This is a genomic window from Mycobacterium sp. NGS29 (assembly GCF_059812965.1).
In genome coordinates this window covers 1-54,970 of the sequence record NZ_JCALDR010000017.1, presented here as the reverse complement: position 1 = coordinate 54,970, position 54,970 = coordinate 1, and the positions used below count along the sequence as shown (strand labels likewise).

Genomic DNA, 54,970 nt, shown 5'->3' with positions numbered 1-54,970 from the left:
CCGGTGCGTCGGTTGCATCGCGTGTGTCCGATGCACCGATTGCGTCGGTTGCATCGGCTGTGTGAACTGTTCTGGGCTGCGAAATGTGGTCGGCGCCAGGAATATTCACCTGCCGGTTGCGGCGTGACACGTCCCGCGAATCGGTAGCCCGGGTTTGATCGCGAGGTGTGGAGCCGTCCTCTGGATCGTGGGCCCGGTTGGGTACCTGCTCCTCGAAGCGGTCGCGGCGGCAGCCTTCCGCGATTACAGCTATGCGAACAACTACATCAGCGACCTCGGACTGACCGGCCCGCGAACGCGGCTGATGCAGCTGGCCTTCTGCATGCAGGGCACTTCCTTCCTGCTCGGCGCCCTACTCATCACCGGATCTGCGCGCAGCGGTAGGCACCGGCTGTTCCTCGGCCTGGCCGTCGCGAACGCACTCGGCAACTGCCTGGTCGGCACCGTGCACCGGGGTGGGCTGCACGTCGTCGGCGCCGTGCTGGCCATCCTGGGCGGCAATGCCGCCGTGCTGGTCGGTCGGGCGGTGGTCAGCTCTTCCGCGTGGTATCGCCAGACCGCCAAAGCAATTGCGGCACTGGGATTTGTGAGCTTCGGCGGGTTTGCTGCCGGGACGTTCGGCGTCGACCTGGGCCCGAAGGGGATATGGGAGCGCGGCAGCGTGTACACGATCCTGCTGTGGCAGCTGCTCACCGCGTTCCTGGTGCTACGCGGGCACCGCGCGGCCACCCCGGATCATTGACCCGGTTGTTGATTGGTCGGGCGGAAGCCGGACTGCGCCACCGCAACCGAGACACCGTTGCCGATCGGCCCCCGGTGATCGACGAGGACGGCCGATCCGGTCGCCACGCCGTCGTCGCTGTAATGCGTCATGGCGGCCAGGCCGAGCTGGGGACCGTCGGGCAGCCGGCTCAGCGTGAGCGTGTAGTCGACGTTAATGAACTGCAAACCCTTGCTGCCCCAGTTCGCGATCGACGCGGTGATGTCACCGGCCATCGCGGCGCGGGTGAAGGGCGTCAGCTCCTCCCCGCCGATCAGCGGACGGGTCTCCTGCAACCAGGTGTACTTCGGCCCCTGCCGGTCTGCCCAGTCGGGATCGGGATTCTGCAGTTCACCGCCCCACCCGTAGGTCCTGATGAAAAGCGACTCGACACCTTCCTGATCGACCGGCAGGGGCGGCAACTGCACCGGGGGTGACCACACCTGTCCGTCGGGCTGGTCCCCCCGCCGCACGAACAGGGCGCTCGCGTTTGCGACCACATGGCCGTCCTGGACGAGTGCGGTCTCGACAAGTCGCAGCCGCCGCCGGTCCTGCTGGATGCGGGTGCGCACCTCGAGCGGCTTCGGCGCGGTCGGCCGGGGCAGGTCGACTGTCAGGCGGGCGGGCTGGAACTGCGGATCGCCGCTCGCGCGCTCGGCCGCCCAGCCCAGCAGGCCGCCGACGACGTGGCCACTGAGCGATGGCCCCCAGCCACCCCGAGCCATAGTCGTTGGCACATAATGGTTTTCGTCGCGGACGAAATACGGCAGCGGATCCGCCGGGTCGCCGGCCGGGGAATTGCGGTGCACATCGTGTTTCTACAGCAATGGGCCGGCGGCGTTGCGCCGGGTTACGACAACCGCGCCAGCGCGGTCCTGATCTCGGCGACGCGGGCCGCATCGATACCCCAGGGTCGCTCGACGCCGACCTGCTCGTCGAGATCCCAGAGCACGCACTGTTCGTCCGGTTCAGCGACCAACTGCCAGGCGATCACCGTTCTGCGAAGCTGCTCGTCGGCCGATTCGCTGGCGGCCCGGTTACCCGGCAGCGCACCGCCGTCCGGGTGGTGGTGCAGGAACCGACCGTATGCCGCGTCGCAGAAGGCAGCATACCGCGCGGTGCACAAGATCAGACCGTGCCACGCCTCGTCCACCGCATGCGACGGCATTCCGATCACCTGCTTGTCCCGTAACGCGGGCGCACAACACCGAAGCCACTGCCGCAGACCGGTCTCGACGAGCGTTCGCGGTTGCCATGGACACGTCTTGAACACGGCCGGGGGCAGTTCCAGTGCCGCCACCGCGCGGTGGGCGCGGTCGTGTCGATCCAGCCGTCGGCGTAGCACGAAATCACTGTAAACGGCGTCCGCGAACGTCCGCAGTCCTTGGGATTAACGTGGGTGCATGACCGTGACTGAACTGAGCATCATGACGGGCGTGGTGGGGTTGTTCATCGCGGGCTGGCTTCAGAGCCGGCGTGGCCGGGGCCGCGGCGACTTCGGCGACGGCGACATCTGGTCGTCTGGACTGGGATCCCACGGCGGCACGGACGGCGGGAGTGGCTGCGGCGGCGGGTCGAGCGGGTGCGGCGGCGGGTGCGGCGGCGGCGGCGATTAGCTATTTCCAGGCGAACAACGGTTGCTCGAGTTCATCCACCGGATCGTGCCGGCCTTCCAGACACCACCACCGAAGCTGCAAAAGCACGGCGCCGGTGGGAGCGTGGATCAGATCGTTGCCCAGCGGAATCTGGACGACCGGACGCGGGCTTTCCGGGATGGTGATGAAGCGGGGCGAATCGTCGCGTTGCAATCGGTGCAAGCCCACCCGGTAGACGGCCACCACCTCGTCGGGGGCCGGACGCAGATCGCCTCGGCCGCCGCCCCAGATCACCACCGGGGTGATCACGTACCCCGACCGGGTCGGGTAGTCGTCCAACATCCCCAGCACCGCCGACGGCGGCAACCGGACGCCGACCTCCTCGTCGAGTTCCCGCAACGCCGCGTCGATCACGGTCTCACCCGGATCCAGCCGGCCACCCGGCAATGCCCACTGCGCAGCATGGGAGGACAGCCGAGAGGTCCTGCGGCACAACAGAAAAGCCGCGCCGCCGGCCACGTCGACCATATGTCCGTCCAGGTCGCCCGGCATCGGCCGGTCGGCGATCCAGTCGTCCACCGGCGCCGGATCCACCCTGTCCTCGCCGACTTCGGAGTCGACGAGAACGACCGCCACCGCCGCGTGCCTCTTGGTGGGGTCGGTCACCGCACGCCGGTCGCACTCGGCCAGGCGAGCCCTAATCTGATCCCGCAGCGCGTCGTCGTAGGTGATAGTCACCGCTTGACCATAGGCGGCGGGACGGACTCCGACGCGGCACACGGGTACGTCGACCGACTCCTCAAGTGCCACCGGTACCTGCGTGACGTCTACTGAGGGTGTGACCGAGCGAACATAGTTAGTGCCCTAACTAATCAGTACGATGAACATAGACGGCATCGGCGCGGTGCCCGATCAATGCATCCCGATCAGGAGCGAACATGGCCTCCGCTCGCCCGAACCTGTGGCAGTACATCACCTATTCGTACGGGCGACGCCTGCCCGCCGCGATGCAGGAGTGGGTCGCCAATGACCTCGCGGGCCCGGGCGCGATCCGCCGCCACATGGTCCGGCTCTCGATCCCGCCGCTGCTGGTCCTGGCACCATTCTGGCTGTTGCCGGCGTCGGTGTACGTGCACACCGAGATGACCTTGCCGATCTACCTCTGGACCCTGGTAATGGCGTTTGCCCTGAACAAGGTGTGGCGCCGGCACCGGTTGGCCCAGCACGGTCTGGACCCCAATCTCGTCGACGTGCTCAACCGGGAAAAGAACGCGCGCCTGCACGAGGACTACGCACGCCGCTACGGGCCGCGCCCGCAATCGGCCGAGTGGCAGGCGAACAGCAGCCCGTTCTGAGTCGAGGAGGCAGCGCGATGGCCCGCGAACCGGCCACTGTCGCGGAGGTCGATCCGCTGTCCCTGGAGAGCCAGGTGTGTTTCGCGCTGGCCGTCACCAACCGCGCCGTGCTGGCCGTATATCGGCCCTTGCTGGAACCGCTCGGCCTGACCCATCCGCAGTATCTGGTCATGCTGGCGCTGTGGGACACCAGCAAAAAAGAGCGAAAACCGCTGTCGGTCAAAGATATTGCCACGCTGCTGCAGATGGATTCCGCCACCCTGTCGCCGATGCTCAAACGTCTGGCTGCACAGGGCCTGATCACGCGCACCCGCAGCACCACCGACGAGCGAACCACCCATGTCGAGTTGACCCCGAAGGGTCGCGACCTGCGCCGGGCGGCGTTGCAGGTACCCCCGGCCGTAGTGGAACGGCTCGGCGTGCAGCTTTCCGAACTCGATCAGCTACGTGAGCTGCTGACCGGGATCAATACCGCCGCGCGGGCTACCGCCCCGCTCGACCCGTAGCGGTCGGCCAAAATACTGTAAGGCATACAGTACGATTCCTGGGATGGCTGGCCGTGTCGTCCACACACCCACCTTCTGCCGCATCTGTGAGCCGTTGTGCGGCATGGTGGCCACCGTCGAGGACGGCAAGCTGGTCGCGCTGCGTCCCGACAAGGATCATCCGCTGTCCGCCGGTTTCGCCTGCCAGAAAGGCATCGCGTTCACCGAAGTGGTCAACGACCCCGACCGCATTCAGACACCCTTGCGCCGCACCGCTGACGGCTTCGAGCCCGTCTCGTGGGACGAGGCGCTCGACGACATCGCGGTCCGGGTTGCCGCGATCCACCGCAAGCACGGCTCGGGAGCGTTCGGCTGGTACCTGGGCAACCCGGCGGCGTTCAGTTACTCCCACCTGTTCGGGGCGATGTCGTTCATCAAGGGCATCGGCCGGCACAGCCACTTCTTCACGTCGTCTTCACAGGACACAAGCAGTCGGCTCATCGCCAGTCAATTGCTGTACGGATCGCCGATGTCGGTGCCGATCCCGGACCTGATGCGCACCGACCTGCTCGTCATGATGGGCGCCAATCCGGTTGTCTCCCATGGCAGCTTCCTGACGGCGCCGCGGATCAAGGACCGCATGCACGACATCGTCAAGCGCGGTGGTCGTGTGATCGTGGTCGACCCGCGCCGCTCCGAGACCGCCGCGCAGTTCGAATGGCTGGGCATCACGCCGGATGCCGACGCCTACCTGTTGCTGTCGCTGCTGCAGGTGCTGTTCGCCGAGGGCCTGGCCCACGATGTCGGCGCGCATGCCGACGGAGTGCGCTGGCTGGAAATGCAGTGTGCGCCTTTCACTCCCGAACGCACCGAACGCCACACCGGGATAGAGCCGGCAGTGGTGCGCTCGCTGGCCAGAACCTTATCTGACACCCCGCGCGCCGCGGTGTACGGGCGGCTGGGCACGTGTGTGGGCAGACACGGCACCCTGACCACCTATCTGATCGATGCGGTCAATCTGATCGCGGGCAACCTGGACCGCCCAGGCGGCAGCGTCTTCAGCACCTTGGGTATGCCCGGACAGAAGTGGGGACTGAAGTTGATGGGGTGGTCGTTGCGGCGCACCTACCGGCGCAACCGAACCCGCATCGGTGGCTTCGGCGCCGCCATCGGTGCCGAACCCGCGGCGCTGATGGCCAAGGAGATCACCACCGTCGGCGATCGGCAGATCAAGGCGCTGTTCGTCGGGGCCGGCAACCCGGTGCTTTCGGTCCCCAACGGCGACGAACTGGAACAGGCCGTCTCCCAATTGGACCTGATGGTCGGGCTGGACCTGTACGTCAACGAGACGACCGCCCACTGCGACTACGTGCTGCCCGTCACCACGATGTACGAACGCGACGACTTCGCAGTCACCTTCCAGACGTTCCAGGCCACCCCGTTTCGTCAGGTCACCGAAGCAGTGGTGGAGCCGGTGGGTCAGGCGCGCACGGAATGGGACATCATCACCGAGTTGATTGCGCGGACCACGGCTCGGACGCCCGCCTTCGTCGCCCTGACGGGTCTGCGTCGCATGTCGGTCTCGAGGGGCAGACGGTTGCAACCGCGACCTCTGGTCGACCTGATGATCCGATTGTCCGAGGGTGGCGACCTGTTCGGAATGCGGCGCCACGGGCTGACTTTCGCCCGGTTGGCCGGGAAGCACCCGCACGGTGTAGTGCTGAGTCCACACCTGCGCACCGGCGTGCTGAACGAGGTGGTGGCCTACCTCAACGGTCGAATCCGGCTGCAGCACAATGACATCTACGCCGAGATCAGTGCGCTGACCCGGCGCCGCAGTCCGGATGACTACCCGCTGCGGTTGATCGGTATGCGTGAGCCGCGGTCGGAGAATTCGTGGTTGCACAACTCGCCATTGCTGATGCGCGGCAACCGCTCTCACCATGCGGTGATGCACGCCGACGACGCCGCGCAACGCCACATCGCCGCCGGCGACACCGTGATGGTCCGTTCGCCGTTCGGGCAGATCAGGATTGCGGTGACCCTGACCACCGACCTGGTCCGCGGCACCATCGCCGTGCCCCACGGGTGGGGCCACAAAGGCACCGGGAGATGGCAATTGGCCAACCGGGCCGGCGGTGCGAACGTGAACCAACTGACATCGAGCCACCCCGATGACCTCGAGGCGCTGGCCGGCATGTCCTGGTTGACCGGTGTGCCGGTCGAGGTCGACGCCGTCGCGAGGTGAGCTGGTCGTCACCCCCGCGGGTCCGGGGTGCCCAACTGCTCGGCGAGCCAGGGCAGGGTCAACGCGAAGGCAGTGGCGGCCGACGGCCAGTCATGTCTGCCGGGCAGCGCGACCACCTGGCACGAAATGCCCTGCTCCGTACCGACTTTGCACAGGTGCTCGGCGGCGTCCTGGCCCACCCCTCTGCGGTGATCAGTTGAGCCGGGAACCGCGAAGAGACCGGACAGGTCGGCATAACCGCCGTGGCGGTTCATTGCCGTGGCCGGGTCGAACCGCCGGTATGCGTCGATGTCGCCGTCGAAAAGCCGGTCGATAGTCTGCGCAGGGGTCCCGGCGTTCGGACCGCTGTCGCCGCCGATGTCGACGAAAGCGCTGAAGATCTCCGGGTGTGTCACCGCGAGTCCGACCGCGCAGGTGCCGCCCGAGGAGAACCCGACGATGCCCCATCTGGTCTCGGCACCGAGGGCGAACAGGTCGCCGATCTCCGGGACCACCTCTGCGGTCAGGTGATCCGCGGAGTTGCCGCGTGACCCGTTGACGCATTCGGTGTCGACGGTGAATCCGCCGGTGGCGTCGGCGAATACGGCCACGGGCGCCTGACCGCCATGTGCTGCCGCGAGACTGTCCAGCGCGGCGGTGGCCCTGCCGACGCGAACCCAGTCCGCCGGCGTGTTGAACTCACCGCCGATCATCATGATGGCGGGCAGGGGCCTGCCCGAGAACCATGCCGGCGGCAGGTACACCCACTCGCGCCGGTGAGCGAAACCCGACTTGCCCGTGCTCGTGGTCACCGCCACCACCGCACCGTGTCGTGGGGTGACATGATCGCGCCGCATCGCTCGCGCGGTGTCCAGATCGAGCTCATTCGGCAATGGCCGGTTGGCCAATTGGCTCCATGCGGCATGCACGGTGGGGTAGTAACCCAGCCACCCGTTGATCGTCAGACCGATGCTGAGCAGACAGAACGACGCCGCGAACACCGACGCGTTGCGCCGCCACCCCCCGGCGCTCGCCCAGCCGGCCACAGCGACGGCGATGGCCAGGCCGGCCAGTGACACCCACAACCACAGCTGCCACGGCGCCGGCTCGCTGGCCAGCCCGAGCGTGCCGTAGTACCAGTGCACCGCCACCCCGGTGCTGACGCCCACCAGCACCGTCAGGGCGAACCAGCGCGTGCGCCACCGGCGCCCGACGGCATAGAGCAGCGCAGCGACGGTCACCACCTGCACCGCCGCTGGGATCGGTCCATGCATCAGCGAGCCGTGCCACACGGTGGTTCCTTCGATCAACAGCCTGGGAGTTTTACCCGAAGCTGCGCCCGGGAAACCCGCGGCGCCAGCACTTACTTCTGCTGCCTCAGCTGGGCCCTGGCTTCCTGCAGCGCGTTCGCGGCGTCACGGCCGTCCCGGCGCGCCTTTTCGTACCTGCTTCCGGCGCTGGCCAGGGCACGCTCGGCCTTGCTGAGGTCTGCCGCGGCCTGGTCCCGACGGGTCCGGGCGGTGTCTCGTTCGGCACGCCGGGCGGAAAGCACGCTGTCGGCCTGCGCGGCCGTCCGTTCCGCGGCGGCTACCGCTGCCGTCAACTTTTCGCGCCGGGCGGCCTCGACTTTTTGGTCGCGCTGCGACGTCTTGGCCGGCCGGGACGGTTTGTCCGCCGGCGCGGTCCGTTGGGTGGCCGCTGACACCGCCGCGCTGTCGCCGAAGTCGCCGAAGCCCGACCAACGTTCCGCCTTGACCAGGCGCCCGAGCCGCGCCCGCACGTCGGGGTCGGCGATCGCAGCTTGCAGGGTGCCCGCGACGTCGTCGCGCACCGCCGCCGACGGGTTTCTCACCTCGGCGGCATCGAATGCGGCGTCGGTGAGTTCGGTGACCAGGTGGTGTTGGCGGGCCGAAAGCTCCCGGATCTGCACGCCGTCCAGCGCGGCGTGCGCAGTGCGCAGACTCTCACCCAGCTCGGCCAGGCTGGCCCGTGCCTGACGACGCCCGAGCACCAATCGATTGACGATCCACGCCGCTGTGGTGGGTTTGCGGGCCGCTGAAATCCGTTTGGCCGCATCGGTATCGCCGCGTTGTTTGGCCGCCGCGGATAGCTTCCTCCGCTCGGCAGTGAACTGATCCGGCGGAATCCAGTACAGGGCATCGAGCTCGTCGTCGGCCATGACGTCATAGTCTCTCGCGGTGGGGTGAGCTATCCAACGGTTTGAAGCCACCGTCGGCGGCTACGTAGTTCGGTGATGAAAGCCAACAATCTCGCCCACCGACGGCGCCACATCGTGCTGGCCGTGCTCGTCGTCCTCGGGCTGCTCGGCGCCGCGGCGTGCCACTCGCCCGGCGGCGCATCCACTGCGACCGGTCCGGCGCGGGTGACAGTCACGCCGAGTCCGGACGCACGTGATGTCCAGCCGACGGCCCCGGTGCAGGTCAAAGCTGACACCGGGACCCTGGTCGAGGTGCGTATGGTCAACGACGCCGGCAAACCGATCGACGGCGTCCTGACACCGGACAGCACGGTGTGGAAACCGACCGGTCCGCTGGGCTACGCCCACACCTACACCCTCGACGTCACCAGCCGCGGAACCAATGGGGTTGAGAGTAAGCAGGTTTCGTCGTTCGCCACGGTGCGCCCGTCCAACCAGACCAAGGTGTCGTTCACCATGACGTCGGAGGCGGCGTTGCGCGAAGGCGGCACCTATGGAGTCGGAACGGTGGTCGTCGCGCACTTCGACGAGCAGATCACCGATCGGGCCGCCGCCGAACGCCAACTGGTTGTCACCACCGATCCCGCCGTGCCGGGATCCTGGTATTGGGTCGACGCCCACAACGCGCACTGGCGCCCGGAGCATTACTACGCGCCGGGCACCACCGTGACCGCCGAAGCCAGGATTTACGGTATTGCGCTGGGCGGCGGCATGTTCGGGCAAGAGGACAGCCGAGTGTCCTTTCGCATCGGCGATGCGCACGTCTCCATCGCCGACGACGCGACCAAGCTCATCAGCGTCTTCGACAACGGGAAACTGGTCCGGACCATGCCCACTTCCATGGGTATGGGCGGCACCGAGACCGTCGGCGGACGGACCTTGACCTTCTGGACACCGCCGGGTGTCTACACCGTGCTCGACCGGGGAAACCCCGTGGTGATGGATTCGTCGACCTTCGGGTTGCCGAAGAATTCCCGGCTCGGTTACCGCGAGATCATCAACTACGCCACCCGAATCAGCATCGACGGCATCTATCTGCATCAGCTCGATTCGACGGTATGGGCCCAGGGCCATACCGATACCTCGCACGGCTGCTTGAATCTCAACGGCGAGAACGCCAAATGGTTTTACGACTTCTCCGTGCCGGGTGACGTCGTCGAGGTGCACAACACCGGCGGTGCGGCGCTGAAGATCGAGCAGAACGGCGATTGGACGCTCAGCTGGGAGGAGTGGCGCAAAGGTAGCGCGCTGCCGCGCTCCTAGCCCGTTCGGGGCCGTTCACCGGATGTGCACGTGCATGTCCAGCGGCTCCGGCAACTCGTAGGCGCCCAGCATCTGTTCACGGACATATCCGGCCAGCGTGTCGCGTTCGCCGTCGGCCACCTCGAAGAGCAGATCGTCGCCGATCTGCAACACCATTCGCGACGTCAGCCGGGTAGCAGTGAGCACCTGGTCAATGCCGATCATCGCCAGCTTGAGGATGTCGGCCGCGCTGCCCTCCACAGCCATGGCGACCGCGTCCCGCTCCGCCGCGCGGCGCAGCCGGTTGTTTCCGCTGTCCAGGTCGGGCAGGTAGCGCCGGCGTCCCAGCAGGGTGGACGCATATCCCACGCGCCGGGCGTCTGCGACGAGTTCGCGTTCGCCACCTCCGCCGCTGAGGTACGCCGACAGCCGCGTCTCGAGCTGACGGTAGCTCGCGGTCATCACCTGGTAGCCGTCAGCCGCCACCACCGCAGCGCGCAACTGCGCACCGATCGCATCGTCGTGCAGATTCGGTTTCGACGACGACAGCCGGCCGGTGACGGTGCCGGTCTGCTGCAGGGTGGCGTGGGTGCGTCCGTCCGGCGCATGCGATTTCAGCAGGTCGGTACCGGCGAGCAGGGCGTGGTCCAGCGCGATGCCCGTCGACTCCAGCCGTGCCAGCACCCGGGCCACCGGTAGCTCCACCCGGCCCAGTAGTGACGACGCGTCGATACGGGCCAGTTCCTCGTCCAGCACGTCGGCGAGGTCGAGGACCGCGCAGGTCCGCAGCATCAGCGCCTGGATCGCGGACCGGTCCTCGGCAGCTGAAAGTAATTGCCAGTCAACAGCTTCCGCCGGCAGTGCGCACCGCATATGGCGCACCAGCAAGTCGTTGAGATCCAACCGCCGCTGCTCGGGGCGCGCTAGATGAGCCGCCAACAACGTATCCGAGGTCACCCCGCGCAGTGTCCAGCCGCAACCGGCCAGCGCATGCAACGTCGACTTCACGTCGTGCACCGCCTTGGGTGGGCCCGGGTCGGCCAGCCACGACGCCAGCGCCGCCTCGTCGTCCGGGTTCAGCGCGGCAATGTCGATATGCCGGCCGTCGCCGTCGGCCGCCACCACCGCCAGGGCGGTCGCGGGGCCGGCAGCACCGTTTGCGCCGACGACGGCCAGGCCGAACCGATTGCCCAGGCTGTGCTCAGCCAGCCACGGGGCGAGTTCACCGGCACGCAGTGCCCGCCCGCGAACGTCGAAACCACTCGGCACGTTCACTCCCCGGTCCAGGTCTGTTCGGCGACCCGGTAGAAGTTGCCGCCCAGCACGGCAGCGATGTCGGCGTCGGGCCAGCCGCGATCGCTCAGATGCTGACCGAGGGTGAGCAGGGTTTCCGGCGGCATCCACTGGATCGGTCCCCAGCGGGTGTAGCTGTCGTCGAAAAGGGCTGGATTGCGCCGTATTTCGTCGACGAAGTCGTCGTGGTCGAACGAGAAGTCGCTGCTGACACCGACGTGATCGACGCCGATCAGATCGACGGCGTATTCGAGATGGCGGGTCATGGCTTCCAGCGTTGGAGTGTTGGGCCCCAGGAAAATTCCCACGCCGGTGATGCCGACGACACCTCCGGTGGCGGCGCAGGCACGGGCCTGTTCATCGGTGATGTTGCGGGGATGGTCCCACACCGCGCGCAGGCACGAATGGCTGTACACCACCGGCCGGGTGGAAACCTCGCACATGTCCAGACCGGTACGGGTGCTGCAGTGTGACCCGTCGGCCACGATGCCGACGCGGTTCATTTCGGCGACGATGTCGGCGCCCCACCGGGTCAGGCCGGTGTCGTCGGCGTCCAGACATCCGCTGCCTGCCCGGTTGGCGTGGTTGTAGGTCGGCAACAGCGTGCGCAGCCCCAGTTCGGCGAGGGTGGCCAGGTTGCTCAAGTCGTCGTCCAACGGCGCGGAGTCTTCCAGGTCGAACACCACGGCAATCTGGCCGGACCCGGTGATCGCGGCGACATCGTCAGTGCCCGTGGCCAATTGCAGCTCCGGGTGGTCCCGGACCGCGGCTCGAAAGTGCTTCAGCAGCGCCATGGTGTCGGCGAAGGACTGCGGTGAATAGCCCACATTGACCGACAAAAGGGCCCCGCTCTCCCGCCGATAGCGGGTCAGCGGCTCAATGTCGGCGGTGAGTAGCAGGGGCAGACATGTGTGTTGATCCCACAGCAGGGTCGCCATGACACCCATGGTGCACGATCAGGCCCAGCGCATCGGTGTCACCGACCGGGTCGCCCGACCCGCCAGCTGCTCGAAATCATGGATCAGCAGGCTCTTGCTCTCGATGGAGACCCACCCGTAATCGGCGAATTCCAATAGGACCTTGTTGGCCGTCTCGCGGGACGTCCCGGCGAGCTGGGCGATCTCCTCCTGGGACAGGCCGTGATCGACCCGCCACGCCGTACCCGCGCGGACACCGAATCGCTTTGTCAGCAAGACCAACTGCTGGGCGACCCGGCCGGGGACGTCGTTGAAGACCAATTCCGAGACGATGTCGTTGGTACGACGAATCCGGCGCGCCAACAACCGCAGCAGTTGGTCGGCGACCTCCGGGCGCTCGTCGACCCAGGCCCGCAGGATGTCGCCGTCCATGACCGCTGCCCGGACCCGGGTGAGGGCCACCGCGGTGGATGAGCGCGGCGCCGGATCGAAAACCGAGAGTTCGCCAAGCATGTCGGACGGGCCCAGCAGGGTGATCAGCGTCTCGCGGCCGTCGCGGCCCCTACAACCGATCTTCACCTTGCCTTCGGCGATGATGTACAGGCAGTCACCTGCCTGTCCCTCGACGAAGATCGTCTGCCTGCGCGCGAACGTCACCCACCGCAGCGATTTGGTGACGTCGGCAAGCAATCCGCGGGCGACACCGTGGAACACTCCGGCGCGCGCCACCACGTCGTCCAGGCCCAGCTCGTCCACCAGACTCAGCCCCTCGCGCCTCGATACGCGTCGATATCTACCACGCGATGCGCACCAAATCCTACATCACGACTAGACGATCTGTCTGATTTGTCCAATCTGGTGTGCCCGACACGCATTTCGATTGCACCCCAACGGGTATGGATTTTCCTACCACCGCCGTCGGGACCGGTTGTCGTTCCCGGCACCGGAGATCCGTAGGCTGCATGCAGGCTTTGCCAGGGACACGACGGAGGTTGCATGGCCGATTCGAAGGCTGGACAGATCCCCATCGTCGACTATCTGGTGCTCGACGACGGCGAACCCCACCTCGTCGCGCGGGAATGCGCCAACTGCGGCGCCCGCTTCTTCGACCGGCGCAACGCGTGCGCGGGTTGTTTCCGGACGGACTTCACCACCGTCCCGGTGGCGACCGAAGGCACCGTGCGCACCTTCACCATCGTCACGTTCGCCGCACCCGGGATACCCACCCCGTTCGTCGCCGCGGTCGTCGACTGCGACGGCACTCAGGTCCGGGCCAATCTCATCAATGTCGAACCTGATCCCGAGCACGTTCGCGACGGGATGAAGGTACGGCTGACCACCTACCCGCTCGGTACCGACTCGGAAGGCACCGAGGCGATCGGCTTCGGGTTCGAGCCGGCCGCCTGACCTGATCACCGAAGAAGGAGCAGCGACGATGGCCGCCAGCGACGACATCTGGATCCTCGGGATCACGATGACCAAGTTCGGCAAGCACCCGGATCTGGACACCGTCGACCTGGCCGCCGAAGCGGCCACCGGAGCGCTCGCCGACGCCGGGCTGACCATGGCCGACATCGGTGTCATCGCCGCGGGCAACCTGATGGCGGCCAACGCCGGGATCGGTCAGCAGTTGCAGAAACAGATCGGCCAGACCGGCATCCCGGTGTACAACGTGGCCAATGCGTGCGCGACCGGCGCCACCGCGCTGCGCACCGCGATCATGGCTGTCAAAGCCGGCGAGGTCACCTACGGCATGGCCGTCGGCGTGGAGAAACTGTCCGGCGCGGGGCTGCTCGGCGGGGGCGGCACGAAGAAGTCCGACGCCGACGTGTGGGCGCCCAAGGGGCGTTACGGTGCGGTCGCGCCGGTCGACGGACGGATCGGCACCGAGGCCATGCCCGGTGTCTTCGCCCAGATCGGCACCGAATACGGCCACAAGTACGGCGGCACCAGCTTTGAATTGTTCGCCAAGATCAGCGAGAAGAACCACGCGCACTCGACGCTGAACCCACTGGCCGCCTACCAGAAACGGTTCACCCTCGAGCAGATCATGAACGACGTGATGATCGCCTATCCGAATACGCGGGCGATGTGCTCGGCAAACTGCGACGGCGCCGCGGCCGCCATCGTGTGCAACGGCACGACACTGAAAACACTGTCCCTGGAACAGCGCCGCCGGGCGGTGAAGGTGTCGGCATCGGTGCTGACCACCGACCCGTTCGAAGAGGGGTGCCAGGTGCTCCCGAACGTCAACACGCTGACCCGCAACGCCGCGGCCACCGCCTACGACGAGGCGGGCATCGGCCCGGCCGATCTGGACCTGGTCGAGTTGCACGACTGCTTCGCCACCGCCGAGCTGGTGCACTACGACAATCTGATGTTGTGCGAAGAGGGCGGCGCCGCCGACTTCTTCAACAGCGGCGCCACCTGGCGTGACGGCGCGACGCCGGTCAATGTGTCGGGCGGACTGCAGTCCAAGGGCCACCCCATCGCCGCGACCGGGATCGCCAACATCTGGGAGGTCTGCCACCACCTGCGCGGCGAGGCCGGCGACCGTCAGATCGACAACGCCAAGGTGGGGCTCGCCCACGTGATCGGCCTGGGCTCCGCGTGCGGCGTCCATGTGTTGGAGAAGTCGGCGGTCTGAAACATCATCCCGACGCCAGTTGGGTAACCAGATATCGCGACACGCGTGTGTCCCGACGCTCAATTCCGTACCGACGACGAAAGACGCGAAAACATGCAGGCAGCGGTGACCCCCGAAGCGGAGCACGCGATCACCGAGATCGCCCAGCGTCACGGCCTTTCCCGCGAAGCGGTGCTGGCCATGCTGTTCGCCATCCACACCGGGGGTGGCACGATGGCCCAGTTCTCCATCCCCGAACTCGGCGGCTCCGGCCAATGGATGCGGGGTGGGATGACGATGGTGGGCAACATGTTCGACAACGCGCTCAAAGCCCGGGTCGACGCGCTGTGCAACGAATTGTCCCAGCTGATCACCACGACCACCGTGTTCCGCGGGTCGGGTTCGCAATCCCAGTCGCAATCCCAGGGCGCCGGGTTCCAGACCGGCTTCACCTCGTCCAATTGGTGGCCCGCGGACCTGGGGGTACCGAGTTCGACCGGCGGGCAGAACGACGCGCGCTACGCCGTCTTTCCCAACACCCGCCGGCTGGCGATGCAGATCAACGGTGTGACAAAGGTTTTCGACACCGGTGAGCACCAGATCAACGGGGTGCAACAACAGCAGGGCGGTGGATACGGTTCGGTGAACTTCACCAGCCAGTTCGGCACCTTCGACGTGTCGAGTCTGCGTGAGCTCGGTGCGCAGCAGGTGGCAGAAACCCCCGCCGCTGCCCCCGCCCCGCAGTCCCAACTCCCGGCGGCGCCACCATCACCGGCCCACGCCGCGCCCGGGGGTTCCGACGATTCCGCGAGCATTGTCGCCGCCATCGAGTCGCTGGCCGGGCTGCATCAGCGCGGGATCCTGTCCGACGAGGAGTTCGCGGCGAAGAAAGCCGAGCTGCTCGGACGCCTTTGAGCAGCGCGGCCAGCACGCCGAGCGCCGGAATAGGCCGGGCGGGAGGCCGCGTTTGAACCCGCATGAAGAAGTTCTCCGAGACCGAGCGTCAGCAATTCCTCGCCGACACGCATGTCGCTGTGCTGTCCGTCGACGCCGCCGACGGCCGCCCGCCCGCCAGCGCTCCGATCTGGTATGACTACACCCCCGGAGGAGACATCCGGATCACCACCGGCCCCACGACTCGCAAAGCCAGATTGATCGAGCGAACCGGTGCGGTGACGCTGGTGGTGCAGCGCGAGGAGCCGCCGTACCAGTACGTGGTGGTGGAAGGCACCGTCGTGGACACCACCTCGCCCGCCCCGGCAGCGGCGCAGCTGGAGATCGCTGTCCGCTACCTGGGCGAGGAAGGTGGGCGTGCCTTCGCTCGTTCCCTGGAAGGTGAAGAGACCGTGCTGTTCACCATCCGGCCTGACCGCTGGCTCACCGCCGATTTCTCCGACGAGCAGTAACCGCCGGATCTGCCTCGCGCGCAATACAGTTCGGCCCCCGTCGGTGTGAGAAGACGGCGCCCGGGTATACCAGCGCCGTGAACGCATCCGCGCGGGCGAGCGCCGGCCACGACGCATGAGTGGACGTCCCGAGCCTGTTCCCGACGACCTGCGCCGCGTGGCGGACGCGCACGGCGTGGCCACCAGTTACCGCAACGAGCGCCGCGAACCCGTCGACGTCGACGCCGACGTCGTCATCCGGGTGTTGGGGCTGCTGGACATCGAGGCCGGAACCGCGGCCGACCGGCGGCGCGAATTGGCCAGGCTCGCCGCACTCGACGAGCGGGGCGCGCCGGCGCCCACCATCGCGGTGCGTCTCACCGGCCGGTCGCATCCGCTGCCCGGCGCGGTATTGCTGGAAGCCGAAGACGGTGCGCAGACCGCGGTGCGCGACGAACTGCCCGCCGAGCTGCAGCCGGGCTGGTATCGGCTGCGCACCCGGGACGGCCAGCAGGTGACCCTGGTGGCAGCACCTCCCGAGGTGCCCGCGGCCCCGGCCACCTGGGGATGGATGCTGCAGCTCTACGGGCTGCGCTCGGCTCGCTCGTGGGGCATCGGAGATCTCGCGGACCTGCGGGAGTTCCTCCGGTGGACCGCCACCGAACACGGTGCCGGCGCCGTGCTGCTCAACCCGCTGCACGCGCCGGGCCCGACACACCCGGTGCAGCCCTCCCCGTACACCCCGTCGAGCCGCCGGTTCGCCAACCCACTGGCGCTGTGCATCGAGGATCTCGGCGCGTACCGGCGCGCTGACCCGGACACCCGTGCGGAGGTGGACGCGCTGCGGGTGTCGGCGAGCATCCCGCGGATCGACCACGATCTGGTGTGGGCGGCCAAACGGGCTGCGCTGGAGTTGTTGTGGCGTTCCGAAGGACGGCCGGCTCCGCGCCAGGACACGCCGCCGGGCCTGATCGACTGGGCCACCTACTGCGCGTTGGCCGAACGGCACGGCGGCCGGTGGAGCCGGTGGCCCGCGCCGCTGCGGGACGTTCGAAGCCAGGCGGTCAGCGCGGCGCGCCGGGAGCTGGCGCCGCGGGTCGCCTTTCACACCTGGGTGCAGCAGCGATGTGCGGAGCAACTGACCGCGGTGCGGCAGTCGGCCCGCGAGGCGGGCATGGCGCTGGGTGTGCTGCACGACCTCGCGGTGGGCGTCGACCCCGAAGGCGCCGATGCGTGGGCGCTGGCCAATGTCCTGGCCACCGGGGTGAGCGTCGGCGCGCCACCGGACAATTTCACCCCCCGCGGCCAGGACTGGGGATTGCCCCCGTGGCGACCCGACCGGCTGGCCGCTACCGGTTACCAACCGATGCGGGAGATGGTGCGCGCTGTGCTCGCCCATGCTGACGGGCTGCGGATCGACCACGTGGCCGGGCTGTGGCGACTGTGGTGGATCCCGCCCGGCGACAGCCCCGACCGCGGCACCTACGTGCATTACGACGCCGACGTGATGCTGGCCGTGCTGGCTCTGGAAGCGCACCGCGCCGGGGCCACCGTGGTGGGCGAGGACCTGGGCACCGTCGAACCCGAGGTCACCGAAGCGCTGGCCGCCAACGGGATGTTGGGCTGTGCGGTGTCCTGGTTCACCCGTGACCAGTCCGCGCCGGACGAGCCGTTGCTGCCGGCGGCGCGCTGGCCGACGCGGGCGGCCGCCACCATCTCCACGCACGACCTGCCGACAGCGGCCGGTTTCCTCAGCGCCGAGCATGTGCGGGCGCGCGCTGATCTGGGTCTGCTCGACGACGTCCCCGCCGAGCAGGCCAACGCCGCGAAGGAACGCGCCGAATGGTTGGCGCTGCTGCGTTCCGAAGGGCTGCTCGACGACGCGACCGAGCCGGACGAGAACGCGATCATCGTGGCGATGCACCGCTTCCTGGCCTCGACCCCGAGCCGGTTGAAGTTGATCTCGCCCTACGACGTCCTGGGCGAGACCCGCCAGCCCAACCTGCCGGGCACTGTCGATGAGTATCCGAACTGGCGGCTACCGCTGCCGCAGACCTTGGAGCAGTTGCGTGACGACGGACGGGTCGCCGAAACGACGGCCCTGTTCGGCGCGGGCCGCACTCAGGCGTGACGTAGCACCAGCAACTCGCCGGTCAGGACCCCGTCGCCGAGCAGCCGGCCAATTCTGGAACTCTGGCGTTCGGCCAGTTCCCAGGCCTCGGTGTGGCCGTAGCGTTCGGCGAGCGTGTCGGTGACGGTGTCCACCTGCTCGTTCCACGTCTCCGGGATCGGCGGCAACTCTGCGGTCCCCAGCTGTTGCTGCACGCGTAGCGCGGACCGGTGCACCAGGTCGTCGAGCTCGTCGACAGTCGGAAAATGGTTGCCGGCAAGGTAATCCGGCGGCAGCGTGTCGTGAGCGAGGAAGACGAGCAACCCAACGCGGCCCGGTGGCCGGACGATGCGACGCAGTTCGGTGAGCAACCCCAGCTGATCGGACATGGTGCACAACACGCCCAGCGACCAGGCGGCGTCGAAACTGGCGTCCGCTACCGGCAACTTGTCGCCGGCGGCACACAGCACCGGGTGGCTGAACAACAGCTTCGCCGCGCGGCACGCGCCCGCCTCCGGCTCGACCAGAACGGGCTGCACCGAGCGTGCTTGTGCCGCATAGGCGGCGGGGCCTCCGACGCCGGCTCCCGAGTCCAGCAACCGAGTACCCGAGGTCAGCCCCATCTGCTCGATCAGCCAGTCCAGGGCCGCCGGACTGCCACTACCCCGACATCCCGCCGGCACGTAGTGGTCCGGTCCCAAGTCGAGGGCCACTTGTGCCGTCCACTCCGCGATCGTGTCGAATTCGGCCTCCATCGCCTCGGTCACCGGACACCCTCCCGAATCCGCCGTCCAACTTCGGCCTTGATCTGCGCACCAACGCGGGCCCCGGACGATGACGCCAGCCCCGACACGTTCACGCCCTCGACACCCTCGATGGCCAGCAGCGCGTGCGCCTCGTCGACCGCCGCGGAAATGCCCGCGGCCACCGGGTCCGGCGCGTCCAGCACCTGTCTGGCCACAACCGGGTCGAGTTCGAGGCCGGGCAACCCCTCCAGGACGGCCGCCGACACACTGTCGGTGAACACCGCGACGGCGGCAATGACCGGGATCGACAACCCCGCTGCCCGCGCCGCCGCCATGAACTCGGCGATCATGTCCGGGGCGGGCACATGGTTGAGCACCGCCAGGCTGGCTCCGGCACGTTGCTTCTCGACCAGCCGTCGGGGCCGGGCGGCCACCGGCGGGGCCGTCGGCGTTTCCGGCACTGCCGCGACCATTCCGACCGAGGCGGCCAGGGCGACCAGGCGCGGCCCGTCGAGATCGAAGGTCTGGGTGACGTCCGGGCGCACGTCGTAACCGCGTCCGTCACCGGTTACGCAGAGCACGGTGTCGACACCGACGCTGCGCAGCCCCCGGAGTTCCTGCTCGAGAACCACGCGGTTGCGATCCCGGCAGGACAGGGTGATCAGCGGCACGACGCCGGCGTCGAGCAGCATCGCCCCCATCAACGTGGGGGGGAAATCCGGTTTGTTCTGGTGCTCGCCGACCAGGACGGCGTCACAGGCGGGTCCCAGGATCGCGGCCGTGGCGGCGATGTCGTCGCGATCGAACGGTGTAGCGCTGAAATCGGTCAGCACCAGCGGAACGCGCGCAGCAACTGCGCTGGGCGAGGGCCCAGCCCAGGGCACCACATCGTCGAACGCGCAGGCTCCGGCGCGCATCTCGCACTGGCCGTCCGGCCGCACGCCCCCGCAGGGCCCGAACGTCATCCGTTTCGGACATCCGGCGAACGTCGACATCGTCGGCCCTTTCGGCGGCAAGCAGTGATCGGTGAACGCAGGGGCGGATACCCCGTGACCCGCCGGGGCAAGCACCGCGTCAGCCGCGGGCGGGCGGCCTTGGTTGCGGCGTCAGTACCGGCGTCACCAGTTCGCCGGTGTCCAGGAAGCTCTCGAGGTTACGGATCGCCAGCAGCGCCATGGCCGTGCGGGTGCGCGCCGTGGCGCTGCCAATGTGGGGAAACAACACCACGTTGTCCAGGTCGAGCAGCGCAGCGGGCACGGTGGGCTCGTCGGTGAAAACATCCAACCCGGCTCCGGCCACACCGCCGACGGTGATCAGCTCCACCAACGCATCCTGGTCGACCACGCTGCCCCGGGCGATGTTGACCAGGTACCCCTCGGGACCGAGCGCCTCGAGGACGTTGCGGTCCACCAGGTTTCGCGTATTGCGGCCACCTGTCGTGGCAACGACCAGGACATCGACCGACCGGGCCAGTTCCACCGGCGACTCGGCATATCGATACGGCGACCCCTCGATCCGGTGCCGGTTGTGATAGGCGATCACGCAGTCGAATCCGCGCAACCGGGCCGCGATGGCCGCACCGATGCGGCCCAGCCCCAGGATGCCGACCTGCAGCCCGGTGACATCCCTGGCATAGGGGAACTGACGTCCGTCGGCCCACTGGCCCGCCCGCACGAACCGGTCGGCGGCGCCGAACCGGCGCAGTGACATCAAAATCAGTCCCACCGCCGTATCGGCGACCGTATCGGACAGCACATCAGGGGTGTTGCTGACGCCGACACCCAGCCGCTGCGCCGCGTCCAGATCGATGGAGTCCACCCCTGCGCCGTTGTTCACGATGGCCTGCAGGCGGGGCAACGCCGCCATGGTGTCTGCGTCCACGCCCGGGGGCCCGGAGGTCACCACGACGCGGAACTCGGGGCCGTGCTCGGCCAGGTATGCGGCGCGGTGCGGTCCCGCCGGCAGCCTGGACAGCTGGTAACGGCAATTCAACTCGTCCTGGAAGGTCGGCTCGAGTCCGCCGATCTGCAGGACCTCGCCCAACTTGCGCACTGTCACCGATCAGCGGTGTGCGCGCAACTGATACAACCCGCGGGTGGTGGCAACCACCGTGCCGGCGGCGTCGGTGACGACCGCTTCCAGCGTGTAGTCGGCCTTGCCCTGCGCGGAAGCCTCGGCTTCCACCCGCGCGATGGTCTCATCGTCCATGGTTGCCTCGGCGCGGAGCTCGCTGGTAGCCCGACCGACGAAAGCGATGTCGACGTTTTTCACCAGCGGGTAGAACCTGCCGGCATCGAACGTCGCCAACGCGATGATGCCGCCCAGGATTTCGGCGACAGTGAACTGGACACCGGCGTAGACGACACCGAAATGGTTTCCGTTGCCCTCGGCCGGCACCGCGGCCGCGGCAAAGCCGCGCCGGGCCTCCAGCACGCGCACCCCCATCCGGGCGGCGATCGGGATGGTCGATTCCATTCCGGCGTTCATCATTTCGACGACCGTGTCAGCCATGCCGTCGATCGTCGCACATCCTGCGGCTGGGCCGATCAACACAGCTGATGATGATGACACCGGTTGCCGCCGAGGCGCTTGGCCTGATACATCGCGGCGTCCGAGGCAGAGATCAGCCGCTCGAGCAGCGCTTGGTGGTCGCCCGGAGCGGTGTGGTCCAACAGGGCACACGCCGTGCCGATGCTGGCGGTGACCCCGGCCGTCGATCCACCGATGGCCTTGCACAGCTGGGCGGCCAGCGTCTCGGCGTTGCACTGGGCCGCAGTTCCGGCGACCAGGAATTCCTCGCCGCCGCTGCGCGCCACCACCGCCTGGTCTTCGGCGGCGGCCAGCAACACCTGGGCAACCTGGACCAGCGCATTGTCGCCGGCGGCGTGACCGCGCCGGTCGTTGAGGCTCTTGAAGTTGTCGAGGTCGATCAGCAGCACCACCAGATGTTCATCGATGCCCCGACGGGCCAGCATCATGCCCAGGGCGTTGTGCTGGAACGCACGGCGGTTGAGCAAGCCGGTCAGCGGGTCACGGTCGGCGCGCAGCAAGTCACCCGCCAGAGCGCGCACCAGGATGCCGATGGCCAGCGGCAACGCGATATTGACCTCCAGCACCAGCCACAGATCGACCCCGGCCAGAGAAGGATGCCCCGACCCGGCCAGCCGCGCCGCTTCGTATACCCCCACCCCCGCCGCGACCACGAAGTTGTACAACACGAACGCCGTGGTGTGGAAGAACGCGATGTAGGCACCGAACGTGGCGAAGGCAATGCAGCCGATCAGCGCCGGCAGCGGATTGGGGTGGGCGAGGCATGCCAGCGCGACCGCGGTATTGCAGGTCACCGCAAACGCGATCGACAGGATCCGGGTCGGCCAACGCCAGATCCACAACAGTGCCCCGGCCACCCCACCGATCACCGCGATCCAGGTCATGGCGACCGGCCCGGCTCCGCGCGGACCGTCCGGGCCCCATAACAGGGCGAACAGGCACAGCACCATCGACGACGCGATGAACGCCATCAGGGCGCGGGTCGCACCACTGAGTCCGCGCACCGCCAAGTAGCCGGATAACCAGTCGAACTGATCGCCGCGACGCCATCTGCTGGACGTCGCAGTCCCCGTTGAACCCTTAATCGCTTCCACCGAAATCGAAGTTGATCCGCGGCCCCCAACTGACGCCGCCGAAAAGATTACCGCGATTCCCGCGGCGATCGGGTGAGTACGAATCGGACGCTGCGGCGGTAGGGACTACGCGTCGTGGTGCGGACGGGCGAGGTAATCCAGGCACACCGTGGTGCCTTCGGGACGAATCTTGATGGTGCACTGCTCGGTCAGGGCGTGCATCAAGATGATGCCGCGCGACGCCCGAGCGTCGTTGCGTGGCCGCAGCGTGGGCTTGCGCCACGTGCCGTGGTCGCTGACGCAAATGCGCAGGGACCGTGCGGCTCGGTCGTAACTGACCTGCAGTTTCATCGGACCCACCGCATCATGGGCGCGGTAGGCGTGCTCGACGCAGTTGGCCAGGGCTTCGTTCACGCTTAGCACGATGTCGTCGACTTCTGCCGGTTCGTCAACCAGGTCCTGCAACCATCTGTGCAAATCGCGGCGCAGCCTGCCTGCGGTGGTCGCATCGGCGGCACCGGCAGAACTCATTTCAATGACCTGGCGGGGATCCGCCGCTACCAATGAGTTCATAAGGGGGACATACCCGCTCGGTCGCGAGCCTGAAACCCCGCGGCGAGTATCGCGTCGGCCACAAAAAGGTGTCCTTACAGCGGGGCGATGCGATCACACCACGGGTTCGCCTGCTCCAGCTGGGCGGCCAGCCTGATCAGCAGCGACTCCCCGCCCAGCGGCGCCACGAACTGCACCCCCAGCGGCAGGCCGCCGGAAGTCCAGTGCAGCGGCAGCGAAATGGCCGGTCGGCCAGTGAGATTCGCCAGCTGGGTGTAGGGGACCCAGCCGAGATTCTTGTCCACCATGTCGTCGACGATGTTGGTGTATCGAAGCAGACGTGCGACACGGGTCTTGATCAGGCCGTCGGCGGCGTGCTGCAACGCGACGGGCAGGTCGAACTCCCCGATCGTCGGGGGTGGGGTCGCCAGCGTGGGCGTCAGCAACAGGTCGTACGACTCGAAGTAGGTGCTCAGCCGGCGGGTGTGCTGGTGGCGGCGTTCGATCGCGTCGACGTAATCGACGCTTTTGGTGGCCCGGCCGAGCGCGGCCATGATCAGGGTGTCGCGCTCGAACGAGGCATCGCCGGCACCGGTGTGGCGCTTGGCCTGGTCGACGTCGCAGGCCAGGTGGACGAACCAGGCCAGCAGGAAGTCGCGGGCCAGGGCGGCGTCGTCGTACGGCGCTGCGGACAGTTCGTCGACATGGTGTCCGAGGTCGGTGAGGCTACGCACGGTGGCCTCCACCGCCGCGAAGGCTTCCCGGTGCGGTTCGGGATTGATCGCCGACGGCACCCGCACCCCGATCCGTAGTGCGCCGGGGTCCTGTCCCACGGCGGACAAGTACGGCGAATCGGGTACCGCGGGCAGATACGGACCCGACGATTCGCCCCCGCAGATGACGTCCAGCATGGCCGCGGTGTCGCGCACCGTCCGGGACACGACGCCTTGCACGGCGGCGCCGTGCTGGGCCTCACCCGTCGCCGGGCCCATCGGCGTCAACCCGCGGCCCGGTTTCAGGCCCACCAAGCCACAGCAGGCGGCCGGGATTCGCGTCGACCCGCCGCCGTCGTTGGCGCCTGCGCAGGGCACGATGCCCGCTGCGACCGCGGCGGCCGACCCGCCCGAGGAACCGCCCGGCGTGTGATGCAGGTTCCACGGGTTTCGCGCCGGCCCCCACGCCTGCGATTCGGTGATCGCCTTCGCGCCGAACTCCGGCAGGTTGGTCTTGCCGAAGATGACCAACCCCGCGTCGATCCAGCGCTGGACGACGGTTGCGTGTTCGGCCGCCGGCGTCGACATCCAGGCGCGGGATCCCTGGGACGTCGGCAACCCAGCGTAGTCCTGCGCGATGTCCTTGATCAGGAACGGGACGCCGGCGAACGCGCCCCCGGCATCGTCGACGGGTTGCGCCGGCACATCCCGCACGATCGCGTTGATCCGCGGGTTGACCGCGGCGGCGCGCTCCCTGGCCAGGGTCAACAGCTCGGAAGCGGTCACCTGTTTGTCGGCGACGAGCTTCGCCAGGCCGGTGGCGTCATAGCTGCGGTACTCGTCGAAGTTCATGGTTCGACCGTAAATGTGGCGCCCGTCGCTACTTCCTGCGGGTTTCGCCGAGTCGGTTTCGGGCGATCCTGCCGGCAAGCATGTGCCGGCACCTAGGAGGTTTCGCGTGGATCAGCACCCCGACGACCGCTCAGCACCGGTGCCGAAGGACGCCAGGGAGTCCACCGAAGAACAACGTGAGGTGGAAGAGCAACTGGAGCATGCGGGCGACGACCCCGACGCCCCGGGTGCGCAGCAGTCCGCGGATCAGCTCGCTGACGAGAGCAGGCGCTGACCGGACTCGCCGGCGGAACTACGCTTGCGTCAGCTCCGCATACCGGGCGATGTGTTGGTCGGTGGTGCCGAATTCGTACTGAATTGCGGTGAGCCGCTTGAAGTAGTGGCCGATCGCCAGCTCTTCGGTCATCCCCATGCCGCCGTGCAGCTGCACGGCCTGCTGGCCGATGAACCGCGCAGCGCGGCCGATGGTCGCCTTGGCCGCCGATACCGCACGGGCGCGGATCGCCTCGTCTTCGTCGAGTTTGAGGATCGCCAGGTATACCGCGGCGACGGATTGCTCGAGTTCCATGTGCATGTCGACCATGCGGTGTTGCAGCACCTGGAAACTGCCGATCGGCTGACCGAACTGCTGACGTTGCTTGGAATATTCGACGGTGTCCGCCAAAACTTTTCGCATACAGCCGACCGCCTCGGCGCAGATTGCCGCCGCTCCTTCATCGCGCGCCCGGCTCAGCGATGACCACGCCTGGCCCGGTTCGCCGAGCAGCGCCTCCGGCCCCAGCCGCACCTTGTCGAACGCGATGTCGGCGGCGCGGCGGTCGTCGATGGTGCGATAGGGATGCACTTCGATACCGGACGCGTCGACCTCGGTGACAAACAGCGAGAGCCCGTTGGCGTTTGGCGTGCCGGCGGTGACCAGCAGGTGCGTGGCCAGCGGCGCTCCCACGACCATCAGTTTGCGGCCGGTCAACACCCAGCCGTCGCCGTCGGGTTCGGCCGTGGTCGACACGTCCTGCCATCGATCGCCGGACGCCGGTTCGGCGGCCGCCAACGCCACCACGGCCTTGCCGTCGGAGATCTTTTCCAGCAGCGCACGGGCCAGCGGTCCCCTGGCGCGGTGCAACAGCCCGCCGGCCACGACGACGGTGTCGACGTAAGGTTCGACGACCAGCGCCTGACCGAGTTGCTCGGCGATGATCATGAGTTCCACTGGGCCGCCGCCGATCCCGCCGACGTCTTCGGGCAGCGTCGCGCCCAGGATGCCCAACTCTGTGGCGAAGCCTCGCCAGATGTCCGGCTGCCAGCCGACGCCGGTCTTGGCCGCGGCGCGACTCTTGTCGAGGTCGTAACGGACGGAAAGGAACTTCGCCAGGCCGTCGCGCAGCAGCTCTTGTTCTTCGGTCAAATTGAAGTCCATCTATAACCCCAATGCCGCTTTGGCCAGAATATTTCGCTGGATTTCGTTGCTGCCGGCGTAAATTGAGCCGGCCCGGTCATTGAAGTAACGCAACGGCGCCACCGCCTGCCACGGCTCGCCCGAGGCGTATCCGTCGGCGGGCGCCGTGAATTCCGCGACCCGCCCCCCGGGTGCGGTCACGTGTGGCTGATAGGCCCGTCCCCACGGCCCGGCCGCCTCCAACGCGAGTTCGGTCAGGGTCTGGCTGAGTTCGGTACCCAGGATCTTCAGCATCGACGACGCCGCGCCCGGATTGCGCCCCTGCGCCACCGCGGCGAGTACCCGATATTCGAGAATCTCCAGGACCTCAGCGCGGATTCGGGCGTCGGCCAACTTCCGGGTGAAACCCGGATCGCCGGCCAGCGTTCCGCCACCCGGACCGGGTTGGCTCTTGGCCGCCGCACCGATCTCCTCGGCCATCACTTGCAGGCCCGGCGCCACCGCGCCGCCACCCCGCTCGAATTCCAGCAGATACTTGGCCACCGTCCAGCCCTGGTCGATCTCGCCGAGGACGTTGGCCTTGGGCACCCGCACCTCGTCGAAGAACACCTGGTTCTGCACTTCTTCACCCGAGGTCATCACCAGCGGCCGGATCTCGATGCCCGGTGCGGTCATCTCGATCAGCACAAACGTGATGCCCTGCTGCTTCTTCTGCGCACGCGAGGTGCGCACCAGGGCGAACATCCAATTCGCCTCGCTGGCATGGGTGGTCCAGATCTTGCTGCCGGTGCACACCAGGTCGTCACCGTCGGGCACGGCCGCCATCGACAGCGCCGCCAGGTCCGACCCGGCCTCCGGCTCGGAGTACCCCTGGCAGAAGAACACCTCGCCGGTCAGGATCCGCGGGAGGAAATAGTCTTTTTGCGCGTCGGTGCCGTACCGGATGATCGCGTGCGCCACCATCCGGATGCCCATCGGCGACAGCGAGGGCGCACCGGCCAGCATCGATTCCCGGGTGAAGATGTAGTGCTGGGTCAGGCTCCAATCACAGCCGCCGTACCGCACCGGCCAGGCCGGCGCCGCCCAGCCGCGTTCGTGCAGGATCGCCTGCCAGGCCATGCTGGCCTCGTGATCGGCATAGACGCTGGTCATGAGTTGCCCGGCGCGTCGCAATTCGGGAGTGAGCTTCTCGTGGAGGAACTGCCGGACCTCGTCCTGGAAGTCCAGCTCGTCCTGTGACCACTGCAAATCCATCAGTACCGGCCTCGGCGTCGTGTCGGCGAATCGTCGGCGCGAGTCTAGCCTCAGCCGGCGCCCTTACCGTTGTCGACCCGGTAGACCGCACCGTGGATGACCGCGGCGTCGTCGCTGGCCAGGAAGGCGATCACGGAGGCGACGTCGCGGGGTTCCCCGAGGATCTTTCGTCGTTCGCGGCGGCGGCAAACCGTTTCGTCAGACCTGTCGTGGCGTGACGAACGGAACCAGCACCTCGTCGACCAGTTGGACGATCAACTGCTCGTCGATGGGATCGCCGGTAACCAGCAGCCGGTGCCACAGCACGCTCTGCCCGAGTTCGCGGGCGATCTCGATCGGCACATCAGCGCGCACGTCGCCGCGAGCGATCCCTCGGGCCAGCAGCTCGGCCATTTCCTGCTTGCGCCAACCGATCACGTCGGTGCGGAATGTTTCGGCGAGTACGGGATCGTGAGCTGCGGCAGCGATCCCGGCCCGGATGACGTCCGCCTGCGGCCCGGTGAACAGCTGCGCCCAGCCGCGCAGGACCGCCAGCATGTCCTGCCGGTAGCTGCCGGTGTCCCGGTGCGGAATCGCGGTGACGGCGACGCGCATCAAGGTGTCGCGCACCAACGCACGGCTGTCGGGCCAGCGCCGGTAGAGCACCGGTTTACTCGTTCCTGCGGCAGCGGCGACGGCCTCCATGGTGACGCCGGCGGCTCCGTGCAAACCGATGAGCCGCAGGACTGCGTCCCTGATTGCCGCGTCGAGTTCTGCACCGTGCCGTCGACGCATCACACTCCCTCAGAAAGAAACGGTTGCGTTTCTCAGAATGGCCTCGTACCGTAATTTGAGAAACGATACCGTATCTTGGAGGCCGTCATGCTGAGTCGCCCCGTCCGCTACCCGTTGCGCCCGGTCGACACAGCGACGGTGCGCTGCACCACCGCCGCACACCATCGCCGCCGCGTCACCATCGACCATCGAGTGCTGACCGGCATCACCCCGGCGATGCTGCTCGATTGGTTCACCCACCTGGACGGGACGATGCGCTACGCAGGCGAAGTCATCGACCGCTACCTCGCCTGGCACCCGATTGACCACATCCGCTGGGAATTGGCGAAGCCCGCACCGGGTGGCGGCGCCGGCGAAGGCGCTCGCTTCCGGATCGTCGAAGCCTTCGGCGCGCGGCCGGAATACAAAGTAGACGTGACCGATCGGGTGGAGAAGCTGGACGAGACAGGTATCCGCCTGGTCACGCGCATCGCCGGCGTCATCGTCATCCAACTGGAGCACACCTGGTCGGCCGGTTCTGACGGTGCACACTACGTCACGGTCCTCGACCTCGGAGCGCGCAACGCGTTGTTCGCGCCGGTCAACCGCATGCTGCACCGGCGTTTTCCCGACCATATGGTCCAGGCCTGGATCAGACACAACATCGAAGAGGTCGGGCAGCTGGAATACCTGCTGCCGCAACTGGACTCGGTCCCGGCGGGATAGCCGCCGCCGTGGACGACGTGCTGTCCAGCGGCGACGACCGTCACCGCCGGGGCGGCGTCGGCGCGAAAGTGACCGGCATCGATTCCAGCCCGCTGACGAAATTGGCCGGCCGCAGCGGAAGTTCGGCGCCGTCGGCCAGGGTCAGGTCCGGGAGCCGGCGCAACACCGTGCCCACCATGGTGGTCAATTCCAGCCGCGCCAGCTGGTTGCCCAGGCAGAAGTGGGTACCGAAGCCGAATGCCAGGTGGTTGTTCGGATTTCGGCGAATGTCGAAGTCGTCAGGGTCGGCGAACACCGTCTCGTCGAAGTTGGCCGACTCGAACATCAGCAGGATCTTCTCCCCGGCATACAACTGCGTTCCGTGAAACACGTTGTCAGCGGTGACCAGGCGGCACATGTTCTTCACCGGCGAGGTCCAGCGCAGCATCTCTTCGATCGCTGTTCCGAGCAGACCCGGATCGGCGCGCAGCGCGTCCCACTGCCGTGGCCGCGCCACGAGCGCCGCGACTCCACCAGACAGGGTGTGCCGGGTGGTCTCGTCGCCGCCGATGAGAATGAGCAGGGTCTCGGCGGCGATCTCGTCGTCGGACAGGCGGCGCCCGTCGATCTCAGCCTCCACCAGAACGCTGACCAGGTCGTCACCCGGATCGCGGCGCCGCCGCCCGATCAACTCGTGCATGTGCGCGTTGTACGCAGTCAGCGACGCCACGGAGCGCGCGAGCAACTGCGGTGTGGCCGTCGAACTCAGCGCGACGACCATGTCGTCAGACCACGCCAGGAACATGTCGCGCTCGTGCGGCAGCACGACCAGCATGTCGCCGATCACCGCCATCGGCAGTGGCGCGGCGATATCGGTCACGAAGTCGCATCCGCCGGTTTCGCAGACCGCGTCGATCAGGGCGTCGCACAGCGACTGAATCGAATCTGTATGGGCGGCAACGCGTTTGCGGGTGAAGCCGGTGTTGACGAGTTTGCGGCGCAGCAGGTGCGCCGGGTCGTCCATGTCGATCATGTGCAGCAGCGGCGGCGTCGCCGGTCGGATACCACCGGCATTGGAGAACAGGCCCGGATCGCGTTCGGCCTCGAGCACCGCGCGGTAACTCGCGGCGGCCGCAAGGCCCTTGCGGTCCCGAAAGACCGGGCGATGCGTACGCATCCAGCGGTAAACGGCGCGAGCTTCACCACTCGCGTAGAACCGCCCGTCGGTGAGGTCGACGTCGGGGGCGGCGTCCTTATTGACCGGCGTTTTGGCCCAGCTCAATTGCGTACGAGCTGACGAACCGTCCGGCCGACGGCCCGCCGTTGCACGATCCGTCGGACTCCCCGGGCCGTTTGATCCATAGATAGGCGTCGGCGTGCCCACCGGCGGTGGCCGTCGTGGGCGGGGTGCCCAACGCCCGCCCGCTGGGGTTGCACCAGCTGAGCGCAGAATCCGGTGCAGGTCCCGCACCATTGCGGCCGGTGTCGATCACGTAGTGCGCTCCGCCCGTCATCCCGGAAATCGCCTCGCCGTAGCCGGTCTCCTCATCGGTGGTGAAGAAGTTCGACACGTTCAGACTGAAACCGCGCGCGTGGCCGACGCCGGCGGCATTGAGCCGGTTGGCCATTTCCTCCGCGCTCACCCAGCGCGAGTGTCCACCGTCGACGTACACCGCGGCGTTCGGATCGCGGGTCAAGGTGTCGACGGCGTACCGCACCAGGCTGTAACGCTCCTGACGCTGGTCGCCGGACAAGCAATCGGCCATGGCAAGCGCGTCGGGTTCGACGATGATCGCCACCGGCGAGGCGCCGAGCCCAGCGGAGATCGAATCGATCCACGCGCTGTAGTCCGCGCCAGATCCGAAGCCGCCGGACGCGTAGCTGCCGCAGTCGCGATGCGGGATGGCATAGAGGGTGATGATCGGCATGCTGCCGGCCGCCTGCGCCGCGCCGACGTAGCTGGCGACCCGGCCACCGACCGAACCGGCGGGAAAAGCCTGGTCGAGCCAGTACGACTGCGGCGTGTTGGCGATCGCGGTGAGCTGCGCGCTGGGCGGATTGGCGCCGCGCGCGGCGTTCATCGCGGCCGACGACGGGTCGACATAGAAGGGTTGTCCGGCCAGCGGGTTGCCCGAATCGGTCAGACGTATCGCCGGGGTGGACGTGACCGGCGCGGTCAGGCCTGCGGCGACAACGGCCACGGCTGCCAGGAAAGGGACCATCCATCGTGCGGCTGCGCGCGCAGCTGAGATCATCACGAAAGCAAAATAGTGCCGAATCGTGATAATCGCCAGCCGATGCGGGCGCGGACGCAGCGATGAGACCGGCCCAGCGCCGCAGCGCAGTGGTGAAGCTACGCCGGATTCAGGAAGCGACGAGGTCGTCGATCTGATTGATCGCCTCCGTGCTGCCCTCGACCACGCCCATGTCCAGCACCTGCTGCAGCGCCGCAGCGGATTCGTAGGTGCTGACGAACGTGGCGCGGGTGTGGCCGTCGTGCTCGGCGAAGGTGTAGACGTTCTTGGAAACCGGCATTTCGGCGTTCGGCGTGAAGTCCTCGTCCGCGAAGCCGTCGTCGAAGGAGATGCTCGTCGGCTCCTCGACGGCGGTGATCTGCCAGTACCCGGCGTACTTCTCCCCGTGCGGGCCGGTCATGTAGTACGTCATGCGACCGCCGGGCGACAGATCGTGGTCGACGAAGGTCGCCGGGTACTCCGGTGGCCCCCACACCTTCTCCAGCTGACGCGGGTCGGCGTAGACCTGCCAGATCCGCTGCACCGGCGCGGCAAAGTCGGCGGTGATGGTCAGCGTCAGATTGTCGAGGTCCTGCTGGACGTCGGTCACGGGCATGTTCAGTCCTCCTTCGGGTCCGATGAGATGAGTTCGTCGATGCTCGCCACCCGGTGACGCCACAGGGATTCCAGCTCCGCGAGCATCGATGCCACCGATCGCACCGCTGCCACGTCGCCACTGGCCAACTGCTCGCGACCGGTACGTCGCTTGGTGAGCAGGCCGGCTCGTTCCAGCACCGCGACGTGCTTTTGCACCGCCGCGAAACTCATCTCGTATTTCACTGCGAGCGCGGAAACCGAATGCTCGCCCGTCAACACCCGACGCATGATGTCGCGCCGGGTCCGGTCGGCGAGCGCATGGAACAGAGCGTCAGCCCGGTCCTCGAGATCCACGGTCACCGCACTAACATACAACCAATTGGTTGTATGTTGTCAAGAGGTCGCCGAGCCGCTGCAGGAAGTCGTTCAGCGCGGGTACAGACACACCGGTGTCCTGTCCGTCGATCCGTCAGGAGTTCTGGTGTGCGCAGCCCTGCGTATCGCACTGCTCGCGCACAATCACTTCCCGATCCGCGAGCCGTTTGCCGGTGGGCTGGAGGCGCACATCGGGCACCTGGCCGGTGCCCTGGCCCGGCACGGGCACCAGGTGACCCTGTTCGCGGCGGCGGGTTCGGCCCCCGAAGTGTCACACCCCGGCCTGTCGCTCATCGACCTGACGTGCAGTCCCGCTGCCGCACAACCGTTTCCGCGGCCCGGAGCGGTGAAGGAATCTCATCAGCGCGCGTTTGTCACCCTGATGGCCGAGCTGATCCGGGACGGCGGCGCCCGGTTCGACGTGGTGCACAATCACACCCTGCATTACGTCCCGATCATGATGGCGCCTCGGCTGGCCACCCCGATGCTGACCACCCTCCACACCCCGCCGTTGCCCCTGCTGGAGGCCGCGGTCGGTGCGGTCCGCGGTATGGCCTACGCAACGGTCAGCCGCCGGGCCGCTGCCGCGTGGGCAGATGCCGGCGCCAGCCGAATAGCGGTGGTGCCGAACGGGATCGACGTCGAGCGTTGGCCGGCGGGTACCGGTGGGACGTATCTGGTGTGGTCGGGCCGGCTGGTCCCGGAGAAGGGTCCGCAGCTCGCGATCGAGGCGGCGCGACGGGCGGGGTACCGGCTTGTGCTCGCCGGGCCCGTGGTGGATCGTGACTTCTTCCGGCGGCGGATCGCGCCGCACCTCGGCGACGGCGTCAGCTACGCGGGCCACCTCGACCAGCGACACCTGGCGGCACTGGTGGGAGGTGCCGCCGCGGCACTGGCGACGCCGCTATGGGACGAACCGTACGGCTTGGTGGTTGCCGAAGCCATGGCGTGCGGGACTCCGGTGGTGGCTTTCGCGCGCGGCGGCATCCCCGAGCTGCTGGACGAATCCTGCGGTCGCCTGGTGGCCGGCGGCGATGTGACGGCCATGGCGGCGGCCATTCCCGCGGCCGTTGCCCTGTCTCGCGCGACAGTACGCAGGATCGCCGTCGAGCGTCACGGTCTCGACGCGATGGTCGCCAAATACATTGCGCTGTACCGCAGTTTGATCCTCCGGCGAAAGCGACCGGCGCGCACCTCGGTGCCGCGTCACACAGTCAGCGGACTCGCACACGCCGAGTAGTCCGTTGCATTGCGGGTATACGCGCATGCGTTATCCAGTGCTCCGAGCCGAAGGATCTGAGATGAGCGATTCCACTTCTGTCACAGGCACCACGGTGGTGATCACCGGTGCCTCCAGTGGTTTCGGCCGCGGTGTGGCGCTGGAACTCGCCCGTCAGGGCGCGAATGTCGTGCTGGCGGCGCGCCGTCAGCACGTCCTCGACGAACTGGCCGCTGAAATCGACCGGACGGGTGGCACCGCACTGGTGGTGCCTACTGACGTGAGCGACGCCAACCAGATCGCCAACCTCGCCGCGGTGACGATGGAACGGTTCGGCAACATCGACGTCTGGATCAACAACGTCGGAGTGGGAGCGCTCGGACTGTTCTGGGACATTCCCATCGAGGATCACGCCCGTCTCGTGGACGTGAACCTCAAGGGACTGATCTACGGCGCCCACGCCGCGTTGCGGCACTTTCGCGCACAGGGCAAGGGCACGCTGATCAATATCGGCTCGGTCGACAGCGAAGTTCCCCTGGCCCTGCAAAACACCTACGCCGCGACCAAGGCGGCGGTGCTGAGCCTGGGACGTTCGCTGACCGAAGAACTGCGACTGGCCGGCGACACCGACATCAAGGTCGGCACCATCATGCCGTGGGCGGTCGACACACCGTGGTGGACCCATGCGGCGAACTACACCGGTCACGCGCCGCGGATGGCGGCGATGGACGACCCGCAGATCGTGGTGGACGCCATCGTCAAAGCCTGCACCGACCCCAAGGAACAGCAACCCGTCGGCGCAAAAGCGCACGCCGCCAACATCTCCCACAACCTCTTCCCGGGTCTCACCGAGCGGCTGTCCGCCAAGACGGCTCAGTCAGAAGCCGAGAAAGCGGCCCCCCTTCCGCCCACCACCGGATCCATCCACGAACCGATGGCCGAAGGCACCACGGTGGGCGGCGGCATCCGGGAGCGGATGCAGGCCGAGGACAACGACAATTGACTTCGCCCGGTGTCGCTGAGCCGCGTCAGTGCCCGGAGAACTCGTCCATCGAGTTGTATACACCGACCCGGCGCAAGTAGAAGTCGCGCAGCCGGATCGGCAACACCGCGGTGAGTACCTTGTTCATCTTCGACGTCCACGGCATGACGACGAACGGGTCACCGGCGAGCATCGCCGTCCACGTGCGCGCTACCACGTCCTCCTGCTCGAGCATCGGGGTGAACAGGATGCCCTTGGCACCGTCGAACATGCCGGTGTTGATGTAGGTCGGGCAGACCGTGGTGACCTTGACCTGGTCGAAGCCGGCCTGTTCCAGCTCCAGGCGCACGGAGTCGGAGAAGCCGATCGCCGCCCACTTGGAGGCGGAATAGGCGGCCATCCGGGGGATGGCGTTGAGCCCGGCCGACGAGGCGATGTTGACGATGCGGCATTGCCCCGAAGACTCGATCATCGCGGGCAGGAATTCGCGGGTCACCAACATCGGGCCGATGGAGTTGACTTCCATGGTCAGCGTGAAGTCTTTCGGCTCGTTCTCCCAGAAGTAGCCGTTGCCGCGCACGATTCCGGCGTTGTTGAACAGCACGTCGATCCGGCCGACCTCGCTGCGGGTCCGCTCGGCGGCCTCGGCCACCTTCTCCTGCGAGGTGACGTCGACGGTTTCGTAGTGAACCGTGCCGCCGGCTGCTTCCAACTCGGCTGCAGTGTCCTTGAGCGCGGCTTCGTTGGCATCCCACAGCACCACCGCGGAAGCACCTTCCTGCACGGCCTGGGTGGCAAACAGCTTGCCCAGGCCCATAGCGGCCCCCGTGACCAGGACGTTGGTTCCCTTGACCGATTCCATAGCTTTGCTCCTCCTGTGGGGGCGTCGACGATTCTCCGGCACATATACCCGTTCCATGACCAATACCGTCCAATCGCGTCCAGGGATAGAGCTCCGGCCAGATTCGCCGGCCTCGAACACGGGTAAGTCCCCGAAGTGGCTGTCGGGAACCTGATCCGGAAGGGCCGTGTGTAGGCCCGCATGCCCGAAGGCGACACCGTGTACGCCCTGGCCCGCCGCCTCGACGCAGCCCTGGTCGATCGCGTCCTGACCCACGGCGAACTACGCGTGCCGTCCCATGCCACGGCGGACCTGGTCGGGCGGACGGTGCAGGCGCACGTCACACACGGCAAGCACCTACTGACCCGGCTGTCCGGCGACCTCACCCTGCACACCCACCTGAAGATGTCCGGCTCGTGGACCATCTCCCTGACCGGTCGCCCGCTGCCGTCGGCGGTGATGCCCGATGTCCGGGTGGTGCTGCGCACGGACGGCCCCGCGGCCTACGGCATCCGGCTGCCGGTGGTCGAACTGCTGCGCACCAGGGACGAGACGTGCGTGGTCGGTCACCTCGGCCCCGACCCGCTACGTGCGGACTGGGATCCCGCCGAGGCGACTCGGCGACTCACCGCTGATCCCGGTCGGCCCCTGGTCGCCGCGCTACTCGACCAGCGGTGTGTTGCCGGATTCGGCAACCTGTGGGCCAACGAACTGTGCTTCCTGCGCGGGCACAACCCGTGGACGCCGATCGGGGCGGTCGACGTCCCCGCGTTACTGGAGGTGGGTTCGCGCGCATTGCGCCATTCGGCGACCTTCCCCGGTGCGATGCAGGTGACGACCGGCCGCCGGGGTAAGGGTGGGCAGCACTGGGTGGCCGGACGCGCGGGCCGGCCGTGCCTGCGCTGCGGCACCGAGGTGCAGGTGGTCGCCGAGGTGCCCAACGACCCGGAACGGCGTCGGACCTGGTGGTGTCCGAACTGCCAACCAGGCCCGGCACGTTAGTGTGCTTTGGTCGGCTTCCGTGAACAAGCCGACAGAAAAGTTGGGCATTTCATGACGACAGCAGAGGCGTCGGCGATCGAGGCACGAGTCGGCCACTACTACCAGATGGACAACACCTACCTGGTCGGCCGCGAGAAAGTGCGCGAATACGCACGCGCGGTGCAGGACTACCACCCCGCGCACTGGGACGTGGCTGCCGCGGGCGCGCTGGGCTATTCAGACCTGGTGGCGCCGCTGACGTTCACCTCGGTCCCGGGTATGGCGTGCAATCGCCGCATGTTCGAAACCGTGGTCGTCGGCTACGACACGTACGTGCAGACCGAAGAAGTCTTCGAGCAGCATCGGCCAATTGTGGCCGGCGACGAACTGCACGTCGACGTCGAGCTGACGGCGGTGCGCAAAGTCGCCGGCAGGGAGCTGATCACGGTCTCCAACACCTTCACCGACCAGTCCGGCGAGCGGGTGCACACCCTGCACACCACGGTGGTGGGGGTGACCACCGAAGAGGTCGATCCGGCCATCAAAGCCGCTGTGCAGAACGCCATGATGCACGACGTGAAAGTGCTGGTGAACGAGGAATCCGACACCGACTACCGCAAGACCGTGCGTCCCGACGGCGAGTTCCGCATCGCCGACGGGGGCAACCGGATGCCCGGCACACCGTCCTTCGACGACGTGCAGGTGGGTGATGAGCTACCGCTGCACAACGCGCACCTGTCCCGCGGTGACGTGGTGAATTATTCCGGCGTCGCCGGCGACGCGAACCCGATCCACTGGGACGAGAACCTGGCCAGGCTCGCCGGGCTGCCCGACGTCATCGCCCACGGCATGCTCACCATGGGTCTGGGTGCCGGCTACGCCTCCGCGTGGACGGGCGACCCCGGTGCGGTGACCCGTTTCGCGGTCCGGTTGTCGGCGCCCGCTATCGTCTCTGCGATCGAGGGCGCCGACATCGAATTCAGCGGTCGGATCAAATCGCTGGACCCGGCGACCCGGTCCGGTGTTGTCCTGGTCGGCGCCAAATCTGCAGGCAAGAAGATCTTCGGGTTGGCGACGCTCAACGTGCGGTTCCGCTGACCTCACCCATTTCGAAGGGCCGCGGCGACAACGGGTTTCGCCCAGCGAGGGGTCGCAGCCAGATCGAATGGTCCCACGATGCGACCTCGGTCCACGTGCAGCACCAGCCGCAGAAGTGGGGTGTGGCCGGTTGCGGGATCAGCATCCGCCGAGTTGTCGTACACCCGCAGGTCGGTCAGTACCGGCAGCACGTGCACCAGATTGAGCAGGCTGTGCCGGTAGCGGCGGCGGATCGCAGCTTCCGGGATATCGTGACCGCCGGATCGGACCCGGTGCCGCACCCGCTCGATGTGGGCTTCGGCGCTTTCCAGCCCCACGTAGAAGACCCGAACCTCGATTCCCTCAGCGGCGGCCCGGGAAATCAGAGCCGGCATGGTGTTGCCGCCGAGGGTGGTCTCGAAGGTGAAATCGAGTCGTTCAGTTATCGCCCGTTCCAACAGTTTTCGGCCCTGCTGCCACGCCGCGGCGTTCGACTCGGTTTGGTCCCAGGTCGGATTGGACCGCCGTAGCGCACGGGCTACCTCATCGGGGTTGTAGTACTCACCCCCGGCGGCGCGGATCGCGGCACCGCCGATGCTGCTTTTGCCGGCACCGTTGACGCCCGCCAGAACATACAGTCGCGGCGCGACAGGTGCTTTGCGAGCCACGGGCCGGCCGGGCTACCGCCGTTTCGCGGGCTTGGCCGCCGCCACCGCCGCGGTGCCGAGTTCTTCGGGGGTGGCGTTGAACGCCGCTGCCACACCCGCTTTGGCCTGCGGCGTCTGCATCGCCGCCAGCAGCTCGTCGAACTGGCCACCGAGCGCGTTCAGGTCCGGGGTGACCGAGTTGACCAATGCTTCGAACTCTGCGAACGCCACCAGCACCGCTCTGGGAGTGTTGTGTTTGGTGATCACGACCGCGCCGTCCACTGCGGCCTGTTCGAAGACCGAGCCGAACTCATTCTTGAGCCGGCTGGCAGCCACCGTCGGCACATCGACCAGCCGGCCCTCGCGGTTGCGGAACGTGACGGTGGACATTGTGCCTCCTCTGCCGAGTTTGTGACTCTTGACCCTGATTCTAGCCGAATTGTCTATTTTGGCTAAAAAAGCTCATTCGTCGGCCACCGCGGTCATCGGTCCGGGGTGACGACGACGGTCAGGTCATTTCCGTTGCGCTCCACGCACATACCCGCCCGGCGGGCGACGGCAGCTACCGCGGCCGCGTTGTCGGGCTCGGCGCGGCTGGCGGCCAGCGCGCGCGCCAACCGGCCCTTGTGGGCCTTGTTGAAATGGGAGACGACGGTGCGGCGACCGTCAGGGTGCTCGTTCAGTACCTCCACGCGGACCGCAGTCGGTGTCCTGCCCAGCGCTGCATAGGATCCGGAACGCAGATCCACGATCAGGTGTTCGCCGGCCAGTTCGGCAAGCAGCGGCTCCAGCAGGGGCCGCCACCGGGCGGCCAGCGTGGGTTTCGCGGGCAGTTTCGACGTCGCCGAAAGCCGGTAGGTGGGCACCTGATCGTCGGCGCGAAGCAGCCCGAACAACGCCGAGCCGATGGCCAGCCGGGCATGCGCGCGCGCTGCTTGGGCGCCGTTAAGCGAGTCGATATCCAAGGCGTCGTACAGGACGCCGGTGTAGCGGCGGATGGCCGGCAGCGTCGGCGCCGTACGCAGGGCGGCGTTGTGCGCGATCGCGGCGTCCTGTCCAGATGAGATCGCCAGTGCCGCTCTGCATGCCGCTGGGTCGGATGCGAGGTCGACGAGTTCGCCGATCAGCGCAGAACGCAGCTGGTTGAGACCAGGATTGCTGAGTTGTTCGAGGTGCAGTGGGGTTGGGGTGCCACCGTCCCGTTTGGTTTCCGACGGCGGCAGCAGCACGATCACGGGAGCCGACTCTAGGCCGTCGACCGCGGCTCGCGCGACACGTCCCAGGTGCGTCATCGGGACCCATCGGTCGAGGTGCGAAACTGATCCGATGGATCCCGTTGTCATCCACACCGACGGAGGTTGCCGCCCCAATCCCGGCCCCGGCGGTTGGGGAGCGGTGCTGCGGCAACGACAGCACGTCCGCGAGATGTGTGGCGGTGAGCCCGGTCCGACAAGCAATAACCGGATGGAGTTGACCGCGCCGATCATGGCGCTCGAAGCCCTGACCCGACCCGTGCTGGTGCACCTCTACACCGACAGCACCTACGTCCGCAACGGCATCACCAAGTGGGTGCTCGGCTGGGAGCGCAACGGCTGGCAGACCGCGGCAAAGCAGCCGGTGAAGAATGTCGACCTGTGGCGCCGGCTCCAGATCGCCTGTGCCAGACATCAAGTCGAATGGTTCTGGGTGAAGGGCCACTCCGGCGTCGCGGACAACGAATTGGCTGACGTGTTGGCGACCCGGGGGTTGCGGGAAGCGGTCGCGGCGTCGGCGTGACGCATTCCCCGGGCCGAGGCTCCCCGATTACCGGGCAGCCGTCGACACGTCCGGGGCGCTGGTTTGTACTGCCGCCTGGCGGTATTCGCGCATTTCGGCGCGCACTGCTTCATCGAGTGCCCGGTCCAGGCTGGCCTGGGCGGAACGTCGTGCCACCCGCCGCATGACATCGATAATGTCTGCGGCCCAGGCCAATTCGGCATCGTTGGTGGGATACCAGCCGCTGCCGCGTTGCCGGACGATTTCGGTGTGTCCGTGCCGTGCCAGCGCACGCGCCGCGTCGTCGAGTTTCTTGTCCACCGCCCCGGACGTCGTCAAGATGGCGGCCAGCGGCATACCGCGAGACATCAGGGTCGCAAAGTCGTTGATGATCCGGCGGTCCGGCACCAGGTAGCCGTCACCGGAAGGTTCGATCACCCCGCTGCTGCACAGCCGGCGAAGCGTCTTTGCGTCCAGGGGACCGAGCTTGTCCTGCAACTGCTCCAACGACATGACCCGCGACTCCGGGTGTGACCACGGCGAGGTCACCAACTCGCCCAGGTCCGCGAGGTCCAGCACCTCGACCAGCTCCTGACCGCTCTGCAGACCGGTCACGAATTTCAGGATGTGCTTGACGGTGAAGCCTTCTTTGAGCAGTCGGGTGACCGCCTGCAGCTGGCTGAGGTGCCGGTCGGTGTAGATCGACACCCGGCCGCGCCGCTGGGGACGAGCCAGCAGGCCGTTCTCCTGGTAGACCCGCACGTTGCGGGTGGTGGTACCCGCTTCGCGCGCAAGGTCGTCGATGCGGTACTCGGTCACCGGGGGAGCCTATCCGGTGAGAACCGGATCGGCGGTGTTCAGTGCTGCGGTGATCTTGTAATCCTGCAGATCCAGTGCCTTCAGTTGTTTCACGTACTGGGTGGCAAAGCCGGGATACATGGTGGCGTTGAAGCCGTCCTCGGTCAGGTACCAGCTCTGGCAGCCGGAGTTCCAGGTGGTGGCTTGCAGGCGCCGCTGGATGTCCTCGTTGTACCGGTCCTGCACCTCGGGCCGGACGTCGAGCGATTTCCACCCGAATTCCAGCAGCTTGGAAATCGCCGCGACGATGTAGTCGATCTGGGCCTCCATGTACACCAGCGCCGAGCTGTGGCCCGGTCCGGAGTTCGGCCCGAAGGTGAAAAACAGGTTGGGATAACCGGATACGGCAACGCTGCGATAGGCGTATGCACCTTTGCTCCACTCCGAGGCCAGTTCCCTGCCCTCGATCCCGGTGACCGGGATCGGCGATCCGGTCGTGGACACGTCGAAGCCGGTAGCGAACACGATGGCGTCGGAGTGATGCTCGATGCCCTCGACCGTCCGAATTCCCTTGGGCGACAACCGGGCAATCGGCCAGGTCACCAGTTTGCAGTTCTCGGCTTGCAGCGCCGGATAGTAGTCACTGGTCATCAGCAGCCGTTTGCAACCGGCCGAGAAGTCCGGCTGCAGCTGGCGCCGCATCCACGGATCCCGTACCTGCACCCGCAGATTGGCCCGGCTCACGGCCTCCACCACCCGGGTGAACGGGGTATCCCACACCACGCCGAGCGCTACCGACTCGTGTCCCCAGTACCAGGCGGACCGGACCAGCTTGCCGGCCAGCGGCAGTTCCTTATGGACACGTTTGATCCACCCGCTGACCTCGCCGTTGAACTTCGGCAGCACCCACCCCGGCGTGCGTTGGAACACCTTGACCGATTCGGCGACCTTGACCAATTCCGGGATGATCTGCACGGCGCTGGCGCCGGTACCGATCACCGCGACCTTTTTACCGGTGAAGTCGTAGTCGTGATCCCAACGGGCGCTGTGGATTTTGCGTCCCGCATACGTGTCGATGCCTGGCAGGTTGGGCAAGCTCGCGTTCGACAGCGGGCCCGAGGCAACGATGACGGTGCGGGCGCGGACCGGTTCACGGTCGGCAAAACTGAGCGTCCACTGTCCCTGCGCCTCGTCGTAGACGACGCCGGTGACGTTGTGCGCGAAGCGGATGTGCGGTGCGATGCCGCGGGATTCGACCATGCCGTCGATGTACTGCAGGATCTCGGCACTGCCCGAATAGGTGCGCGACCAGTCCGGGTTCGGCGCGAAACTGTAGGAATACAAGCGAGACGGGATGTCGCACGCCGCACCGGGATACGTGTTGTCTCGCCAGGTGCCTCCCACCCGGGTATCCCGCTCGAAGATCGCAAAGTCGGTGATGCCGCGGTCTTTGAGGCGGATTGCGGCGCCGATGCCGGCGAACCCGGCACCGATGATTGCTACGGAAATCATGTCGTGGGGCTCCATCAGGCGACTGGTTCGTAGGTGAGTTCCTGCGACCAGGTGGGTGTGCGGTGCACCAGGGGCATCGGGATGACACTGGTGACCTTGACCAACGAATCGGCGAACCAGTGGTACTTGGAGGTGCGGTCGATCACCTTCTTGCCGTGCCAGGCGACAAGCCGATACATCGGCAGCTTGCGGGCGAAAGCGCTTCGCTCACCGACACTTTGGAATCGGCGTACCGCTGCGTTCAGGCGTTGTTCGTTGACGCCCATCGCAACGATGTTGTCGCGCATCTTGTTCAGCAGCGCGAAATAGCTGAAGATGCCGACCAGGATCTGGGGGTTGAGCCAGCCTGCGGCGGTGTCGATGAGCATCTTGCGCATGGTGGCGTGTCCCAGCAGATCGATCACCTCGAAGTCGACTGCCAAATGCCGGGACTCGTCCGAGTTGATCCGTTGAAACACCTCTTGGGCCACCGGGTCCTTGATCTCGTCGGTGATGAACTTGATCAGGGCCCCGTCCAGCGCCACCTCGAGCATCGGAATCACCGTGCCGAGAAAGGGCAGTTTCAGATCGTCGGCGTGCTTGTCCAGGAAGTTGATGATCAACTGCACGTTGACATTCGGCGCCGGGATCTCGTCGTCATCGAGCATCCCCCACCGACGCATCAGCGCGAGTTCGGCGTTGGCGTGCTTCTGCTCTTCGGCATGGAAATGCTGGTAGATGCTCTTCAGCGTCGGGTTGGGTGCCTTCTTGGCCAACGCGGCGAAACCACGGGCACCGACGTTCTCGATCCACATCAGGTCACTCATGAACGGCTTGAGCTTGGCCCACAACTCCGGATCGATCAGCTCGGCTCCCGGTGCGTCCCAGTCGATATCGACCAGGGCCCACTGCTTGTCTTTGATCTTTTGCAACATGCTGTCCAGATCCATCGCCACGATCAATCAGTCCTTTCGGGGATTCACTCGGAGATCGGCCTGCAGTGCCGAACCGGCCGCGAACAAGGACCGAGCGGCATTCGGACGGGAACCGTCATGTCCCGAGCCCACCACGGACTCTGCCATTTGTCAATGTGCCAACAGCTAATGGCACTATCGCTCGCGGACGGTCTGCGGTAGGGCCTCGTCCGCCGCCGCCGTGCGGATGACGTGCTGGAGCGTGCCTGAATCAGGCGTTGCAGCAACCCCTTTCGGATGCCGGAGAACATTGCGGCCGCGCAGGTTCTGCACGCCTCGTCGCAATCGCCCCCGGGCAGCAACTCTTTGGGTAGGCGGGACCGCCTGCGGCGGGTCGCAGCGCCCGGGCGCGAGGGGCAGCGGCCAAGAAGTCGCCGCTGTGCCGCAGCGCGGTCCGCGCTTCGGGAATGGCGCGGAACATGGCAGGGAAGACATGTATTTGTCCCCGCGCGACGTGCAGGCTGACCGCCGCGCCGGCCGCCCCCAGCCGGGCAGCGAACGAACGGGCATCGTCAAGCAACATTTCGGTGCCGCCGACATGGATCATCGTCGGCGGAAATCCGTCGACGTCGGCATTGAGCACATCCAGCAACTCGTGGCGAGGGTCCGCCTCGCCGATGTAGAACGCGAACGTCGCTCCCACCCGCCGCGCCGGGGCGAAGGCGTCACGTCGGCGGCGATCCCTGCTGACCGCGAGGCCACCGGTCAGATCCAGCGCGGGCGAGAACAACAGCACCGCGGTGGGAGCCGGCAGACCTTGCCGGCGCGCTGCCAGGGTGGTGGCCACGGCCAATTGGCCGCCGGCAGAATCGCCGGCCACCGCCACTGGCCGCCCCGATGCTGTCAACCACCGGTAGGCCCGTACGGCGTCGTCCACCGCGTGCGGGAAGGGGTACAGCGGTGCCTTGCGATATTCGACGGCGAAAACCGGACGGCCGGCCGCGGCGGACAACTCGCCGATCAGCCCGCGATGGGTCCGCGGGGAGCACGCCACGAAGGCGCCGCCGTGAATGTAGAGCACCGCAGGCCCGCCGGGATCGACTCCGGCCGCACAGACCCATTCGCCACGGATCCGGCCGTCCACGCCAGACATGTCGACAGGTTCGATGCGCAGCCCCCGCCGCGGCGCGGACGCCGCCGCCAGGAACACCCGCAGCGTCGCGTCCAGACCGGCCACGCCCATCGGGTTGCCGGGCAGCACGCCGGCCAACGGCCGCATCGTCGAACGGCTGAGCGCAAACAGAGCTCTACTCTGCCGACTCGGCCGATGCACTACATCGTTGTGTTGCATATGTATCGATGTAACATTATCGGTGTGTTTGTTTCAAATCGGGTGGTGCGGCGGTGAGGTACACCGGGCTACTCGCCAAGGCGGTGCAGAAGGTCGGATCGATACCGGCCGAAGGAACCACCGCCGAGCGCATTCTGGACTCCGCGCTGAGCCAGTTCGAGGTGTTCGGCATCAACCGGTCCACGGTGGAGGACATCACCCGTCGCTCCGGGCTGTCGCGGGTCACCCTCTACCGGTATTTCTCCAGCAAGGACGCGATCATCGAGGCGGTCCTGGTGCGCGAACTCGAGACGTTCCTGCGGGAGCTGAACAGTTACGCAGGCCAGCAGTCCACCGTGGAGGACAAGTTCGTCGAAGGGTTCGTCTTCGTCCTCAACACGTTGCGCGAACACACCCTGTTGCAGCGCCTGCTGGCGACCGAGCCCGAAGCGGTACTTCCCTTCCTGACCACTGAGGGGTCCAGCACCATGCAGACGGCGTCGGCGTTCCTGGCCCGCCAACTGTCCTCGGAACTGCCGCACGACGACCGCACGCAACTGGAACTCCTCGAGATCGCCGAAGTGACCGTGCGGATCTGTCTGTCGTTCGTGCTCACGCCCTCCCAGCACATCGCCCTCGGCGACGACGACGCGGCACGCAGCTTCGCCCGCCGCTATCTGTTACCGCCCCTGCTCGGACTCAGCACCTAGCCCTGGCACCACCCATCCCGCATCAAACCTGTACGAGAATAGGAATTTTCATGGCGCACCGCTCGGCTTGGATGACCGAAGAACTCGACGGACTACGCGACCTGGTCCGTGACTTCCTCGCCAAGGAGGTCACACCCAACGTCGAGAAGTTCATCGACCAACACCACGTCGACCGGGACCTGTGGACCAAGGCCGGAGAGGTCGGCCTGCTGTGCATGTCGATCCCCGAGGAGTACGGCGGGGGCGGCGGAACCTTTGCCCACGAAGCGGTTCTCATCGAGGAACAGGCCCGCATTGCGGACACCTCCTGGGGAGTGAGCCTGCACAACACCATCGTCGCGCATTACCTGCTGGCCTACGGCACCGAAGAGCAGAAGCAGACGTGGCTGCCGCGGATGGCCTCCGGCGAAGTCGTCGGCGCCATCGCGATGACCGAGCCGGGCACCGGATCGGATCTGCAGAACGTCAAGACCCGGGCCATCCGCGACGGGGACGAGTACGTCGTCAACGGCTCGAAAACGTTCATCACCAACGGCTCTCAGGCCGACCTCATCATCACCGTCGTCAAAACCTCGGTCAACGAAGCCGCCAGCGGTATCTCGCTGGTGCTCGTCGAGGGCGACCGGCCCGGGTTCCGCCGCGGTCGCGTGCTGGACAAGATAGGCCAGAAAGGCCAGGACACCTCGGAGTTGTTCTTCGACGACGTGCGCATCCCCACCACCAACCTGCTGGGCGACACCGAAGGGCAGGGCTTCATCCAGCTGATGCAGCAGCTGCCCCAGGAACGCCTCATCATCGCCGTGGGATCGGTTGCTGGAATGGAATCGGCTGTCGCGCAGACCATTGCGTACACCAAGAGCCGACAAGCCTTCGGCAAGCCTATTTTTGGATTCCAGAACACCAAGTTCAAACTCGCCGAAGCTGCCACCGAGACCAAGATCGCGCGCGTCTTCCTCGACGACTGCATCACCAAACACCTGCGCGGCGAACTCGACATCCCGACCGTCGCCATGGCCAAGTGGTGGACCACCGAACGAGCCATGAACGTCGCCGACCAGTGCCTGCAGCTGCACGGCGGCTACGGCTACATGACCGAATACCCCATCGCCCGCATGTGGGCGGACAACCGGGTGCAGATGATCTACGCCGGCACGAACGAAATCATGAAAGAGATCATCGCGCGGACGTTGTGAAGCGGCCGGTGCTTCCTACCTGATATTCGCCAGCTTTACGAAACCGCGACCGCGGGAGCCAAGCGGGTGGCAGCGCGACAGGCGTTGCGCTCACGGTGGTGTCGTCTCTGGCGGCGTCTACACAGAAGCGGCCAGTGATAGGTCGACCGCTCCCTACCTGCCGGTGGTATACGCCTGCGGATGCTGTTCGCGGTGTCATCTTGACGCCCCGTCTCGTGCAATCAGGAGGGCATGGTCGTCGCGATATTGGGCGCAATATCTAGCACCAAGAGTGCCGCGGCGACGTGTGTGGGGTTGTCTTCCACTTTGACCACGGAGAGTTCATTAGCACGCGACACCCGGCGCTCGACGGTGTTTCGGTGCGCATAGAGGTTGGCCGCCGCCCGGGTGGTGTTGAAGCCGCACTGCACGTAGGTCAGCAGCGCCAGCCGCAACGCTTCGTCTGCTTCGGCCAACGGGCCGAGAGTCTTGGTGACGAACCGTCGTGCGCTGGCGGGGTCCGTCGTAATGCTGTCGATGAGCTCGACGTCTGCGTACGCCGTAAAGCGCCGTTCGGATCCGAGCCGAACGATCAGCGCCTGAGCCGCGAGGGCGTCCTGGTGGCTGGACCTGAACCCGTCGAGTCCTTTTCCCGGCCTTCCGACGGCCGCTCGAATATCCGCTGCCTTCGCCACGATCTTCTCGACGTGGCGGACGTCAGGTGTCGCGGTCCCGGATAGCCAGATCCAACGCGACGCAGCACTTGCGCGGGCTATCAGGGCGCTTCCCCCCGCCGAAGCGGAACGCACGGCCGCGACCACGTCGTCCAACGCGTCGGCCCGCTGAAGATCGTCGGTCCATACGACGAGTCCCACGTGCGAGCGGGCCAACCGGTACCTCAGCCGCCCTTCCGCGAGGTCCTCGGTCATGGGGGCCCCACTGGCGATCAGCTGTATCAGCGCAATCGCGTCGGCACTCGCATTACCCATCGCGGCCGCAAGGCTGGCCTCACGCAGGGCAGAGACCGAGTCGAGGGCGTACTGCATCAACGACTTCGCCGACACGTCGAGAACCTCCACGAGGAGGTCAGGGTCTGTGCAATGCGACACGCATTCTTCGAGCCATCGGCGCCAGCCGACAGCGAGCGCCACCCGCCATCCTCCCGCGAAATCCGGGGCGATGCCGCGGGAAACGAGGTCGCGGATGTACTCCGCTATCCTCGGGCCGATGTAAGGCTCGACCCTTCGCCCCGGTTGCTGGATGTTCGACGTCAGCCACTGGACGAGATCGGAGCGGTTGAGGTGGCGGTCCTCCTCGACCAGCGACGCATCCGGAAGCAGGGCAGGCTCGTACTGCGCCATGAGTGCGGCCCCCGCGATGACCTCAGTCATCGCATCCGTCTCCGTCAAGAGCCGCTGACACAGTGTTCGGATTGCGTCAGCGGCCTCGACGGTGGGCAGGGGCCACAAATCCTCCATACCGACAAGTCTCCCCTGACCGTGCGGGACGAGGCGCTTACACCGACGCCTTTTCCTCGACGCTGACCAGCCCGGCGACCCGTTCTGCGGCCCGCAGGCCAGCGAGAATGGCACCATTCATGGTTCCGGCCCACTCGCCTGCGGTTTCGGTGCCAGCCCAGTAAATCCGCCCGTGCGGGTCGGTGAGGGCGCTGCCGTAGCTCACGGACGCATAGGGAGGCGCGGCGGGGTGCGGTCCACCAGGGGCGAACGCATCTGTGCCCCAGCAGTGGTCGATGTAATCGATGGGGGTCATCGCCTGTGGGCCGTACAAGTCGGCCAGCTGTTGGATCACTCGGCTGCGCCGTATCTCGGGACTGAAGCCGTCGAACACGCGCGGGGAGCAGAACACCATCAGGATTCCGGGTCCAATGTCGTCCGGCGAGACATCGAAGGTGATGAACGCCGTTCCGGTGTCGGTAAGCCCTTCACCCGAAAGCCCGTCAGCCCGCCAGAATGGCTTTTCATAGGCAACGAACGCCTTGCTGAGCGCGCCCATGGGCCAGGTTCTCGCGAGTCCCGCAACTTTCTCTGGAAGCGCAGGCTGGAACTCGATGTCGGCGCGGTGCGGCGGGGCGACCGTGACGATGGCGTACTTGGCTCTGATTGTTGCCGAGTCGGTCTGGACGGTTGCGCTGTTGTCGTCTTGAGTGATACGGCGGACCGGAGCATCTACGACAACTCGGTCACCGAGCCGCTCGGCGAGCCGCTTGGCGATCTCCTGAGTGGTTTCGGTGATTCGGTCCTGATTGGCCCCGTTCTCGACGTCGAGCATATGGCTGAGCCCCCCTGCGGCGCGGATGTAGCGCAGTACGTGAAGCAGCGAGACGTCTGCCGGGCTGCAGCCCCACTGCACCTTGCTGACAATCGCCATCAGCGCACGAGTACTGGAGAGCGCCCTTTTGCGATCGAGCCATTCACCGAACGAGACGGCGTCGAGTTGGACGGCGTCCGGGGACTCCCAGGCGGCATCGACGTTGACGGTCCGTACCAACTTTTCCAGCGCCCGCTGCATGCGGGCCATGTCGACCAAGACTGCCGGGGAGACGGCAGGGATGGTGCCCTTGTACGTGCGACGGCGACCGGCCATCCACAGGACGTTGCGGCCTTCGTTGAACTGACCGGTCGTCGTGCATCCCATTCGCTTGGCGAGGTCGCGGATTGCGGTGTGCCGCGGTGAAACCCACGTTGCCCCGAGGTCCACCTCGACGCCAGCGACCTCACCGGAGAACGATCGACCCCCGACCCGGTCCCGACCTTCGACAACTATGACTGAAAGCCCCATGCTGACCAGGCGCTCTGCTGCACTCAGGCCGGCGAACCCCGCACCGACGATGACGACATCGACAGTCGGGGCGCCGGAACTGCTTTCACGAGATTTCGACATGATTCCCTCCTTGGTTCACGCGGTCTGCATGTTGTGAGATGTATTGGGCGATCGGATCGACGAGGGCCTCGGGAATGTGATGGCCCATCCCGGGAATGACGACATGCTGGGCCGAGCGGATTGCCTGCACGGTGGCTGCGCCGCCACTGGGGTTCACCAAGACGTCGCGATCACCGTTGATGACCACGGTCGGTGCAGTGATCCTGCGCAACTGTTCGGTCCGGTCGCCGGATGCCTGGATCGCCTGAATCTGGCGGGCGATTCCGGCGGCCTGGTCCCCGGCGCACCGATCCCAACCACGCGCTGCGACGGCTGCTTCCGCGGCGTCGTCGATGGGGTACGCCGTTCCGGCGATATGCTGAGTGATCTGCAGGTGGTTGCGCACGGCTGCAGTTCTGGTCTTGGCCGGCGCAGCGAGGAGCAGTCGCATCGTCGACAGCGCAGGCTGACCGACTTTGCGCGCGCCGGTGGTCGAGAAAATGGACGTCAGGGACAGCACCCGCTCCGGTTTCGTCGCCGCGATCGTCTGCGCGATCATGCCGCCCATCGATCGTCCGACGAGGTGAATTTGCGCGATCCCGAGATGGTCGAGCAATTCAACACAGTCAGTTGCCATGTCCGCCAGCGTGTAGGCGTCGCTGCGGGGGTGCGCGAACACCCGGCGCCAGATCGAGGGGGGCGGGCTGCTCGCGAACGTGGACTGGCCGATGTCCCGGTTATCCATGCGAAGGACCCGAAAACCCTGGCCGACAAGCGATCCGACGAATGACTCGGTCCAGAAGGTAAGGTCCTCCCCTAGCCCGGCGATGAGCAGGATCGCGGGGTCGGCCTTGTCTCCGGACTCACGGAAGCAGATCGTCACTCCGGATGAGAGGGTTGCGTACCGGTCTGAGTCAGACATAGGCCTGTGCCCTCTCGCTGACGCCGAACTCGAGGTGCTCGTCGGCGACCGGACCGCGCAGCGCCTTGGCGTCTTCCTGGTACGACATCGCCATCCGCCACGGGGCGACCGCGCCCTGCTTCGGTAGGAACTTCGCCCCGCGCTTGGCGTAGCCGGATTGAAGGTCCATCACAGGCCTGCGATCCATTCCGGGCAGCGGAACCGGGACCGCCCGGTCGTAGCCATGGGCATCCATGTGCTTGACGAGGTCGATGAAGTAGCGGCACATCAGGCTCACCTTGAGAGTCCAGGACGACGTCGTGTAGCCAATGGCCATCGCCCAGTTGGGGATTCCGCTCAGAAGCATCCCGCGATAGGCGAAGGAGTCGGCGAGGTCCACCTGCTGCCCGTCGACCACGATCGGCATTCCGTCGAACAGTTGCAGGTTCAGTCCGGTGGCGGTCACGATGATGTCGGCTTCGAGCTCTTCGCCCGACTTCAAGACGATTCCGTGCTTGCTGAACCGCACGATGGAGTCAGTGACCACCGAGGCGCTGCCGTCCTTGATCGCGTCGAAGAAGTCGCCGTCGGGCGCTGCACACAGTCGCTGGTCCCATGGGTTGTAGGGCGGGTTGAAGTGCTTGTCGACGTCGAAACCCTCGGGGAGTCGCTTGATGTTCGCGCGGCGAATCAGCTTTCGCCCAGCGTGCGGGAACATCCGAAGCCCCTTGACGATCCCGCGTTCGATCCAGATGTTCTTGAACCGAGTCACGGCGTATCCACGTTTAGCGCCTAGGAGTTTCGTGAGCGCGACCGCGACGCTGTCGACCCGGGGAATCGGCATGATGTAGGTCGGAGTGCGCTGCAGCATCGTCACGTGTTGGGCCGCACCAGCGCCGGTCAACATCGCCGGCACCATCGTGACCGCGGTCGCGCCGCTGCCGATGATGACGACTTTCTTGCCGCGGTAGTCGAGGTTGTCCGGCCAGTGCTGGGGGTGCACCACCAGCCCTTCGAAGTCGTCGCGGCCGGCAAACTCCGGAGCGAACCCCTGGTCGTAGCGGTAGTAACCGGTGGCCGCGAAAACCCACCCAGTGCGGATCGTCTTCGTGGCAGTCCAGCCGGTGACGGGGTCTGTCGCTTCGACGGTGAGCGTCCACTTCGAGTCCGTCGAGGACCATTCGGACTGCACGACGCGGTGCCGGAACTTAATGAGGCCCGCCAGGTTGTTCTCGTCGACCGTTTCCTGGAGGTACTCCCGGATCAGGTGTGCGTCGGCGATCGCCGACTCGTGGCGCCACGGCTTGAACTCGTACCCGAAGGTGTGCAGGTCGGAGTCGGAGCGGATGCCCGGGTAGCGGAAGAGATCCCATGTGCCGCCGATGTTGTCGCGGCCCTCCAACACGACGAGGGACTTGTCCGGAAGCTCGCGGGTGAAATACGTTGCCGCGCCGATTCCCGAGATTCCCGCTCCGATGATGACGACGTCGAACTCCTCGACCCCGCCCGATACCTCAGTTGTCATGGCTGCCAACTCCTCGTCGTTCTGGTGACTTCGTGACGTCCACAGTGGCTGAGGTATGGCGTTGCTCACTACGACGATGCGCACCTCCTTTCGTCCGAGCGAGTGCATGGTGCACCGGGAGCGGTACCGGGGTGTCTGACGGGTGCACGGTGCCCTTGGTGCGCCCCTGAACAGGTGCGCAGTGTCGTTGTGACCGCAGTGACCAGCTGGCGACAGTAGAGGCACCTGAATCTTGAAAGGAACCCTGGCAAATGAAGGACATCGCGTTCCTCCTGTCCGATGTGTGGCTGATCGTCGTCGGCTTCTTGTGCGGCTGGAAGTTCCTCCGCAACTACGGCAACTGGCTGCTCGGCCTCGAATGCATGGTCGTCGGTGTATCGGCGACAAACTTCCTCGTTGGCTCGCTGCTCGGCCCCGAAGCCGGCAACGTCCCGTTTTCCGTCGCCTTCTTCCTCGACGCGTTCTCCCGGTCGTTCGGCTTCACACTCGTCCCGGTGTTAGGCCTGATGGTGGTGACCCACCGGTACAAGCCGACCCTGGCGGTCGAGGTCGGCGCGTTCGGGCTCGCCGTTGTGGGCGGACTCGTCCTGGGCGGGCTGGACCACTCGACGCTGCACGTCGGCCCCGCCAGCTTCTTCGTCGTGATGAACCTGCTCACCACGCTGTTCCTCGCGTACTTCGTGACGCGGCTGTGGGGCATCGGCGTCAAGCATCTTGCCGGCTGGGCGGCGTTGGTCACGGCTGCGGGGACCGCGATCGCGGTCACCTACGACTTCTTTCCGCTCCCCTTCGACGACGAACTTCGCACGATCTTCTACACCGCCGCGCTGACGACGTGGGGCGCTCAGGGCTTGGTCTACTACCTCGCCTACCGCGCAATGCACGCCCACAACATTTCCGCCGATGCGAAGCCGGATCAGAAAGTGACTGCACTGTCATGAAGATCGGCAGCGTGGAGTACAGCATCTTTACCGGCTCTGACCAACGATCTCATTTCTTCAGTGGGGTTGTCGGAGTAGGTGATTGAGAGTCTCGGCGGTCGCCTCGATATCAGCGGAGGTGTGCGCTCGGTGCGGCCGACGACGCCGCTCTGGGTTGATCCACCTGCCATCGCCTGGCCGAACACCGAAAGATCCGGCAGCACAACGTATTCTCGGCGGTGCCGCCACCCGTCAGCCGGAATCCGGCGATCACTTCGTCGAAGATGAGCACAACTCCGTGCCGATCGCACATGCCGGCAGACCACCTGCATCGCACCGACAACCTGTCGGACGGCATCCACGATGCGCGGATCACTGTGCCCGAGAAGTATTGGGCCACAAGTCATCAGGTAGTCGACGTAGCGGTCACCGTCCAAGTCCCAGACGTACGCGCCGCGCACCCGCACGAAAAGCGGGTGGGGCGCATGGCGGCGCGAAGACCGGACCCTACTCCCCCGCCGAGACTGCGACGAGCACGCTCGAAGGCAAGACGCGAACTATTGAACGCCACCGCGCGACTCCCTTGCTTGTTCTTCTGCAGGCTTCCGGCGGGCGGACGAGATGTTCATCAGTATTCGATCACTGAACGAATTTCGACGCCACGCTTCATCTCGTCGAACCCCTCGCTGATGTCTTCCAGGTCGATGACCCGAGTGATGAGTGAGTCGAGATCGATGCGTCTGTGCATGTAGTGCTCGACGAGCATGGGAAAATCGGCGTCGGCCTTGCTGAACCATAGTTCGAGCCGATGAGCGAAAGCTCCTGGCCGGACATGACAAACGGATCGATCGTGACCGTCACGCCGTCCGCCACTTGGCCGGCGACCACGGCAGTGCCGCCGCGGGCCAACACGGCGTAGGCGGCCTCGGTGACCGCGCTCACTGACATTCCCCACTGACGCTCATCGAAATTCCCCACCCGTGTGGCTCCGCCGAGAAGGGCGGGCCTCCCTCGAAGCTGCTGGTGTCTGACGCCAGTTGCTCCATCGAAGGAGGCCCGCTTTCTCATGCTCACATGGGAGGATGATGTGGAAGTACATGCCCTACGCATGCGTGGTTGGACGATCTCGGCGATCGCCCGCCACACCGGCTTTGATCGCAAGACGGTCCGCAAGTATCTGGCCGGCGGCGGCACGCCAGGGGTGCGTGCCCGGCCCGATCCTGATCCGTTCGACCCGTTCGTCGACTACGTCACCGCGAGGCTGACCGAGGACCCACACCTGTGGGCCCGCACCCTGTTCGACGAGTTGGAGGACCTGGGGTTCGGGCTGTCGTATCAGAGCCTGACCCGCAACATCCGCGCCCGGGATCTGCGCCCGGTCTGTGAGGCGTGCCGGACCGCCACACAGCGCCCGAACGCGGTGATCCCACACGCTCCCGGCGACGAAACTCAATGGGACTGGCTGGAATTGCCCGATCCGCCGGCATCGTGGGGCTGGGGCAAGACCGCGCACCTGCTGGTCGGCTCACTTTCGCATTCCGGGAAGTGGCGCGGCTATCTGGCGCCGAGCGAGGATCAGCCACACCTGGTCGCCGGTCTGGACCGCGTCACCCGCGGCCTGGGCGGGCTGACCAGGGTGTGGCGCTTCGACCGGATGGCTACGGTGTGTGACCCCGGCTCGGGACGGGTGACCGCGTCGTTCGCCGGGGTGGCCAAGCACTACGGCGTGGCGGTGGCGATCTGCCCGGCACGGCGCGGCAACCGCAAGGGCGTGGTGGAGAAGGTCAATCACACCGCCGCACAACGCTGGTGGCGCACCCTGGCCGACGAAGCCACCCCTGAGCAGGCCCAGGCCAGCGTGGATCGCTTCGCCCGGGTGCGGGGTGACACCCGGCTGCGGGCCACCGCCGACGGCCGGTCCTCGGTCGCCGTGGTCGCCACAACCGAGCCCCTGCAACCGGTGCCGGCACAGGCGTATCCGGTGATCGTGGCCGAAGCCCGCACCGCCTCACGCCAAGCGATGGTGTCCTACCGCGGCAACCGCTACTCAGTGCCTCCGGAACTGGCCGCCGCCAACGTCGTGGTGTCCCATCCGGTCGGGGGCCAGTTCTGCGATATCGCCACCATGAGCGGGATCGTGATCGCCCGCCACCGGATGGCCGCCGACGGGCTCGGGGTGATGGTGCGCGACAGCGGTCATGTCATCGCCCTGGACGCTGCGGCGATGGCCACCGCAGCCACCGGGCGCCCGCACCGCCGCAAAGAACGCATCCCACCCGGACCGGCCGCCAAAGCCGCTGCCGCACACCTACTGCGGCTCAAGAATGCGCCCAGCACTTCTAGTGACTCTCCCACTCCGTCAACTGATTCCACCGTGATCGACCTGTCCGCTTACGAGCGGGCCGCCCAGAACAGGACCATCCAATGACCCCCACTCCACGTACCATCAAGACCACCACCACGGCCGAGGAATCGCCATCGGCGGCGGCGAGCCGTTATCAGCAGCTGCGCTCGCACCTGGCCGAACTCAAACTGACCGCGGCCGCCGAAGCACTCCCCGCGGTGCTCGACCAGGCCACCGCCGAAGGGCTGTCGCTGACCGTCGCGTTGGAGCGACTGCTGGCCGTGGAAGTCGAGGCCTCCACCGCCCGACGGTTGGCGGGCCGGTTGCGGTTCGCCTGCCTGCCCACCCCGGCCACCCTCGATGACTTCGACGTCGACTCCGCCGCCGGGATCGACCGCACGCTCATCGACGAGCTGGGCACCTGCCGCTACCTGGAATCGGCGACCAATATCCTGCTCATCGGACCA

General features: G+C 66.7%; 58 protein-coding genes and 2 pseudogenes (1 of these 60 cut by a window edge). 24 read left to right on the top strand and 36 right to left on the bottom strand.

The window, feature by feature from the left end; genetic code table 11:
* Both AC5Y5Z_RS20425 and AC5Y5Z_RS20420 read left to right on the top strand, forming a co-directional pair.
* Positions 1-127: the end of a hypothetical protein gene (locus AC5Y5Z_RS20425; protein WP_463826390.1), read on the top strand. 302 nt of this gene lie to the left of the window's left edge; the window shows 127 of its 429 coding nt (coding positions 303-429); its start codon lies beyond the left edge, outside the window; the stop codon is at positions 125-127.
* A gap of 60 nt (positions 128-187) precedes the next feature.
* The gene (locus tag AC5Y5Z_RS20420) at positions 188-742 is read left to right on the top strand and encodes a DUF998 domain-containing protein (RefSeq protein ID WP_499927170.1); all 555 of its coding nucleotides are present in this window, start codon (positions 188-190) and stop codon (positions 740-742) included.
* On the opposite strand, the gene AC5Y5Z_RS20415 is transcribed toward AC5Y5Z_RS20420, so the two are convergent.
* Positions 736-1,485, bottom strand: a complete 750-nt coding sequence (locus AC5Y5Z_RS20415) for an acyl-CoA thioesterase domain-containing protein (RefSeq protein WP_499927252.1) — start codon at positions 1,483-1,485, stop codon at positions 736-738. The genes AC5Y5Z_RS20420 and AC5Y5Z_RS20415 overlap by 7 nt on opposite strands.
* A gap of 125 nt (positions 1,486-1,610) precedes the next feature.
* Positions 1,611-2,105, bottom strand: coding sequence for a UCP032817 domain-containing protein (locus tag AC5Y5Z_RS20410; RefSeq protein WP_499927168.1), 495 nt, complete (start codon positions 2,103-2,105; stop codon positions 1,611-1,613).
* Between the two features lie 58 nt (positions 2,106-2,163).
* Between AC5Y5Z_RS20410 and AC5Y5Z_RS20405 the strand changes: the two genes are divergently transcribed.
* A complete protein-coding gene (locus tag AC5Y5Z_RS20405) occupies positions 2,164-2,376 on the top strand; it encodes a hypothetical protein (protein WP_463826387.1) in 213 nt (70 codons plus the stop codon).
* Here the strand turns inward: AC5Y5Z_RS20405 and AC5Y5Z_RS20400 are convergent, their stop codons facing one another.
* Positions 2,377-3,093, bottom strand: coding sequence for an NUDIX hydrolase (locus AC5Y5Z_RS20400; RefSeq protein ID WP_499927166.1), 717 nt, complete (start codon positions 3,091-3,093; stop codon positions 2,377-2,379).
* A gap of 200 nt (positions 3,094-3,293) precedes the next feature.
* On the opposite strand from AC5Y5Z_RS20400, the gene AC5Y5Z_RS20395 reads away from it, so the two are divergent.
* From AC5Y5Z_RS20395 to AC5Y5Z_RS20385, 3 genes are read left to right on the top strand one after another with little or no spacing between them, the layout of a single operon-like run.
* Entirely contained in the window at positions 3,294-3,710 is a 417-nt protein-coding gene (locus AC5Y5Z_RS20395; protein ID WP_473138768.1) for a DUF5313 domain-containing protein, read from the top strand.
* 17 nt (positions 3,711-3,727) lie between these two features.
* Positions 3,728-4,216: a MarR family winged helix-turn-helix transcriptional regulator gene (locus AC5Y5Z_RS20390; RefSeq protein ID WP_463826384.1), complete on the top strand. Its 489-nt coding sequence runs from the start codon at positions 3,728-3,730 to the stop codon at positions 4,214-4,216.
* Between the two features lie 43 nt (positions 4,217-4,259).
* Positions 4,260-6,443 carry a molybdopterin-containing oxidoreductase family protein gene (locus AC5Y5Z_RS20385; RefSeq protein ID WP_499927164.1) on the top strand — a complete coding sequence of 728 codons (2,184 nt, stop codon included), beginning with the start codon at positions 4,260-4,262 and terminating at the stop codon, positions 6,441-6,443.
* 8 nt (positions 6,444-6,451) lie between these two features.
* Here the strand turns inward: AC5Y5Z_RS20385 and AC5Y5Z_RS20380 are convergent, their stop codons facing one another.
* On the bottom strand, positions 6,452-7,714 hold the full coding sequence (locus AC5Y5Z_RS20380) for an alpha/beta hydrolase-fold protein (RefSeq protein ID WP_473138766.1): 1,263 nt from the start codon (positions 7,712-7,714) through the stop codon (positions 6,452-6,454).
* A gap of 71 nt (positions 7,715-7,785) precedes the next feature.
* The gene (locus AC5Y5Z_RS20375; protein WP_499927162.1) at positions 7,786-8,601 is read right to left on the bottom strand and encodes a hypothetical protein; all 816 of its coding nucleotides are present in this window, start codon (positions 8,599-8,601) and stop codon (positions 7,786-7,788) included.
* 75 nt (positions 8,602-8,676) lie between these two features.
* Between AC5Y5Z_RS20375 and AC5Y5Z_RS20370 the strand changes: the two genes are divergently transcribed.
* Positions 8,677-9,903, top strand: a complete 1,227-nt coding sequence (locus tag AC5Y5Z_RS20370) for a L,D-transpeptidase (RefSeq protein WP_463826380.1) — start codon at positions 8,677-8,679, stop codon at positions 9,901-9,903.
* 15 nt (positions 9,904-9,918) lie between these two features.
* Here AC5Y5Z_RS20370 and AC5Y5Z_RS20365 read toward each other — a convergent pair.
* The 3 genes and pseudogenes from AC5Y5Z_RS20365 to AC5Y5Z_RS20355 form a co-directional block, all read right to left on the bottom strand.
* Positions 9,919-11,151, bottom strand: a pseudogene (locus AC5Y5Z_RS20365) (DNA polymerase); the annotation flags it as partial.
* A 2-nt stretch (positions 11,152-11,153) separates the two neighbouring features.
* Positions 11,154-12,113: a dipeptidase gene (locus AC5Y5Z_RS20360; protein WP_499927160.1), complete on the bottom strand. Its 960-nt coding sequence runs from the start codon at positions 12,111-12,113 to the stop codon at positions 11,154-11,156.
* A gap of 18 nt (positions 12,114-12,131) precedes the next feature.
* The gene (locus AC5Y5Z_RS20355; RefSeq protein ID WP_499927250.1) at positions 12,132-12,833 is read right to left on the bottom strand and encodes a Crp/Fnr family transcriptional regulator; all 702 of its coding nucleotides are present in this window, start codon (positions 12,831-12,833) and stop codon (positions 12,132-12,134) included.
* Positions 12,834-13,088: 255 nt separating this feature from the next.
* On the opposite strand from AC5Y5Z_RS20355, the gene AC5Y5Z_RS20350 reads away from it, so the two are divergent.
* From AC5Y5Z_RS20350 to malQ, 5 genes are all read left to right on the top strand, one after another.
* Entirely contained in the window at positions 13,089-13,499 is a 411-nt protein-coding gene (locus AC5Y5Z_RS20350) for a Zn-ribbon domain-containing OB-fold protein (protein ID WP_463826378.1), read from the top strand.
* Positions 13,500-13,527: 28 nt separating this feature from the next.
* Entirely contained in the window at positions 13,528-14,739 is a 1,212-nt protein-coding gene (locus AC5Y5Z_RS20345; protein WP_473138763.1) for a thiolase family protein, read from the top strand.
* A 93-nt stretch (positions 14,740-14,832) separates the two neighbouring features.
* Complete coding sequence (locus AC5Y5Z_RS20340) at positions 14,833-15,633, top strand: SHOCT domain-containing protein (RefSeq protein ID WP_499927157.1); 801 nt, start codon at positions 14,833-14,835, stop codon at positions 15,631-15,633.
* Positions 15,634-15,695: 62 nt separating this feature from the next.
* Entirely contained in the window at positions 15,696-16,124 is a 429-nt protein-coding gene (locus AC5Y5Z_RS20335; protein ID WP_499927155.1) for a pyridoxamine 5'-phosphate oxidase family protein, read from the top strand.
* A gap of 115 nt (positions 16,125-16,239) precedes the next feature.
* Positions 16,240-18,234, top strand: a complete 1,995-nt coding sequence (gene malQ / locus AC5Y5Z_RS20330; protein ID WP_499927153.1) for a 4-alpha-glucanotransferase — start codon at positions 16,240-16,242, stop codon at positions 18,232-18,234.
* On the opposite strand, the gene AC5Y5Z_RS20325 is transcribed toward malQ, so the two are convergent.
* The 7 genes from AC5Y5Z_RS20325 to AC5Y5Z_RS20295 all read right to left on the bottom strand — a co-directional run bounded on the left by AC5Y5Z_RS20325 (position 18,225) and on the right by AC5Y5Z_RS20295 (position 24,699).
* Complete coding sequence (locus tag AC5Y5Z_RS20325) at positions 18,225-18,980, bottom strand: class I SAM-dependent methyltransferase (RefSeq protein ID WP_499927151.1); 756 nt, start codon at positions 18,978-18,980, stop codon at positions 18,225-18,227. The genes malQ and AC5Y5Z_RS20325 overlap by 10 nt on opposite strands.
* Positions 18,977-19,954, bottom strand: coding sequence for a methylenetetrahydrofolate reductase (locus tag AC5Y5Z_RS20320; protein WP_473138759.1), 978 nt, complete (start codon positions 19,952-19,954; stop codon positions 18,977-18,979). Before AC5Y5Z_RS20320 ends, AC5Y5Z_RS20325 begins: the two co-directional genes overlap by 4 nt.
* Positions 19,955-20,033: 79 nt before the next feature.
* Positions 20,034-21,017 (bottom strand): 2-hydroxyacid dehydrogenase, encoded by a 984-nt coding sequence (locus AC5Y5Z_RS20315; RefSeq protein ID WP_499927149.1) that lies wholly within the window; start codon positions 21,015-21,017, stop codon positions 20,034-20,036.
* A gap of 3 nt (positions 21,018-21,020) precedes the next feature.
* Positions 21,021-21,470 (bottom strand): YiiD C-terminal domain-containing protein, encoded by a 450-nt coding sequence (locus AC5Y5Z_RS20310; protein WP_499927147.1) that lies wholly within the window; start codon positions 21,468-21,470, stop codon positions 21,021-21,023.
* Between the two features lie 35 nt (positions 21,471-21,505).
* Positions 21,506-22,513, bottom strand: a complete 1,008-nt coding sequence (locus AC5Y5Z_RS20305) for a GGDEF domain-containing protein (protein WP_463826369.1) — start codon at positions 22,511-22,513, stop codon at positions 21,506-21,508.
* A 195-nt stretch (positions 22,514-22,708) separates the two neighbouring features.
* On the bottom strand, positions 22,709-23,119 hold the full coding sequence (locus AC5Y5Z_RS20300; RefSeq protein ID WP_499927248.1) for an ATP-binding protein: 411 nt from the start codon (positions 23,117-23,119) through the stop codon (positions 22,709-22,711).
* 110 nt (positions 23,120-23,229) lie between these two features.
* Positions 23,230-24,699: an amidase gene (locus AC5Y5Z_RS20295; protein ID WP_463826368.1), complete on the bottom strand. Its 1,470-nt coding sequence runs from the start codon at positions 24,697-24,699 to the stop codon at positions 23,230-23,232.
* Positions 24,700-24,805: 106 nt separating this feature from the next.
* Between AC5Y5Z_RS20295 and AC5Y5Z_RS20290 the strand changes: the two genes are divergently transcribed.
* Positions 24,806-24,973, top strand: coding sequence for a hypothetical protein (locus tag AC5Y5Z_RS20290; RefSeq protein ID WP_499927145.1), 168 nt, complete (start codon positions 24,806-24,808; stop codon positions 24,971-24,973).
* A gap of 18 nt (positions 24,974-24,991) precedes the next feature.
* Here the strand turns inward: AC5Y5Z_RS20290 and AC5Y5Z_RS20285 are convergent, their stop codons facing one another.
* The 4 genes and pseudogenes from AC5Y5Z_RS20285 to AC5Y5Z_RS20270 form a co-directional block, all read right to left on the bottom strand.
* Positions 24,992-26,116, bottom strand: coding sequence for an acyl-CoA dehydrogenase family protein (locus tag AC5Y5Z_RS20285; protein WP_499927143.1), 1,125 nt, complete (start codon positions 26,114-26,116; stop codon positions 24,992-24,994).
* Positions 26,117-27,349: an acyl-CoA dehydrogenase family protein gene (locus tag AC5Y5Z_RS20280; RefSeq protein ID WP_499927142.1), complete on the bottom strand. Its 1,233-nt coding sequence runs from the start codon at positions 27,347-27,349 to the stop codon at positions 26,117-26,119.
* A 50-nt stretch (positions 27,350-27,399) separates the two neighbouring features.
* Positions 27,400-27,522, bottom strand: a pseudogene (locus AC5Y5Z_RS20275) (SDR family oxidoreductase); the annotation flags it as partial.
* A gap of 25 nt (positions 27,523-27,547) precedes the next feature.
* Complete coding sequence (locus AC5Y5Z_RS20270; protein WP_463826364.1) at positions 27,548-28,123, bottom strand: TetR/AcrR family transcriptional regulator; 576 nt, start codon at positions 28,121-28,123, stop codon at positions 27,548-27,550.
* A 90-nt stretch (positions 28,124-28,213) separates the two neighbouring features.
* On the opposite strand from AC5Y5Z_RS20270, the gene AC5Y5Z_RS20265 reads away from it, so the two are divergent.
* Positions 28,214-28,828: a hypothetical protein gene (locus AC5Y5Z_RS20265; RefSeq protein WP_473138935.1), complete on the top strand. Its 615-nt coding sequence runs from the start codon at positions 28,214-28,216 to the stop codon at positions 28,826-28,828.
* 40 nt (positions 28,829-28,868) lie between these two features.
* On the opposite strand, the gene AC5Y5Z_RS20260 is transcribed toward AC5Y5Z_RS20265, so the two are convergent.
* The 4 genes from AC5Y5Z_RS20260 to AC5Y5Z_RS20245 all read right to left on the bottom strand — a co-directional run bounded on the left by AC5Y5Z_RS20260 (position 28,869) and on the right by AC5Y5Z_RS20245 (position 31,998).
* On the bottom strand, positions 28,869-30,089 hold the full coding sequence (locus AC5Y5Z_RS20260; RefSeq protein WP_499927140.1) for a cytochrome P450: 1,221 nt from the start codon (positions 30,087-30,089) through the stop codon (positions 28,869-28,871).
* Positions 30,061-31,062, bottom strand: a complete 1,002-nt coding sequence (locus AC5Y5Z_RS20255; protein ID WP_463826437.1) for a glycoside hydrolase family 6 protein — start codon at positions 31,060-31,062, stop codon at positions 30,061-30,063. Before AC5Y5Z_RS20255 ends, AC5Y5Z_RS20260 begins: the two co-directional genes overlap by 29 nt.
* Positions 31,063-31,171: 109 nt before the next feature.
* A complete protein-coding gene (locus tag AC5Y5Z_RS20250; RefSeq protein WP_499927137.1) occupies positions 31,172-31,657 on the bottom strand; it encodes an SRPBCC family protein in 486 nt (161 codons plus the stop codon).
* 2 nt (positions 31,658-31,659) lie between these two features.
* The gene (locus tag AC5Y5Z_RS20245; RefSeq protein ID WP_463826361.1) at positions 31,660-31,998 is read right to left on the bottom strand and encodes an ArsR/SmtB family transcription factor; all 339 of its coding nucleotides are present in this window, start codon (positions 31,996-31,998) and stop codon (positions 31,660-31,662) included.
* Between the two features lie 121 nt (positions 31,999-32,119).
* On the opposite strand from AC5Y5Z_RS20245, the gene AC5Y5Z_RS20240 reads away from it, so the two are divergent.
* Both AC5Y5Z_RS20240 and AC5Y5Z_RS20235 read left to right on the top strand, forming a co-directional pair.
* Positions 32,120-33,253 carry a glycosyltransferase gene (locus AC5Y5Z_RS20240; protein WP_499927135.1) on the top strand — a complete coding sequence of 378 codons (1,134 nt, stop codon included), beginning with the start codon at positions 32,120-32,122 and terminating at the stop codon, positions 33,251-33,253.
* 61 nt (positions 33,254-33,314) lie between these two features.
* Entirely contained in the window at positions 33,315-34,235 is a 921-nt protein-coding gene (locus tag AC5Y5Z_RS20235; RefSeq protein WP_499927133.1) for an SDR family NAD(P)-dependent oxidoreductase, read from the top strand.
* A gap of 25 nt (positions 34,236-34,260) precedes the next feature.
* Here AC5Y5Z_RS20235 and AC5Y5Z_RS20230 read toward each other — a convergent pair whose 3' ends face one another.
* Complete coding sequence (locus AC5Y5Z_RS20230) at positions 34,261-35,076, bottom strand: SDR family oxidoreductase (protein ID WP_499927131.1); 816 nt, start codon at positions 35,074-35,076, stop codon at positions 34,261-34,263.
* A gap of 180 nt (positions 35,077-35,256) precedes the next feature.
* Here AC5Y5Z_RS20230 and AC5Y5Z_RS20225 point away from each other — a divergent pair, with 180 nt between their 5' ends.
* Positions 35,257-36,057 (top strand): DNA-formamidopyrimidine glycosylase family protein, encoded by an 801-nt coding sequence (locus tag AC5Y5Z_RS20225; RefSeq protein ID WP_499927129.1) that lies wholly within the window; start codon positions 35,257-35,259, stop codon positions 36,055-36,057.
* 51 nt (positions 36,058-36,108) lie between these two features.
* Positions 36,109-37,134, top strand: a complete 1,026-nt coding sequence (locus tag AC5Y5Z_RS20220) for a fused (3R)-hydroxyacyl-ACP dehydratase subunits HadA/HadB (RefSeq protein ID WP_499927127.1) — start codon at positions 36,109-36,111, stop codon at positions 37,132-37,134.
* A 2-nt stretch (positions 37,135-37,136) separates the two neighbouring features.
* Here AC5Y5Z_RS20220 and AC5Y5Z_RS20215 read toward each other — a convergent pair whose 3' ends face one another.
* The 3 genes from AC5Y5Z_RS20215 to yaaA form a co-directional block, all read right to left on the bottom strand.
* On the bottom strand, positions 37,137-37,781 hold the full coding sequence (locus tag AC5Y5Z_RS20215; RefSeq protein ID WP_499927125.1) for an ATPase: 645 nt from the start codon (positions 37,779-37,781) through the stop codon (positions 37,137-37,139).
* Positions 37,782-37,793: 12 nt separating this feature from the next.
* Positions 37,794-38,150, bottom strand: coding sequence for a type II toxin-antitoxin system prevent-host-death family antitoxin (locus AC5Y5Z_RS20210; RefSeq protein ID WP_463826354.1), 357 nt, complete (start codon positions 38,148-38,150; stop codon positions 37,794-37,796).
* A 92-nt stretch (positions 38,151-38,242) separates the two neighbouring features.
* A complete protein-coding gene (yaaA, locus tag AC5Y5Z_RS20205) occupies positions 38,243-38,995 on the bottom strand; it encodes a peroxide stress protein YaaA (protein WP_499927123.1) in 753 nt (250 codons plus the stop codon).
* A gap of 91 nt (positions 38,996-39,086) precedes the next feature.
* Between yaaA and rnhA the strand changes: the two genes are divergently transcribed.
* Positions 39,087-39,536: a ribonuclease HI gene (gene rnhA, locus AC5Y5Z_RS20200; protein WP_463826353.1), complete on the top strand. Its 450-nt coding sequence runs from the start codon at positions 39,087-39,089 to the stop codon at positions 39,534-39,536.
* Between the two features lie 27 nt (positions 39,537-39,563).
* Here the strand turns inward: rnhA and AC5Y5Z_RS20195 are convergent, their stop codons facing one another.
* The 4 genes from AC5Y5Z_RS20195 to AC5Y5Z_RS20180 all read right to left on the bottom strand — a co-directional run bounded on the left by AC5Y5Z_RS20195 (position 39,564) and on the right by AC5Y5Z_RS20180 (position 43,997).
* Positions 39,564-40,334, bottom strand: a complete 771-nt coding sequence (locus tag AC5Y5Z_RS20195; RefSeq protein WP_473138746.1) for a MerR family transcriptional regulator — start codon at positions 40,332-40,334, stop codon at positions 39,564-39,566.
* 9 nt (positions 40,335-40,343) lie between these two features.
* The gene (locus tag AC5Y5Z_RS20190; RefSeq protein WP_499927121.1) at positions 40,344-41,825 is read right to left on the bottom strand and encodes a flavin-containing monooxygenase; all 1,482 of its coding nucleotides are present in this window, start codon (positions 41,823-41,825) and stop codon (positions 40,344-40,346) included.
* 14 nt (positions 41,826-41,839) lie between these two features.
* Positions 41,840-42,760, bottom strand: a complete 921-nt coding sequence (locus AC5Y5Z_RS20185; protein ID WP_463826350.1) for a ferritin-like domain-containing protein — start codon at positions 42,758-42,760, stop codon at positions 41,840-41,842.
* Between the two features lie 229 nt (positions 42,761-42,989).
* On the bottom strand, positions 42,990-43,997 hold the full coding sequence (locus AC5Y5Z_RS20180; protein WP_499927119.1) for an alpha/beta hydrolase: 1,008 nt from the start codon (positions 43,995-43,997) through the stop codon (positions 42,990-42,992).
* A gap of 125 nt (positions 43,998-44,122) precedes the next feature.
* Between AC5Y5Z_RS20180 and AC5Y5Z_RS20175 the strand changes: the two genes are divergently transcribed.
* Together AC5Y5Z_RS20175 and AC5Y5Z_RS20170 are read left to right on the top strand one after the other, a co-directional pair.
* Positions 44,123-44,758, top strand: coding sequence for a TetR/AcrR family transcriptional regulator (locus tag AC5Y5Z_RS20175; RefSeq protein WP_463826348.1), 636 nt, complete (start codon positions 44,123-44,125; stop codon positions 44,756-44,758).
* Between the two features lie 50 nt (positions 44,759-44,808).
* Positions 44,809-45,951: an acyl-CoA dehydrogenase family protein gene (locus AC5Y5Z_RS20170; RefSeq protein WP_463826347.1), complete on the top strand. Its 1,143-nt coding sequence runs from the start codon at positions 44,809-44,811 to the stop codon at positions 45,949-45,951.
* 221 nt (positions 45,952-46,172) lie between these two features.
* Here AC5Y5Z_RS20170 and AC5Y5Z_RS20165 read toward each other — a convergent pair whose 3' ends face one another.
* From AC5Y5Z_RS20165 to AC5Y5Z_RS20150, 4 genes are all read right to left on the bottom strand, one after another.
* Positions 46,173-47,321, bottom strand: a complete 1,149-nt coding sequence (locus AC5Y5Z_RS20165) for a PucR family transcriptional regulator (protein ID WP_499927116.1) — start codon at positions 47,319-47,321, stop codon at positions 46,173-46,175.
* 124 nt (positions 47,322-47,445) lie between these two features.
* Entirely contained in the window at positions 47,446-48,834 is a 1,389-nt protein-coding gene (locus AC5Y5Z_RS20160) for a flavin monoamine oxidase family protein (RefSeq protein ID WP_499927114.1), read from the bottom strand.
* The gene (locus AC5Y5Z_RS20155; protein ID WP_499927112.1) at positions 48,818-49,735 is read right to left on the bottom strand and encodes an alpha/beta fold hydrolase; all 918 of its coding nucleotides are present in this window, start codon (positions 49,733-49,735) and stop codon (positions 48,818-48,820) included. The genes AC5Y5Z_RS20160 and AC5Y5Z_RS20155 overlap by 17 nt, the downstream gene beginning before the upstream one ends.
* Complete coding sequence (locus AC5Y5Z_RS20150; protein WP_499927110.1) at positions 49,728-51,239, bottom strand: flavin-containing monooxygenase; 1,512 nt, start codon at positions 51,237-51,239, stop codon at positions 49,728-49,730. Before AC5Y5Z_RS20150 ends, AC5Y5Z_RS20155 begins: the two co-directional genes overlap by 8 nt.
* A 251-nt stretch (positions 51,240-51,490) precedes the next feature.
* On the opposite strand from AC5Y5Z_RS20150, the gene AC5Y5Z_RS20145 reads away from it, so the two are divergent.
* Positions 51,491-52,180, top strand: a complete 690-nt coding sequence (locus tag AC5Y5Z_RS20145) for a transporter (RefSeq protein ID WP_499927108.1) — start codon at positions 51,491-51,493, stop codon at positions 52,178-52,180.
* Here the strand turns inward: AC5Y5Z_RS20145 and AC5Y5Z_RS20140 are convergent.
* Positions 52,156-52,620, bottom strand: a complete 465-nt coding sequence (locus tag AC5Y5Z_RS20140) for an aminotransferase class III-fold pyridoxal phosphate-dependent enzyme (protein ID WP_499927246.1) — start codon at positions 52,618-52,620, stop codon at positions 52,156-52,158. The two genes, AC5Y5Z_RS20145 and AC5Y5Z_RS20140, sit on opposite strands and share 25 nt — an antisense overlap.
* Before the next feature lie 605 nt (positions 52,621-53,225).
* Between AC5Y5Z_RS20140 and AC5Y5Z_RS20135 the strand changes: the two genes are divergently transcribed.
* Together AC5Y5Z_RS20135 and AC5Y5Z_RS20130 are read left to right on the top strand one after the other, a co-directional pair.
* Entirely contained in the window at positions 53,226-54,587 is a 1,362-nt protein-coding gene (locus tag AC5Y5Z_RS20135; protein WP_499927106.1) for an IS21/IS408/IS1162 family transposase, read from the top strand.
* Positions 54,584-54,970: ATP-binding protein (locus tag AC5Y5Z_RS20130; protein WP_499927104.1), on the top strand; the 387-nt coding region annotated here is incomplete at its 3' end. The genes AC5Y5Z_RS20135 and AC5Y5Z_RS20130, both read left to right, overlap by 4 nt.

What these genes read in the sequence shown, in the direction of transcription:
- AC5Y5Z_RS20135 (WP_499927106.1), top strand. Translation starts at nt 53,226, where the DNA reads ATGCTCACATGGGAGGATGATGTGGAAGTACATGCCCTACGCATGCGT.
- AC5Y5Z_RS20390 (WP_463826384.1), top strand. Translation starts at nt 3,728, where the DNA reads ATGGCCCGCGAACCGGCCACTGTCGCGGAGGTCGATCCGCTGTCCCTG.
- AC5Y5Z_RS20350 (WP_463826378.1), top strand. Translation starts at nt 13,089, where the DNA reads ATGGCCGATTCGAAGGCTGGACAGATCCCCATCGTCGACTATCTGGTG.
- AC5Y5Z_RS20160 (WP_499927114.1), bottom strand. Translation starts at nt 48,834, where the DNA reads ATGTCGAAATCTCGTGAAAGCAGTTCCGGCGCCCCGACTGTCGATGTC.
- AC5Y5Z_RS20270 (WP_463826364.1), bottom strand. Translation starts at nt 28,123, where the DNA reads ATGCGTCGACGGCACGGTGCAGAACTCGACGCGGCAATCAGGGACGCA.
- AC5Y5Z_RS20415 (WP_499927252.1), bottom strand. Translation starts at nt 1,485, where the DNA reads ATGGCTCGGGGTGGCTGGGGGCCATCGCTCAGTGGCCACGTCGTCGGC.
- AC5Y5Z_RS20370 (WP_463826380.1), top strand. Translation starts at nt 8,677, where the DNA reads ATGAAAGCCAACAATCTCGCCCACCGACGGCGCCACATCGTGCTGGCC.
- AC5Y5Z_RS20150 (WP_499927110.1), bottom strand. Translation starts at nt 51,239, where the DNA reads ATGACAACTGAGGTATCGGGCGGGGTCGAGGAGTTCGACGTCGTCATC.
- malQ (WP_499927153.1), top strand. Translation starts at nt 16,240, where the DNA reads ATGAGTGGACGTCCCGAGCCTGTTCCCGACGACCTGCGCCGCGTGGCG.
- AC5Y5Z_RS20375 (WP_499927162.1), bottom strand. Translation starts at nt 8,601, where the DNA reads ATGGCCGACGACGAGCTCGATGCCCTGTACTGGATTCCGCCGGATCAG.
- AC5Y5Z_RS20155 (WP_499927112.1), bottom strand. Translation starts at nt 49,735, where the DNA reads ATGTCTGACTCAGACCGGTACGCAACCCTCTCATCCGGAGTGACGATC.
- AC5Y5Z_RS20310 (WP_499927147.1), bottom strand. Translation starts at nt 21,470, where the DNA reads ATGGCTGACACGGTCGTCGAAATGATGAACGCCGGAATGGAATCGACC.
- AC5Y5Z_RS20385 (WP_499927164.1), top strand. Translation starts at nt 4,260, where the DNA reads ATGGCTGGCCGTGTCGTCCACACACCCACCTTCTGCCGCATCTGTGAG.
- rnhA (WP_463826353.1), top strand. Translation starts at nt 39,087, where the DNA reads ATGGATCCCGTTGTCATCCACACCGACGGAGGTTGCCGCCCCAATCCC.
- AC5Y5Z_RS20320 (WP_473138759.1), bottom strand. Translation starts at nt 19,954, where the DNA reads ATGTCGACGTTCGCCGGATGTCCGAAACGGATGACGTTCGGGCCCTGC.
- AC5Y5Z_RS20285 (WP_499927143.1), bottom strand. Translation starts at nt 26,116, where the DNA reads ATGGACTTCAATTTGACCGAAGAACAAGAGCTGCTGCGCGACGGCCTG.
- AC5Y5Z_RS20340 (WP_499927157.1), top strand. Translation starts at nt 14,833, where the DNA reads ATGCAGGCAGCGGTGACCCCCGAAGCGGAGCACGCGATCACCGAGATC.
- AC5Y5Z_RS20190 (WP_499927121.1), bottom strand. Translation starts at nt 41,825, where the DNA reads ATGATTTCCGTAGCAATCATCGGTGCCGGGTTCGCCGGCATCGGCGCC.
- AC5Y5Z_RS20360 (WP_499927160.1), bottom strand. Translation starts at nt 12,113, where the DNA reads ATGGCGACCCTGCTGTGGGATCAACACACATGTCTGCCCCTGCTACTC.
- AC5Y5Z_RS20180 (WP_499927119.1), bottom strand. Translation starts at nt 43,997, where the DNA reads ATGCGGCCGTTGGCCGGCGTGCTGCCCGGCAACCCGATGGGCGTGGCC.
- AC5Y5Z_RS20250 (WP_499927137.1), bottom strand. Translation starts at nt 31,657, where the DNA reads ATGCCCGTGACCGACGTCCAGCAGGACCTCGACAATCTGACGCTGACC.
- AC5Y5Z_RS20280 (WP_499927142.1), bottom strand. Translation starts at nt 27,349, where the DNA reads ATGGATTTGCAGTGGTCACAGGACGAGCTGGACTTCCAGGACGAGGTC.
- AC5Y5Z_RS20335 (WP_499927155.1), top strand. Translation starts at nt 15,696, where the DNA reads ATGAAGAAGTTCTCCGAGACCGAGCGTCAGCAATTCCTCGCCGACACG.
- AC5Y5Z_RS20235 (WP_499927133.1), top strand. Translation starts at nt 33,315, where the DNA reads ATGAGCGATTCCACTTCTGTCACAGGCACCACGGTGGTGATCACCGGT.
- AC5Y5Z_RS20170 (WP_463826347.1), top strand. Translation starts at nt 44,809, where the DNA reads ATGGCGCACCGCTCGGCTTGGATGACCGAAGAACTCGACGGACTACGC.
- AC5Y5Z_RS20220 (WP_499927127.1), top strand. Translation starts at nt 36,109, where the DNA reads ATGACGACAGCAGAGGCGTCGGCGATCGAGGCACGAGTCGGCCACTAC.
- AC5Y5Z_RS20225 (WP_499927129.1), top strand. Translation starts at nt 35,257, where the DNA reads ATGCCCGAAGGCGACACCGTGTACGCCCTGGCCCGCCGCCTCGACGCA.
- AC5Y5Z_RS20345 (WP_473138763.1), top strand. Translation starts at nt 13,528, where the DNA reads ATGGCCGCCAGCGACGACATCTGGATCCTCGGGATCACGATGACCAAG.
- AC5Y5Z_RS20145 (WP_499927108.1), top strand. Translation starts at nt 51,491, where the DNA reads ATGAAGGACATCGCGTTCCTCCTGTCCGATGTGTGGCTGATCGTCGTC.
- AC5Y5Z_RS20255 (WP_463826437.1), bottom strand. Translation starts at nt 31,062, where the DNA reads ATGATCTCAGCTGCGCGCGCAGCCGCACGATGGATGGTCCCTTTCCTG.
- AC5Y5Z_RS20165 (WP_499927116.1), bottom strand. Translation starts at nt 47,321, where the DNA reads ATGACTGAGGTCATCGCGGGGGCCGCACTCATGGCGCAGTACGAGCCT.
- AC5Y5Z_RS20405 (WP_463826387.1), top strand. Translation starts at nt 2,164, where the DNA reads ATGACCGTGACTGAACTGAGCATCATGACGGGCGTGGTGGGGTTGTTC.
- AC5Y5Z_RS20230 (WP_499927131.1), bottom strand. Translation starts at nt 35,076, where the DNA reads ATGGAATCGGTCAAGGGAACCAACGTCCTGGTCACGGGGGCCGCTATG.
- AC5Y5Z_RS20395 (WP_473138768.1), top strand. Translation starts at nt 3,294, where the DNA reads ATGGCCTCCGCTCGCCCGAACCTGTGGCAGTACATCACCTATTCGTAC.
- AC5Y5Z_RS20210 (WP_463826354.1), bottom strand. Translation starts at nt 38,150, where the DNA reads ATGTCCACCGTCACGTTCCGCAACCGCGAGGGCCGGCTGGTCGATGTG.
- AC5Y5Z_RS20295 (WP_463826368.1), bottom strand. Translation starts at nt 24,699, where the DNA reads ATGAACTTCGACGAGTACCGCAGCTATGACGCCACCGGCCTGGCGAAG.